A 57,671-nucleotide genomic window follows, 5' to 3' on the forward strand; every position below is an offset into this window, starting at 1 on the left:
GACCCAAAACAGGTTCAAAGGAAGGTCCTTTCCTTTGTGTGCCTATCATAACATACCCCCCCCCGGTGTCAAGACCCAATTTCAAAATTTCCCATTTTTTCTTTATTTTCTTTAGTTCGCATCCACTAACTTTGGGGGAGGGGATCTGGAGGCAAACGAAAAAGCACCTGCCGGAGCAGGTGCTTTCTGGTTTGGTTTTGCGGCAGGGCTTTATGCCTGCACTTCTTTGACGGTGGAGCGCTCGATCACCCAATCGGCGGCCCGGCGGATGGACTCGTTGCGGCGCAGCGCCCGCAGGTCCGTCTTTTCCTTGACCTCCTCCAGGGTCTTTTTGGCCATCTCGGCCCGCTTGGACAGCTGCTGGTCCAGCTCGGCGTCGGTGGGCACCAGCCCTTCGGTCCCGGCGATCTGGAGCAGGGCCATCCGGGCGCGGGTATTCCGCTCTGCCACCTTGCGGACGGTGGCCTTGAACTCATCCCGGGTCTGGTGGATCTGGCCCAGGTATTTGTCCATGCTCAGACGCTGCATTTGCAGCTGCTGCTGGACGCTCTGCATCTCAACATGGTAGGCATTCTCCACCAGGATCTCGGGCAGATCGCCCTTGGCGGCGTCGGCCAGCTGCATCAGGATCTGGTTGCGGGCATGGTTGATGGCGGTGGTGCGCTTGCGGGCGGCCAGCTGGTCATGCACCTGGGCCCGGTACTCCTCCATGGTGTCCACCTTCCCTGCCTTCTTGGCAAAGTCGCTGTTCAACGCGGGCAGCTGGCGGATGCACACGTCGATGATCTTCACCTTAAAGGTCGCATCCTTGCCCGCCAGGTCTTTGGCATGGTAGGCGGCGGGGAAGGTGACATTCAGATCGAACTCATCCCCTGCCTGGTGGCCGAGGATGCCCTCCTCAAAGCCGGGGATCATACGGCCGCGGCCCAGCTCGATGGCCTGCTTGGTGGCGCTGCCCCCGGGGAAAGGCTCCCCGTTCACATAGCCGGTGTAGTCCATGTGGACGATGTTGCCCTTGACGGCGGGGCCCTTGTGGGGCACCAGCTCGGCAAAGCCGGCCCGGCGGCGCTCGATCACCCGGTCCACTTCCTTGTCGGTGGTGGCGGGGATGGTGCAGGTCACCTCAAAGCCGGTGGTCTTTTCCAGCTGGAACGCAGGCTGCAGGGGCACCGTGGCGGTGGCGACAAAGCCATCCTCCTTTTTGACGCTGACCAGGTCGTAGCTGGGCTCGTCCACCGGCTGCAGATCGTTTTCGGCCAGGGCCTTTTCGTACAGGGCGGGGACGTCCCGGTCCATCAGGTCGTTGATGGCGTCATACCAAAAGACATGTTCGCCCCGGTCCGCCTCGATCTGGGCCCGGTCAGCCTGTCCTTTGGCGAAACCCTTGATCGTAAAGGTATCCCGAGTGCGCTGATAAACAGCCTCGGCGGCCTCCTCCAGCTCGGCGGCTGAGGCGCTGAAGGTCATTTTGCAGACGTTCTTTTCAGGCGTTTCTACATTTACCAATTTCATAGTCGATGTTACCCTCCGTGCGGCCCCCTGCGGGCGCGATATAGTCAATTTGAAATTATTATAGCACAGATAGGGCAAAAGCGGTATAATAAAATTGTAATTTTCTGCGCATACCCCCATGGTAGGCGCGCCAAAACCACCCAAAAGAAAGGCAAGGACAGCATCTATGCGCCTGTTTGACGTATTGGGGCCGGTGATGATCGGCCCTTCTTCCAGCCATACCGCGGGGGCGGCCCGCATCGGCCGCACCGCCCGCCAGCTTTTGGGCGAAGCGCCCCTGCAGGCCGACATCGGCCTGTACGGCAGCTTTGCCACCACCGGCCGGGGCCACGGCACCGACCGCGCCATTGTGGCCGGGCTGCTGGGCATGAAGCCCGACGACCCCCGTCTGCCCGACAGTTTTGCCCTGGCCCAGAAGGCAGGGCTGCACTTTTCCATCCATCCGGTGGAGCTGCGCTCGGCCCACCCCAACACGGCAGTCCTGACCTTGCAGGGCGCGCACCGGCGTCTGAACCTGACCGCAGCCTCGGTAGGGGGCGGCCGCATCCGGATCACCTCCATCGACGGGGTCAACGCCGACTTCGGCGGGGACGCCAATACCCTGATCATCCACAATGAGGACACCCCCGGCTGCATCGCCGAGGTGACCCAGGCTCTGGCCCGGCGGCGGATCAATATCGCCTCCATGCAGGTGTTCCGTTCCTCCCCCGGCGGGGAGGCCGTGATGGTGCTGGAATGCGACAGCCACATCCCTGCCGGCATCCAGCCCCAGCTGGCCGCTGTGCCCGGCATCCGAAAAGTCACCTGCCTGAATGTGGATGAGGACGTATAAAAAGAAAGAGAGGAAACCCCCATGTCCTTTTTATCCTGTGCCGAGATGCTGACCTACGCCCATGAGCACAGCTGCACCCTGGCCCAGGCGGTGCTGCGCAGCGACCTGGCCGAAAGCCGTCTGACCGAGGAGGCCAGCCGGGCCCAAATGCGCCGTCTTTGGCAGGTGATGCAGCAGACCAGCCGGGACTACGACCCCAGCCGCCGCAGCCGCAGCGGTCTTGTGGGGGGCGACGCAGCCAAGGTGGAGCAGGCTGCCGCCCAGGGCCGGCTGCTGGGCGGGGCGTATCTGTCCGCCGTTACCGCCGAGGCCCTCAAAACCGCCGAGTGCAACGCCTGCATGAAGCGGATCGTAGCCGCCCCCACGGCGGGCAGCTGCGGGGTCCTGCCTGCGGTGCTGCTGCCCATGGCCCAGGAGGGTCAGGCCAGCGACGAAGCGATCTGCGATGCGCTGTATGTGGCCGCAGGCTTCGGGCAGGTGATCGCGGCCCGTGCCACCCTGGCCGGCGCGGAGGGAGGCTGTCAGGCCGAAGTGGGCGCCGCCAGCGCCATGGCGGCCGCCGCCCTCTGCTATCTGAAAGGCGGCACCGCTGCCGCCTGCGCCGCAGCCGCAGCCATGGCTCTTGGCAATCTGCTGGGGCTTGTCTGTGACCCGGTGGCGGGCCTGGTGGAAGTCCCCTGTGTCAAGCGGAATGTCGTGGGCGCCGTGAACGCCGTAGCCTGCGCCAATATGGCTCTGGCCGGCATCGACAGCTCCATCCCCTGCGACGAAGTGATCGACGCCATGGGCCGTGTGGGCCGCCAGCTCTCCCCCGACCTGCGCGAGACCGGCGCCGGCGGCCTGGCCGCCACCCCCACCGGCCGCGCCATTGCCCGCCGCCTGGCGGCGGAAGCCGGGGGCGTATAAGGCCCCGCAGCGCGGCCATAAGATCCCGAAAAGTTTTTTCAAAAAGCCCTTGACAAAACCCCGCCTTGATGGTAGAATATGTCCTGTTCCGAGTGAACACATGCGTTGGTAGCTCAGCTGGATAGAGTGACTGACTACGAATCAGTAGGCCGGGGGTTCGAGTCCCTTCCATCGCACCAAAATCCCACGAAGAATCGTAAGATTCTCCGTGGGTTTTTTGTTTTTCAAGGTGCTTGCACATTTTTGCACATCAGCTGCACATCTGCGGGATGAGCAGTGTATTCTGTGCATCCTCTGCACGGCGTGGTCTGCGCCGCACAAAAAGAAAATTTTTAGGCGAACAATAACCGGACAAGCTCCCGGCGTTCGTCTGGATTCATCTGCCGGACGGCTTCAAGGATCACAGGACCTGTGATGTTTGTTGGCTCCGGCTTTTTGCTTTCCTCCGGTCCGCTGGGGGCGGAACTGGATATGTCCTGTTTGTAGAAGTTGGCCTCGATCTTCTCTGCCAGCTCAATCCGGGGCTTGTCCTGGGTGTGGGCGTAGGTGTCCATCAGGGTCGACGCCGTGGCGTGCCCGGTGTTCCCCTGGACCGACTTGAAGTCGCCGCCGGACTGGAGCAGCTGATAGGTTGCGCTGGAATGACGCAGCCCATGAAAGACAATCTTCTCAAATTCAGGATGTTCACCCCGCCACTGACGATACCACTTGGTCAGTACATCCGGGGCGATGGGCAGGCCGTCCGGTAACCGGAACAACTGCCCACAGTTAGTGTACTTTTCTGGGGCGGATTGCTCGTCCTGCTTCAGCTTCTCAAGCCAGGCCAGAAGTTCTTCCTTTAAAGGCTTCGTCATATACAGGACGCGATTGGATTTCTGGGTCTTGGCTCGTTTCAGGATCAGCGAGGACTTGCTCCCTTCCCTGCGGTCGGGAAAGATGTGGTAGATCTGGGCCGGGTCGATCTTGGCCAGAGCGTCCTTGTAGGCGCGCTGCATGGTTTTGCTGATGGTGATGGTCCCCCGGCCATCGGCGGCCTCAAAGTCCAGATCTTCCGGCTGTAAGCCGAGGATTTCTCCCTCCCGAAGGGAGAGGATCAGACTCAGATGGACTGCCAGATGAAGCGCCGGGTTTTGGATCGACTGCAAAGCTGCCAGCATGGTTTGCTCGTCCCAGATAGTCCGCTCCTCGGTGTTGATTTTCGGGGCTTCCCGGGGCAAGGGGGATTTGCGGATCAGATCCCATTCGACCGCATAGGAGAAGGCGGTTTTCAGGAGGGTGTGAACCTCGCGGATGGACGTGCTGGATAGCAGCCGTTTCTTTTGGGCGGGGGTCAGCTCCTGTTTTTCGCCGTGGATATACTGGCCGCAAGGGGTCTGGCTCAGGGTGGCGTAGAACTGCTCGATGTCAAAGGTGCGGAGGTCTTGAATCTTCCGCTGGCCGATATACGGCGCGATCAGGTTCTGCACCATCGCGGTGGTTTGGGTGTAGGTCTTGGGAGACCACTTGTGCTTGCTGGACTGAATCGGAATCCATTTTTCCAGCAGTTCCTGAACTGTCATGGAATCGGGGATCAGGAAGGTGCCATCCTGCAATTCCTTTTCAATCGTGATCTTTCGCTCGGCGGCCTCCTTCTTGGTCTTGAAGGACTCCCAGCCTTCATGTTTTTTGCCCCGGTGGTCAATATAGGTGTATCGGACGGAATAAGCGCTTCCGCGCTTCATAATGGATGCCATGGCTGAACCCTTTCTCAGAGGGCGGCAAACCAGGCATCGAAGCTCTGCCGGTTTACACGGATGCTGGTGCCGATGCGAACCACCCGGAAGTCCTTGGTGGTATTGCAAAGGTTGTAGGCAGCACGAGGAGAGATGGCCAGGAGTTGGGCAATCTCATCCACCCGGTAAACGAGAGGCTTGAGCGTGGCTGCGCGCGGTCTGTTTTCAGGTTCCACGGCAGGGTTTGGAGACACTTCCATTGTAGCGGATGCTGGATTGGATTGCAAGGTTTCACAGGCAAAATTTACGGTGTTCTGATTTGTTTTCAAGCGCACGCTCCTTTTCCCTATCTTGACCGGCAAACCATCCCAGGTGGATGATTTTCAATCCGGCCAGATTGATGTAACAGCCGAAGCTGACAGTTCAGCTCCGGCCCTGTTGCCTGTGAAATTTTTTGTGCGGGAACTCAAAAATACGCGCCCGATCCGCCCTTCCGCCCGGATACGCCCGGAACCGCCCGCCTGGGCGGATCACCGGGCGGCAAAGCGGGCGGATGTGATTTTAAAAAACAACGATATTACAATGAAAATAAAGCATTTCCAGGTGAGCGGGCGCGTAGGGCGGGAAATTTTCACTTCCTGCTCTTTTTTTATGAGCGGGCACAATCCGGGCGGACACATACGCCCTTATAGCCCCGGTACTCGCCCCCGATGTGCTTCGAGAAGGTAAGGTTGTACTTGCCGGCACTCTTGAAAAGAAACTGGCTGAACCGCTTCTGAGAGACGGGCGTCTCCAGATTTTCCATGCACCACTTGGAGTAGGCATAGAACAGGTGGGTAGACCTGGCAGCTGCATCTTCGGCAAAGCGAAGATACTTGTCCGAGGCCATGAACTGATCCAGATTGTTCCCGTCGGCCATCACGGCTTCCAGATTCTTTCGAGTCCGTTCGCTGAGGGTAAAGCGGTACTGGTTGGCCAGAAGCCGTTTGAGACCCTCCAGCATCCAGAGAAAAATCCCCGGCAGCTCGGCAGCCATCTTGTCAATCAAAAAAGGATCGTCCACCCGGTTGGGGTCACGATCCTTTACCGAAATCAAAATTTGCCGTCGCCAGAAGCCGTCGCTGCTGTCATTGACGGCGATCAGATTGCCGTTGCCGAAGCAGAGCAGCCGGACATAGAGCCGGCCCTGGGTGGCCTGTTTTCCTTTCCGTTCGATGCAGGTCTTGTCCTCGGCGGTGACGATGGACTTCACGTTCCGGGTGTCGGGCAGAGCCGTCATCTGGAGATCATCGTCCACCATCACCAGTTTGTGTTCCAGGTTGGCGCTGGCGAAGCGGTTGGTTTCCAGCCGATGGATTGATTCCATGTGAACGGAATCGCCCATCAGCTTTTTGACCACCAGTCCGATGCGGGATTTGCCTTCGCCGCCCCGTCCGGTGAGGATCATCATTTTCTGCGCCTTGGTGGAAGGAATGAGAAGATATCCCAGATACTCCTGTAGGGTTGGGATGTCCTCTGGTACCAGCAAGCCATTCAGAAAGCCCAGCCAGGTTTCCGGGGCCGGGGCGTCCGGCTGGTACTCCACCGGGAAGCGATTGAGGCAGAGTTCCTTTTCGGGAACAAAGCCCCTCTCATCCAGGTAGTAGGTCCCATTTTTCAAATGAATCCGGTCCAGCTGGGTTTCCCATTCTTCCCGGTAGCACTCCATCTTGATGGCATCCACAATTCGCTTGGTCTTTTTGGCGGTGTCATTGCGGGCAGCCGGCCGGATCTCCTGGTGGATTTCGTGGCGTAGCCGCTCCTCGTTGACCTCACCGTCCACATCAAATAATTTTTGGTCCAGGCACATCAGTGGACGCTTCTGCAGAAAATAGGCGCAGAATGCAGACTCCACGATTTTGCCCTTGCTGTCAATCCAAAGTTGGTCCTCTTCCTGCTCATCCATTTCGTCGCGGACATCATCGTCTGTCCAGGTCATGCAGTCCTCCTTGTTCTGCTTCCTGTTGTCGATCTTCCCGGTGGAGGGTCGACAACAGATTTTGCTGTGCGGTGCTTAGTTCCATCCATGCCTTTTTTGCTTCACGGTACGCCTCATAGAACTGAGCTTTTTCCGAGATCAGATGTTCACGTTCGGTTTCCAGTTGTTTCAGGCTGGGCAGTTTGGTGATCTTTTGGGCCTTAAAATAGGCGGCTGCCGCCTGGTAAGCTGTCAGTTCGGCGCGGTGCTGTTCCCGAAAGATTTCCGGGTTCTTTGCGGTCTTGACCTGCTGGGCAAACTTCTTGTTCTGAACGTAGGCCAGAGCATGGCGGCTCAATTCCCGGTTGGCTTTGATGCGGTTTTCCAGGTCCTTCACCACCTTGTGGGCTTCGTCATACTTTTCTGCCAGTTCCTTGACGCGGGCGTCCAGTTCTTCCTCGCTGTTCAAGTTGTACCGGGTGAAAAGCGCCATGGATTTTGCCAGCTGTTTGAGATTGAAAATCTTGGCCCAGTGCTCGTAGCCAGCGCCCTTACCTGCGGCCAGCTTGGCCTGAATGTCAATCAGGCGGCTGATGCGGTCGGGGTGAGGATCAGAGCTGTAGAGCCTGGCGGTTTTCTTTCGCTCGGCGTTTTCACCGAGAACAGCCAGAACTTTCTCTTTGGAAAAATCATCGCCCAGCTTGCGAGAGGAGATGGGTTTGGTCCGGCCGGCGGTGAGGTAACTGAACCGGCCGCGGCTTTCACGAACCGTGATGCCATGCTCCTGTAAAAGCTGAGCGGAAAATTCCTCGAGACTGACGGCCTTGGTCAGAACAGAACGAATTTGCCGGCGAAGGACCGCTTTCTCGGTTTCATATTTGGTTTGCCGGATGGACTGACCGGAAGCGGCTGCCTTCTGGTTGGCGTGGTCGAGTCGGCGCTGGCCGCGCCGCTGCGCCCAGTATTCCTTTTCGGTAATCCGTTCACCAGTGCCGTTTAGCAGGTCGATTTGGTAGAGTCCGGCCTCCTGGCAAAGCTCCATGGTCTCAACCCGAAGGTGCCGGAGCATCGCGGCAGTGCAGCGATGCTTCATGCCCTCCTGCCAGTCGCAGGGCTTTTCCATATAGGGCTGCCTCGGGATGGTCCGTATTCGGACACTGCCGATGACAATGTGAACGTGGATATTACCAGCTCCGTTGTGCCCATCGGGGTGAGAGCAGACAATGGCAGGATGACCTGGAAAGTTTTCCTTGCAGAATTGCAGGCCAAGGGCCTGGGCCTTTTCCAGGGTCAATCCGTTGTCCGCAGCGTCCCGCGGGTCGAAGCTGATGATATATTGGTGGGTTTTCACATCGTCAGGAGAGAAGTTCTTTCCGTACTTCCGGTTTGCCAGCAGGCAGGCCATGGCAAAGGATTGCCCACCGCATTCCAGGGTGTCCAGTAAGTACTCCTCCCGCAGCTTGGGATGGCCGTTCTCATCCAGAAGGGGGAGACCGGTGTACTCGTTGTGCTGAAAGGTCAGATAGTGTTCAGGTGCCGTAAGATCGGAGTTCTTCGAGCTTGTATGCTTGATGGTTGCCATACAGTTCTCCCATCTTTTTCTCGGCGTTCAGCCGAAAGAGTGTGAGCGCAGACAATTCGGTCAAAAGCTGTGCCCGAATTTCTTCTGAATCTTTGCCGCCGCTGTTGAAGTGGCGGGCAAGCTGGTTCAGATTGCTGCCGATCCTGCCACATTGTCCCAGCAGGTCAGAGAGAAGTTTCAGTGCATCTTCTCCGCCGCCGGCGACAACAATGGTTTGCTTGATGGGTTTGGTGCGTAAGCAGCGGCGAAGCAGGGTGGACATATTGACGTGAAGAATTTCACACATGATTTCCAGTTCCCGCTTTTCTTCTGGGGTGACTCTAAACTTGATGAGCTGCGTTTTCCTCGGCGATCCGCTGTGCTGGGGGGTGTGGCTAGTCGAACGAGTGTTGGTCTTGGTCATTGTACCTCCTTGCTGTTTGACTAGCTCCTCTTTGGAGCTATGTATGGCGCGGCGCAGCCGAAGAACGCGCAGAGCGCGAAATGAGCAGGGTTTGGGGAAGGCACTCCCCAACAAGTACGACCGGAGCGTGCGGCATCAATTTCAATTTGTGAAATTGTGGCCACGGGTCGATACTTGCTTTCCGCTTTTTCCGTAAGTTTTGAAAATCCAAATGAAAAAACAAAATCGGGTTTGAAAGCCGGGAGTGCAAATGTGAATCGAGATGTCTCCTGCTTGTGTGGTCGCCGTTCTCCCCGGATCAAGTTCCTGCCCCTGTTTTGCAGCGGCGTTGCAGGGTTGTACACAGGTGGGTAACGTTTCGTTACACACTTTTCAGCGCGGGTCCTGCGGTATCCAATCCGGACGGCTGATGAAGTTGTCAAGGTGCGTATAAAGAATTGCAAACCGGTTGCCCGGCTGCAAGACTCTCGAAAAGAAAAAGGCTCCACAGCACCAAAAGATTTTGTCGTGGGTGAATGGCGGCAAAACAGTTCGGTGAAGCTGCGGAGCGGATAAACAAAGCAATGTGATAGCTTTCATTGGGTAAAGCGGCTTTGTTGGGGAACAGGGTACCACGGGAAAATGCAAATGTCAACGATATGTCGAACGATTTAGAAAAGCTCACAAGAATCAATCCGGTGGGTTGGGCATAACAGAAAAATTTCTCAGGCGAAAAAATGTGTATTTTGTCGAAGAAAAAATCGAAGAACAGGGGAGTGGTATAGCCGAGCAGTATAAGGCGGATAAGAAGTTCTTGCTTTCTGACAAGTTGTGCAATACAATAAAAATGATATGTTGACTTGTTTTAAGGGCAGCTAGGAAGTCGAATAATTGTTAACCAGATGAGGTAATAGATATGTCCTGCATCTACTATGGCGACCGACCAGGATTGACATACAATAAACGTGAGCATGTAATTCCTGCCTCTTTGGGATGTACGACAATGCTTCCCAGAGGGTGGGTATCCGATCAGGCGAACGAGTTCTTTTCTCGGATGGAAGATGACCTGATGCACCGATCAGTGATATCGATAAATCGAAATTTCTTTGGACCTGGGCAACGCGGCTCGCTTTCGGAGAAAAAAGCAGCACAAAGTGATGTGAGTGTTGCTCAGGATGAAAAAGGCAATAAAGCGCTCTCCTATATGTCGCTGGGGAAACCATATAGTATAGATTGTTTTTGCAGGGCGTCTAAGAAATATCACATTCATTGTATCTCTCATGAATCAGCAGAAAAATTTATCGAAGAACTGAAAAACTTCGATGAAAATACAAAGTTTGTTGAGATCAGTTCAGCATTACTGTCTGATGAGGAAGTCCTTGTAGGTTTTCACAACCGTAAATATTATATTGCACATAGCCCTGGTTTAAAAAATAAATTTGATATTCGAGGTGAAATCCAAGGGTTTCTTAAGCATGTTGCAGGATTGGATTTTTCAAAAGCAAACATTATCCAAAGCCCGGTCAAGATGGAGTTTCAGATGAAGGAAATTCCTGCCAATGCCAGGGTGTGCACTAAAATATTGCTGAATGCAGCGGCATATCTTTACGGCTGGGACTTTGTGATGCAATCCGAGTTTGCTGATGTGAAAGAGTGGATTTTGGAGGGCAAACACGAGGATTTCTTTTCCAATGGACCGTCTTTTAATCCCGATGTCGTAATTAACAAAATTGTGCCGCCAGATTCGCATTGGTGTGAGTTTGCAATGGCTGGGCGTAGATTCGTAGGGGTGGTCTGTTTCTACAGATCATGGGGGAGGGTGGTTCCTCTTGCAGAATTTCATGAAAGGCCCATTCCAGATATAAATGCATTCATCTGTGATTGGAGAAATAAAAAGGATTATAAATTTATAGATTATTTGGAAAAACTGCATTAAAACGGTCGTGTGATAAAATGATAGTTACATCTGAATAGGAGAAGAAATAATGCCTGACAAGAAGATGACTGCGCAGCGGGTCGCTGCAAAGAAATTTGCGGAATACTGGCAAGGCAAAGGATATGAAAAAGGGCAGAGCCAGCCGTTTTGGCTCTCATTGCTGCGAGACGTGTATGGAGTGGAACACCCGGAGGAGTTTATCTCCTTTGAGGATCAGGTTCATCTTGACCATACTAGCTTCATCGACGGCAGCATCCCCGCCACTCATGTTCTGATTGAGCAGAAGAGTTTGGATAAGGACCTGGATGCGCCCATCCTGCAGTCCAGTGGAGTTAAGCTCACACCGTTTCAGCAGGCTAAACGATATTCCGCAGAGCTGTCCTATTCAGAACGGCCGCGCTGGATTGTCACCTGTAATTTTGCACAGTTCCGGGTGTACGACATGGAACACCCCAACAGTGAACCTGCGGTGATTTACCTGAAAGATCTGGAGGAGGACTATTACCGCCTGCAGTTCCTGGTGGATACAGAAAATACCGAGATCAAAAAGGAAGAGCGGGTTTCCTTCAAGGCTGGCGAACTGGTTGGAATTCTCTATGACAAAATACTGGAGCAGTATAAGGACCCGTCCAATCCAGAAAGTCTCCGTAGTCTGAATATGCTCTGTGTCCGGCTGGTCTTTTGCCTGTATGCCGAGGATGCCGGAATCTTCGGCGAACACGGAAAATTTCACGATTATCTCAAGCATATTGCTGAGCACAATATTTCGGATGTGCGCCGCGGGTTGATTGATCTGTTTCGCGTGCTGGATACAAAATCAGAGGATCGGGACCCCTATATGGAAGAGGAACTGGCGTCGTTCCCCTATGTGAACGGCGGATTGTTTGCCGATGAAAACATTGAGATCCCGCGTTTCACAGAGGAAATCGTTCAGATCCTGCTGAGCAAGGCCAGTGAGGACTTCAACTGGCGAGACATCAGTCCCACCATCTTCGGCGCAGTGTTCGAGAGCACCCTGAACCCGGAAACCCGCCGGTCGGGCGGTATGCACTATACTTCCATCGAGAATATCCATAAGGTCATCGACCCCTTGTTCCTGCGGCAGCTGCGGGTTGAACTGAATGAAATCGAAGAGATCGCTGTGACCAATCAGCGCCGTAACCGGCTGGAAACCTTCCAGAAAAAGCTGGCTTCTCTGGTCTTTTTTGATCCGGCCTGCGGCTCTGGCAACTTCCTGACTGAGACCTATCTTTGCTTGCGCCGGCTGGAAAATGAAGTGATCGAGCACCTGATCGCTTTGGAAAAAGGCAACACCCAGGGGCAGATCATGCTGGCCGGTGCCCGGCACATTGACATCATGGTCAGCATTGGCCAATTCTACGGCATTGAGATCAACGATTTCGCCGTGTCCGTGGCCAAGACGGCGCTCTGGATCGCGGAAAGTCAGATGCTGGAGGAAACCGAGAAGATTCTGACCCAGCACCTGGAGTTTCTGCCCCTGACCACCAATGCCTTTATCCATGAGGGCAACGCCCTGCGAATGGACTGGAAGGAGATCGTCCCGGTCCAGAGGCTCAGCTACATCATGGGCAACCCGCCGTTTGTGGGAGCACGTATGATGAACGCCGAGCAGAAAAAGGATTTGAACGACGTTTTTCCCGGCTGGAAAAATGCCGGAAACCTGGATTATGTATCGTGCTGGTATAAAAAATCAGCTGATCTAATGAAGGGGACAGAGATACGTACTGGATTGGTTTCTACCAACTCCGTAACACAGGGAGAATCGGTTGCCAATCTCTGGAAACCGCTTTTCTCTAATGGAGTACACATTGATTTTGCTCACCGTACTTTCCGCTGGGACAGCGAGGCAAGCTCCAAAGCTCATGTGCATTGTGTGATTGTTGGATTCAGCTGCGCTCCTAACAGCACACCAAAAGTAATCTACACAGACGGTCAGCCGCAAGTTGTAAAAAACATCAACGGGTATCTGTTAGATGCTGACAATGTATTTGTGGAAAGTAGGAGTAAACCACTTTGCAATGTACCACCTATGAGCTTGGGAAATCAACCTATTGATGGCGGCTTTTATTCATTTACTAAAGAAGAAAAAGATGCGTTTGTCGCAAGAGAACCGGAAGCAGAAAAATATTTTCGACTTTGGATGGGCTCTAAGGAATTTATCAACCGAATCCCACGGTATTTCCTCTATTTGCGTGAGTGCAGTCCGGCAGAACTTCGCAAACTTCCTGAATGTTGCAAGCGGATTGAGGCAGTAAGGCAATTTCGATTATCGAGTAAAAGAGCGGTAACGAGACAGTTAGCTGAAACGCCAAGAGAATTTGCTTTCACCAACATATCGGAAGGAACATACATCGTTGTTCCAGAGGTTTCTTCTGAACGCAGAAAATACATTCCTATGGGCTTTCTAACGCCACAAATATTATGTAGTAACCTCGTAAAAATTGTTCCTAACGCAACATTATATCATTTTGGGGTTTTGACATCAAACATTCATAATGCATGGATGCGGGCAGTTTGTGGGCGACTAAAAAGTGATTATCGCTATTCCAGCGGAATTGTCTATAACAACTTCCCCTGGCCCAACCCCACCGAGGAACAAAAAGCCAAAATTGAGCGGACGGCCCAGGCCATTCTGGATGCGCGAGCACTGTACCCGGACAGCAGCCTGGCGGACCTTTACGACGAACTGACTATGCCGCCCGAGCTGCGCAAGGCCCACCAGAACAATGACCGCGCTGTCATGCAGGCCTATGGGATGCCGGTGCGGGGGACAACCGAGTCGTCCTGTGTGGCTATGCTGATGGAGATATATCAGAAGTTGGTAGAACAGGAAAAAGCATAATATTGTGTAATAAAGTGGAGAATAAAATGGATCAACAGAGACCTCAACTGACAGATGAAAGCCGAAAGAAAGCTGGAATCTCACAGATGAAAGTATTCTATCAAAATCAATATCTCTTTTGGCGTGTTGCGGTAGTAAAATCCATTCGAAAAATTTTGAAGACAAGCGACTCGTTTTATGAGGATTTGGAAGATGAGCTTTGTTTCGATCAGTCCCAGCTTTCTCCAGAAGAGCGAACGGATATAGTACATAATCAGATTAAAAATGGCTGGCTGTTTGAAGCAGTTGCACAAGCGGAACAATCGATTGAAGATTTGTTTTCTCTCCTAAAAAATGCAAAAGATCCGGCATTCTTTGCAAAAGATGTTATAACATATAAAGTAGGGACAATATCCAGCTTTATACGAGAGTTTGAAACATATGATCTTCAAACTGTTCTGGATGCATTTGATTTACCGTATTTCCCACTAGACGAGCCATGGGAAAATGCAGAGGTTTTTGAGCGTTATCGCAAATCAGTTTTGATGATACAAGCTTATGTAAAAGATTTGGCCACATTTCATCAGAAGTACTATTTGGATTACTGCCAGTACAAGCATGGAATGGCAGTTTCCCTATGTCCGTTTGGAAATAATAAAAAGGGGGAATTTCAAGAAGAGAAAAAGGCTCACTGGGGCGATGGGGCATTGATGACTTTTGATAATTATGAAATCTCCAAACGTATGAATAAAACAAATAACCTGCCTCAACTTTGTCTCTACGTGACTGAAAGTACACAGCCTTATTTGAGTCAATTACATGATGAAAATAACTTGCTTCATTTTTCTATGCACGCTGTTGACATTGATGAGGTGGTTAAAATTACGGAAGAGGCCTTTACACTGCTGAATGTTCTTTGGGCCAACTTGCTAAATAAAAATGAATATACAGAAGCAGACGTATTTCGTGAAGTGGCTTTCCCGGTGGAAGATTATAGAAGATATTATACAATAGTTTTTCCAATGAAAAAAGATGATGACGCCATGGAAAACAATCATAATATAAAATAAGGTGGATAAAATTGGCGAATTTCCAGAAATTAATAAATGAGCTGCGAAAGTACCCCAATGAAACGCAGTGGATCGAATTTAAGCATAATAATTATACTCCTAATATGATTGGCCAGGACATCAGTGCATTGGCAAATAGCGCGGCGCTGTACGAGAAAACCTGCGCATACATGCTCTGGGGAGTTGACGATACAACACATGAGATCGTTGGCACTGAATATAATCTCCAAACACTGAAAAAAGGAAATCAGGAACTTGAAAACTGGCTGCGGTCGCTTTTGTCAAGAAATGCTGACTTTGAGTTCCATTCGGTTCCAATGGATGATAAGATAGTTGGATTGCTCATAATATATAGAGCAACTAATCAAACCGTGACGTTTGAGAAAGTTGACTATGTTAGAGTTGGGAGTTACACAAAAAGGTTGAATGACTACCCGGTTTTGCAAGCACAGGTATGGGACAGAATACGAAATTCCAAATTTGAAGAACGCTATGCCAGATCGGATTTGGAATTGAGTGAAGCACTCCGACTGCTTGATTATGGGATTTATTTTGATATTACAGGCATTCCTCAACCAGTAGAAGCAGATAAAATCGCCCACTATATGCTGGAGGAAATGATTTTAGTCCGGCAAGACGATGGATTGTATTCCATTACAAATCTTGGAGCTATTTTGTTTGCCAAGCGTTTTTCAGATTTTCCTCGGATTTCTCGCAAAGCAATCCGAGTGGTTCAATACAGTGGAAATAATCGCTTGAACATGCTCAAAGAGGATATTGGTGGAAAAGGCTATGTGGTGGGCTTTGAAGGATTGATGAAATATCTCCAGGCGTTGATTCCCACAGAAGAAGTTATTAGTGGGGCAATTCGTGAACAAAAAACGGCATATCCTATTTTAGCCATTCGTGAAGCTGTAGCAAACGCGCTTATACATCAGGATTTTTCAATTACTGGAACGGGACCAGTTGTTGAGGTTTTCCAAAACCGAATTGAAATCACAAATCCTGGTACGCCTTTGGTAGAGGTAGCACGCATTATTGATAATCCGCCACGTTCCCGAAATGAGAAGCTGGCGGCGCTGATGCGCCGCCTGAGGATGTGCGAAGAACTTGGAACTGGGTGGGATAAGATCACCATATCCTGTGAATTGCAGCAACTTCCGGCACCAAGAATTCAGCTGTTTGAAGACAGTACCAGGGTGACGCTGTATTCTGAAATGCCTTTTTCCAGCATATCACCAGAGGACAAAATTTGGGCTTGTTATCTTCATGCATGTATCCTTCAGGTGCAAGGGGAACAACTAACCAATGCATCTCTTCGTGAACGTTTTGGACTTAAAAGCTCCTCCGCTGGTAGCATTTCAAGATTGATCAAAGAGGCAGTTAATCAGAATTGGATCAAACCGCTTGATCCCACAACTGCTCCTCGCTATATGAAGTATGTGCCGTTCTGGGCGTAATCTAACTTGCCGGTAACTTGCTGGGGATAGCACAAAGATGCCATGGATCGACAAATAATGGTGTAAAAACGCCAATTTCTTGGGAATTTGGCGCGGCGGACAAGAGGTTTTAATTTGCTGGTAACTTGCTGGCCTAATTTGACATGGGCAGATGATAGAGTTGGAGATTATCTTTTGGGAAGTGAAAACATAAGCTCTTTTGGGTAAAAATAGAGTAAAACGGCCGCTCATCATGTAAATGTGCATGGTGAGCGACCGTTTTGCCTAAAAGATATAAGAGTTTATACAGAGCTTCAGCTTTTAGATTGCCGCATTGTCCAGTAAAACGGAAATCTCATTGGGAGTACAACAATTCATATGTGCGAGCTTGTTGCGACAACTGTGCAGAAAATGGATTCTTTGACGATCTGCGTCTTCGGGAATGTACAGCATACGAGTGCCTGTGGCCGTTTTATAGTTCATCATATAACACAGCGTGCCCAGCTCGACCTCAGCAGGGTCGTGCAGAACGGTGCCAAACTGCTTGACGCTGTACTGTTCGAGGGACTCATGGATGGCGTCCCAGCTTTTTTCGACAAAATTTCTTCGTTCCAGCTCGATGACGGGGAACAGTACTTGAATTTGAGCGGTCCAGACGCGGCGCAGCAGTTCGTCGGGGCGGCCGTTTCTCAGGTACCACAAGGGATGCCTGGAATTCTGCTCCATACCGCGCTTGTCTAGCTCGCCGCTGTCAACCACATGCTGCAGTCCCTCCAGGATGGTCTCGGTATGAAAATCAGTGTGAAGAAGCAGCTGCTCTGATACTTCTGCATCGGTCTCGCACAATGCAGCAGCTGTGACGGCGATATACCGCTTCCATATATTGGTGTACTGCTGTTCCTCGTCCAGAAAAAAACTGTTGAAGAGTTGGACATCGTATAAACTTACAAACTGGTGAAAGTCAATATAGGTAAAATGCTTGGCTTCGGGAGGAGTGAAATCTCCGTGGTATTCCAGTAGAAACAGACCCGTTTCTGTGGCCCGGGGAGTAAATTCCCGGCAGAACTGAAACCACTTTCTGGCAGTTTCCCCATCAAGACCTTTGATCCAGATGATCCGATTGCGCAGAACCTTCCAGTCAGAAAGATAGCTCTGGATGGTTTTTCGCGCCTTGGCTCTGTATCCTGCCCTCACAGAGGGAGAGGCATACCGCTGGAGAAGAAATTGCCCGGGGTCTGCAGTGTCCAGCCCATCGTCCACGGCGTCGATGGACTCGATGATAACATCGCGCACATCGGTGCGCTCGTTAAACGTCATTTGAATCTCGCTGCGCATCGAATGCCTCCAGGGAAGATCCGAGGGAACCTTCAATGCCACCATTTTGTTCTCCATTAAGGACATGGCCACCTGCTGCACAACCGTATGGGGCCCGGTGATGCTGTCCCACCAGAAGGCATCCCATGATGTATGCTCCATCTTTATACCTCCGTGTTATTGCTGACAATGTCGGCTTCCAAAACGTCCAGAGATTCTCCGATAATATCGATGAAGGAACTGCGGCGGAGCCGGTATTTGTCCGTGGTTTCGGTGGGTTTGCTGAGAATGCCCATTTCAACCATTTCATCCATTAGGACTGTATATTCCTGCGGGCTCATATGGGCCAGGCAGTGGATTTCATAGATATCGGCCACCTCCATCACTTCCTCAACAGAAAAGCCCTGCCAATTGCCCGCCGTGCAGTCATCCTCGTGCAAATGATAGAGAACTGTGATGCACCGTGCAATCATGAAGTACCTGGGGTCCAGCTCCAGAGACCAGCGGAATTTATCCTTGATGCTCTTGTTCAGGTCTGCGGAATTCATGACAGCTCCCAGCTGCTCATCCTGGAGGGTAAAGGGGGGATTTCCGTTTGTCGCATGGTAGTATTTGGAATATTGGCCGGTCAGCGTCTCTACGAGGATGTAGCCAAAAAACTGAAGGATACCGGGGTAGTAATTTGTGTTGGTCAGAATGGTTTCCAAGTGAGGATACTGGTCGATCTGAAAGCCCAAGTACCGCAGGGGTCTGGAGAGCAGCTGCATGGCATCGATGGGGGACAGGGGCGTGATGCACAAGGGGGTTCCCAGCTGGCCGAAGATGCCGTTGGCACGGGTGGCATTTTTGGCGCGGCAAACATTGTGAAGACCGGCGATGACAAATTTGAAGTTGTTTTTCGTTTCCCGCTTCAGGTCCACCAGAGGCTGGAGCTGCTGATACGAATCCTGGGCAATCGCGCCAAGAAAATCATCCACTTCGTCAATCAGAAGGTGCATGGATTTGATCTTGCCGGACTGGAACAGAGCGCTGAGCTGAATGCACATCTCCCGGATAGTCTGGCATGGGGTCAGCGCAATAAAGTCTTTCGTCTTCCGGTTGATGTCGTAAATTAAAGTATCGACTACGTCGGCTTCAGCGCTTTTCCAGCGGATGGTGGAATAGATGGCAAAAGCATGATCCTGCGGCTTGGAGCAGCAGCTTTCTGCCCGCTCCAGCAGAGCAGTTTTGCCCAGCTGGCGGCCTCCGTAGACAACGCATGCACCGTTGGGGTCAATGATAGTGTTCAGTTCCCGGGTTCGGCCGCAAAACATTTCATCTGCGGTAGAGCCTCCATCTCGCAGGAAGGGCTGGTAGGTGGTATAAGGCAGTGTACACTGCAGCAGGGCGGGCAGACGCTCAGTTTCCTGATATCTCGCCAGATAAAGAAAAAGAACTTGATCCACCAGCAAGAAGGAATTCCGCCCTGTTTTCTGGGTGTGGAAGATTTCTCCAATATACCGGCGCTGGGCGGTATCAATGGGTAGGTCAATAAAGACCAGGGAGAGGCTCCCCAGATTCAGAGAAGTAACGGTGTCCACCAGCTGACGCTCTGTATAATTTCCATACAGGAAAATGACATGAAGCGGTGACTTCATTTCGGTGCCAAAAGCGGCGATGGGGTGCAGATAATCTGCCAGCCCTTTGGCGGTGGGTTGGACGGTGACCTCCCAGATCTCCTCTTTTTTCCCTGTTTCTGCAGTGGCATTCATAGCCGTGATCCCGAGCCGGCACAGCAGCGCCTTTACCTGCTCGGGGGTGGCGGTATTTTTGCCAGTAGGCCAGCGAGAAATGAGGTCTTTGGTGTTTTCGCGGAGCCTGTTGGTCCATTCCTTGGGAAGTTGGGTCTCCAGATACCGCCAGCCAAATGTTTTCAGGGCCTTGCCTTTCCAGCGCTTGCATTCTTGAAACAGAGGGTTAAAGACATCAGGGCTGAGGAATTCTGCAAAGTAGTTGAAGTCAGGTGTGGCTGTGTAGTCCAGATCCCGCTGGCCGCTTTCATACCGGTTCAGGTACTCCTCAGTGACGGCAAAATTGTTCTCCTCTTCCAGCAGCTGTCTGGCCTTTTGAAGCAGAGGAGCGTCCGGATCGGCTTCCAGTTTGACCCGCAGGCGGTCGCTGAGCTCTTTTTTGCGGCCTTCTTCAAAACAGGAAAGCTGCTGCTTCAGGGCGCCCAGGAAGTTTCTCCAGCAGGCAAAATCTCCGATTTCATAGAAGTAGTCCTGGTATTGCTTCATCATGCCGGACAGGGTTTCCTTCTCGGTCTCGTTGATCCGGTAATAGGTGTACGCCAGCTCCAGCTCGTCGTTGAAATGTACGGTGTACAAATCGGCAGCTGCTGCCGCCTCCCTGATCTGTTCCTCGCAGACAGTGTACCGTTCGTCCTTGCTGTCCAGAAGCTGCCCCAGCATGACCAGCTGGCGCAGATTGTCCTTAAGGTCGGGCTGCTGGCCGGAAGTTTCGCCAAGGATTTCTGACATGAGTTTATCTGCCGGCTGCCTGGGGCAGACAATATGGCGGAGTGCATTGCGCCAGAGCTCGTAGTACTTGATGCAGCTGAGGGAAAGATTGAGTTCAGGTGTTCCGGCAGGACTCAGGGAAAAGACACCGGTATAAAGCAAATCAGAATACAGCTTTAGCTGGGTGAGGGTTCCGGACAGATATTCTCTCATGTACTGGATAGACCAAGCCAGAACGCTGGCTGCCCTGGCATTTTTCCAGGAGGAGTCAGCCCAGAGCTGGTCAATCAGATGGAGGATTTGATTGCGCTGCGTCCGGAGCTGCTCGATTTCTTTCTGGCCCTTCATTCGGCTGCGGATATGTTCGGCCCACTTGATCATAATATCCAGCCGCTGCTGATACTGCCGGAGAGCCAGATCCCGTGCATCGTATTCCAGTTTAAACCTGGTTTTGGAATTGGAAGAATTGATCTTGTCCCAAGCTTCATTCAAACGGTTTTCGATAGCCTCATTATGAAGGCTGTACCGATGGTCGTTCACGTCTACGCCGTAAAAGCTCAGCGCAAGATCGATCAGCTCCAGCGTGTCTTCGGGGGAATCATTGCTGGCAATGGATTCCATACACTGGTAGAGCTCGCTGCCAGGACCAAATTCTGTATTGTACAGAATAGGCAAAGCTTTCATCCTGGTTTTAGGCGGGTTGATGGTGAGGTTGGAGGCGGCGTCCCGGCGCAGGCCGTTTAAGAACCGCTCGCTTTCTGCTGCATCGCCAAGCAGAGAAATGACGGCAGGGGTAAAACCGCCGGCCCTGACGTGAAGTAATTGATTGAAAAGGGGCTTGAAAGCTTCCAGCCCCTCAAAAAGATCGCCTTTATTGAACCTGCTGAAATATTGCTCAGCCTGGCCTTTCAAGCCATAGTCATAAGCCATTGCCGGCGTCAACAGTGCATTCATGTAGGCTGCCAGTATGAAAGCAGGAATATCCTCCTGCTCGTTGGAGAATGCGGTGGAAAGGCACTCGGAGCTATAGGTGTCTTCCCCTAAAAGCAGCCGTGTGGCCAGAGATAGCTGGCGGGAAAGCCGACTGCTGACAGGGCAGTTATCAACCTGTGCAGCACCTTTGGCAAGCAGAGCTGCATTGACCATATCTGTAGAAAGAGTGGTGCGGTCGACAGGACCATCCAGGAGCTGGAAGATCACAGTGCAGAATTCCTGGTCGGTGGGGGTCCGCTGGAGAGCCAGAAGCCCCTCTGGAGTGAGCTGTTCCAGGCAAGGCTCCGGCGGGGTGCTGGGCAGACTGGGTTCAACATCCACCTGGGGCGCAGGTTCTTCCTGCGATAGAATAGGGGTATCGGTAGAAGCGGGCACGTAAGAGGTGGGAGTCGTGAGCGCTTCCCCGGAAGCGGCAGCAGCGGACTGTCCGGTTTCGGCCTCGGATAAAAAAGCGGCGCTGTTGTCAACAGAATCTAGGGGCTGGGGCTGCGGAGGCGCACTGCAGGAAGGATGGAGGGCGCAGACGGTGTCTGTGCCGATGACAAAAATCTGACGGCAGGTTTTGGAGAGGGAATCCATCTGATCTGCCAGAGCCTGGGGAACAAGTAGAACGTCAGCGCTGGATGCAACAGCATCCGAAAGGCTGGTGCAGAGGATGGCGATTTGCTGGATGCTGCCTTCAAAAACAAGCACTTGATACGAGGTGCCCTTCCATTTGATGGACTGGAGGAGAACATTATATGCGGCATTGGTCAAATGATCCTTCTGGATTACGAGGTAGTGTAGGAGGAGCTGGTTGTTTTTATAGAAGCAATCGGCTTGTTCCCGATTGACGCCTGCAGCCGCAGACAGGTTGATGTTGCCAATAGAAATGAAGAAGAGCTCTCTGGCCTGCCGAATGCGCTCCTTGTGCAGGCATTTGCAGGCATAATCTGACAGGCAGTAGAGCTCCTGGCCCTCTGCGTTCGCAAAACAAGCCAGATAGCCTTTGCTGGCCAACCCATCCACGGCGGCAAAAATGGCTTGCTTTTGATTGCTGTCAGGGTAGTCGAGACACACCGTGAACTGGGGGATCTGTTCTTTGGAGAGAACTCCCAGATTGGTAAACAGAGGGAGGATGATCCGGATCGCTCTGGCGCTTCTGGCCATCTTTTCAATTTCTTTTTTGAAGGAAGCGGCACTGGGGTTGCCGGTTTTGGCGTGATTTAAAACAGGGTAGCATATTCCATCCGCTTCGGCAGAGCCAGACAGTTCCTGTTCATTGCCGGAATCAGCGTTGTCTTGTGGCTCTGCGCCGGAGGAAAGGCTCAGGGCGGTAGGAACCTGGTCCGGCAAGATGCTATTCGCTGCCGGTTTAGCAGGATTCTGTGCTAGAACTTCTGTATCCGCGGCAATCGTTTGCGACTGAGAGGTAGAGGAGATGGTTTTCGGCACCTCCTGTGATGGAATATAATACTTCCCGCCGTTCAAACCCATTTGAATTTCCAGTTCGGGGAAGGCTTGCTGCACCTGTTTCATCAAGGCGATTCCATCAGGGGTATACAGGTCGTTGCAGGACATGGCCTTCAGGAAGGATTCCGGTGCCTTTGCCTGGGGCAAAAGTTCTTCCAGATTGTCCAGGGTCAGCTGGTCCAAAAGGGCAGATGCCGCCGTCTGGTAGGGAACCAGCGCTTTTGCAAACGCTTCAATCAGAGACTGGACGCGGATGAATTTCGCAAGAACAGTCTGGGTGCGTTCCAGCTGCGCTTTCATCAATCTGGATTGACTCTCAGCTACAGCGTTGGCCAGTTCAGGGACAGAAGTCCCGTTGGGAAGCAGTTTGTCGTCGGAAAGTGCGACCTTGGCAACCTGATAGATTTCCTGATACTGATTTTGAAGTTGTTCCACAGAGTGATTCAGTTGGCCGATAGTTTCAGTGGAGGGGACACGTCCTTCTTTTACAATCTCGAGAAGATTTACCAGATAGGTTTTAACTTGGTTGGATTGTGTATTAAATGCATCAATTAAACTTACAAGAGTGTTCCTTGACACGTTCTTTCTCCTTCCAGTTATGAAATATGCATAATGTCTTCTGAAGATAATGCAATAGGGATTTAAGATGAGTCTGTAGCCCAAAACAATGGATCTATTATTGCAAAATCGACCATATTTTACATTATTATACTTCCATTATAGGAATGATGCAAGAAGATTATCTGGATCGGGCAAAATGTTTTGATGACTTTAAATGGACGACAAGTGTAATGTGGTATCATTTGAAAATTGGATTTAATAAACTGGAAATTTGAAAAAATGGTGATGGAAAATATAGGCAATATTTTGTCTGGAAATTATCAAATAGCTGTCATTCATGGAAAGGTGCATCAAAGAAAAGAACAGTTATTATATTAGTCCCAAATCCTGCCGGGGAACCGATGTGGATGATGAAGTTTTGAATCATGAAAAAAATGAAACTGTACGCGGTGAAAGGTGCATAGAATTCGATGCTCGCAGAAACAGCTGAATTCCAATTTTTTCCAGCATCAAAAGGCGCTGCACATTTTTGCACATTTTTTGCACATCGGAGAACTGGAAAATAGATGCACACAGGTGCAGACAGTGCAGAGAATACAACGGAAAAGAAGTTCTAAAATAACGGCAAAACGTGAGAAATTGCGAATCGTCGTAAAATTCGGAATGGATAAAAATTGCTTCTGGGTTCCTACGAATCAGTAGGCCGGGGGTTCGAGTCCCTTCCATCGCACCAAAAATGCCGCAAGACCGAAAGGTTTTGCGGCTTTTTTGTTTGTCCGCAAGCGCTTGCACGGTTTCTGCACGGTCGGTGCACGGTCCAGGCTTTTGTGCCGGATCGCGCAGCGCGGTCGGGGTTCAGGGTGCGGGGGCAAAGCCGCCGGCATCGCCACCCAGGACGAGGTACAGGAGCTGGCCGGAGCGGCCGCGGCCTCCGGGATCCGCCTCACTGACCAAACGCCGGCGGGATGCACCGTCTACGCCGACCAGAGCCTGCTGCTGATCAACCTGATCGGCAACAGCATCAAATACGGCGTGCCCGGCGGACCGGCCTATAAGTATGCCGCGCATCCCGAGCAAAAAGGCCCAGTGAGCCATGAAAAAAGGAACACTAAAAAGCTACATCGCACCTGTAAATTTCGCCCATGGAACCTTGCAACCTGCCCCCCGGAACTGATACAATGGAATCGCTCACCCAAAACAATGCTGTCAAGTCTCCGAACTCTGACCCGACACAGCCTGAGCCGAAGGCTTGTGTCTACACGGTGGAGGAGGCGGCACAGATGCTGACCATCAGTCTGCGCTCTACCTACAACCTGTGCCATGCTGCCACCAGATCCCGCGACAGCAAGCAGGCACGCGATTCTTTACGATTTGTCCGTTTTCAAACAAAGCTCGCCGTAAGATAGCCGTAATGCAATAGAACAACTCCAACCGACGAAAAAGGGACATGGTTATGAAAAGGATCCAATCATTGCATCGATTCCAGAAGGCCGTTCTGGCTTTGACTGCCGCTATGATGCTGCTTTTTACTGCTGTCTACCTCATGGCTGCCTCCCGAAAGGGCTTTCTTTACCAAAACGCGCTTCTCATCCCGCAACAGGCAGACGGCCGTACGTTCTACATCGGGAAGATCCATGGAGAGCCGGCATGTTTTGCTGTTGAGGCAGATAAAACGGTGACATTTCAATACGGCGATCGGACCTACGGGCCCTACACTGTTCGGGAGAATCCGGCTGCCATCCCACAGAATAGCGAGATGCGCACACAGATGACCGGCGTAGAACTTTACTGCGGTGAAAAGCTTCTTTTTTATGGCGGCATAACAGATCTCAGCGGCCGTTTATTGCTTTATCATACAGATGGCAGTTTAGCAGATGCCGGCATTTCGGTAACCGTCAATGGCGGTGCGGAGAATATGATCACTATGGACGGCAGCGGGAATGGAATCGACCCTATGGAGCCTTCTGCTTACACCATCCTGGATTTGATGACCGGCCCCGAACTGACCCATAAAGGAGCCTGGCCTTTATGGGCCGGTGGGATATTGATCTGTGCGGCCACCATGGTTTCCGTTTTATTTGCAGACGAACTGTTCCGTTTCAATCTGGCCTTTCGTATCCGCGATGCAGACCGTGCGGAGCCATCCGAATGGGAAATAGCAGGCCGGTACATTTCCTGGGCGGTGCTGCCGGGGTAGTGTCAATAGTTTTTCGCAAATTGGTTTGCAATCTCTGGAAATAAATGAGGTCAGCTGGCAATAGAGGCGTCCTCCAGGGCAGCCTCCAAGTGCTTCATATTCATATACTTTTTGTTGCCCCATTGGGTTCCAACCACATGGCGCAGTCTGGCGCATACCAGCATGAGGGCAGAGTAGCCATCTGGGAAACTGCCCACCACTCGGGTACGGCGGCGAATCTCCCTATTCAGTCTCTCAATGACGTTGTTGGTGCGGATGCGAGTCCAATGCTCTGCTGGGAAATCGCAGTAGGTAAGCGTCTCTTCAATGCCATCCTCCACCTTCCTGGCAGCTTCTTTGAGCTTCATGGACCGCAGTTCTGCCACAACAGATTTGGCTTTTTCTCTGGCAGCTTTCTTGCTCTCCTGAGCATGGATTGCTTTAAGCATTTTAGCCACCAGCTTTACCTTGGACCGGGGCGTTACAGAAAACACATTGCGGTAAAAGTGAACCGTACACCGCTGGTACTTAGCTTCCGGGAACACTTCTCCCACAGCCTCCAGCATGCCCATGCATTTATCTCCGACAACCAGCCTGACCCCATCCAGACCACGGCTTCGAAGCCACTGGAAGAAACTGATCCAGCTAGCCTTGTCTTCTTTCATTCCCTCAGCAGCACCTAAAACCTCGCGGTATCCATCCTCGTTGACCGCAATCGCTACCAGAATCGCTACGTTTTCAAACTCTCCGCCCCAATTTCGGCGCAGGTAGATCCCATCCACATAGACATACGGATAATGTCCGCCCTGCAAAGGGCGATTGCGCCATTCCTCAATGTGGACGTACGCTTTCTTATTCAGCTCACTAATCGTGGCCGGAGATACTTTGCTTCCCCAAAGAGCTTCGGTGATGTCTTCGACTCGCCGAACAGAAACGCCTGCCAGATACATCTCGATGAGGGCTTCTTCCACGCTGCTCTCACGACGGCGATATCTCTCAATGATAGCTGTCTCAAAAGAGATTCCTTTGAGTTTAGGAACTCTGAGTGTGACATCTCCAGATGAAGTGGTAAGATTGCGGCTGTAGTGACCACTGCGGTAGCCTTGGCGCTGCTCATTTCGCTCGTACCGGGCTGCCTGGGTAAGCTTTTCAGCTTCGGCCTCCAGCAGTTCGTTGAGTGTTTCCTCTACGCTGCCTCGGACCAATTCTTTGATCTGCCCCTTGATTACTTCCTCATTTAGCTGTACAATTTTCTCGGACATGGTTTGCTGTCTCCTTTCAGAATGTGTGTCGCAACTTCATTCTACCAGAGACCTGCAAGCCATGTCTATTTTTATTCCTTTTTCTTTTTGCGAAACTTATTGTACCTTATCGCTGCCGGTTGTAGCTTTGGCTCTCTTTATCGGAGGGCTCCAGTGAATATACCTTCTCACAAAGCGTCCCTATCCACATAGAGCCGTGCAGGCACCGTAAAACAGAAAAACCCACGAGAAATCTTACGATTTCTCGTGAGTTTTTGGTGCGCTCGCGGGAACTCGAATCCCGGGCCCTCTGATTAAAAGCGCAACCCGTGCGTCAATCATCCACCTTGGATTTCTCGATTTATCGCAATTTAATGACGTATCAACGCACGATATTCAACTTTTTGTTTTGCATCAAAAGGCAGATTTTGCACCTGTTGCAACCAGTGTACAGCTCTGAAACCGTGCAGATTCCGTGCAAAAACCGTGCAAGGTGTTTTTAGAAACTCCGAAGCAATTCACACACAAATGACTTGACGGCATTGTTTTGGGTGATAATCCTTTTATTAAATTATGTACTTTCAATCGAGGTTATCACACTTTTAACTTGATATTCTAATTCAGGGAAAAGGAAACCTTCATTTATATTTAAGAGATCCAGTTCTTTTATAATATTTGTTTTATACTCTTTAGGAATTTTCAGTTTTTTTATTACCGGACATATCATTTTTTGCTGGTTTTCATTCAAGGGAAGCAAGCTCATAAATCTTTTTCCATAATTTCCTATGTTATCACTCACTTCCACCTTCTCCAAAGACATACCAAACAGCAAAAATCCGCCGCTCTGTTGGATAATTCTTTGATTTGTCATTCTAGGCAATATTGCGTGTGCAGGAACAAAAAGCGAATGCCATATTGAACTCTCAGCATCCTTATCACTTAAATCGCATAAAAATGGCATTCGCTTTTTTCCTCTCTTTACCAAGCTTTCAATACACGTTTCTGGCTCGAAAACAAAATCTACAACAATTTTTACGGCCCAGTTATCTTCCCAAAATGTTGGAGTTGAAAAATAATAAAACGCGCCATCTGCATCCCTTTCATTTTGGCACGCAAAGTATAATGCAACAAGTGGATTCGTTGTTATATCCAACAATCGTGTAGGCAACCCGTAATGTTGCATTTTTACCAGCTTGTCAAAATTGTTATCAAATGCAAAATCCGCTGGTCTCCTCCTTTCTAATTCTTTAATATAGACCGATTCATTTTGAAATTTACCATCTCTATATACAGCAGGTTCTAATTTCCAATTATAGTTACCCTGTCCTCGATACCATGTCATATCATTTGTATTGGCATGATATTTTTTCAATGAATTGCTTTTCACAAAATCAATAATATCATTTGCGCTGTGTATTTCTATTGACGTTATTTCTTCAAATGACATTGTCTCCCCCACCTATTTTTGCTTCAACCTCTCGCACACCGCCAGTAGCTCCTCCAGCTTCTCCACAATTCGCTTTTGTTCAGCAAGAGGCGGGAGAGGAACTATGAGATTCCTCAATGATTTCAAACCAACTGTCTTTTGTGCTGTTCCAGTCGCTACCGCATCACACTGGGATTTTATAGTAGGACTTTTCAGAATATAGAAAATATAATCCCAATCAAGCATCAATTTCAAAAGTGCAATGTGGCGTTGAAAGCAAAACTTTTCATCACTTTCAACTTTTATCGGGATACCATATGACCCTGTAACTGTAAAAAGAATGTCTCCCTTTTGTGCAATCCGGTCGTTCGACAAAGTATTAAAATAATCTTGCGGAACATAACGGGTACTTGAAAAGTCAATTCTACCGGCAGAAACATTTGAAATCACTAAAAAAGGGACACCTTCAGGCACTTGCGGCGGCGGTTGATGATCTCCATCTGAAATACTTTTACATATTTCCCCCAACCTCACCCACATCCACCCCTCGGGTATCTCAAAGGGCTTCTCCTCCTCTGTGATCTCCGGCAGGGGTTTTTCTTTTTTGAGTTTGCCTTCCTTAATAAGCCGCTGTTTCTCGATCTGTATCTGTTCATACAGCTCCTGGGCGGTGCCTTCTTCGGGGCGCTGTTCCACCAGTTTGCCCTGGATGGCCTGCTGGAGGATGGATTTTTTCATATCCTCGGGGAAGCGGCGGTTGAAGTCCTCCAGTTTGGTCCATGCCTGTTCATAGCGGTCCACCAGGGGCAGGAGTTCTTCAATTTTGGCGACAATGCGCTTCTGTTCAGCAAGGGGTGGGAGGGGGAAAAGAAGTGCTTTTACAACTCCTGCACTTAATTCTGTCTGGTTTGTAGAGCCAGAACCCAGTTTTTCCATATATGGCTGATAGTATTTCAAAGAGTAAAAGGCAAATTTAACAGAAATATGGGTATTGGTTCTTATTATGGTGACATGTGAATCGGGTACAATTGGATGGCCGTTTGGATTATCGTTGCTATGATATATTCCAACTCTACCAAGTGTACCGTTACCGGTAGAGTTTAAGACTATATCATTGTCCATCATGAATTCTTCCTTTGGATATTTGCTGAGTTTTGCTTCATCCAGAAACTGAGCCAGAGATAAGTCAATATATCCGGCTTTGGTATTGCATTTCTGTGCGAAAACAAGAATATTGCTTTTTACTGCATATGTTGGCGATTTTCCGCGCTTAATTGTCTTTATAACAATATCGTTGAGCCTGCACCACATCCACCCCTCAGGTATCTCAAAGGGCTTCTCCTCCTCGGTAATCTCCGGCAGGGGCTTTTCTTTTTTGAGTTTACCCTCTTTTATCAGCCGCTGCTTTTCGGCCTGGATCTGGGCATACAGTTCCTGGGCGGTGCCTTCTTCGGGGCGCTGCTCCACCAGTTTGCCCTGGATGGCAAGCTGTAAAATGCTGTTTTTGAGTTCCTGCGGGGTCATTCGGCGGCACCTCCCAGGGCAGCGGTAATTTCGGCCAGGACGCGGTCGATCTCGGCGTTCAGCGAGGCCCGCTGCTCCTCATAGCGGTGGATCAGGTCCAGCGGGGCTAGGATCTCTTCTTCCTCGTGGGGATAGCCGCACTGGTCCAGGTTGTAGCCCAGCTCTTCCTCCAGCTGCCGGACGGTGAACTGCCGGGCCTTGTCGAAGCCGTCCACCGTCAGCTCCTGACGGTCGTTCCACCACGCTTCCGCCGGGGCGAAGTGTTCGAGCTTCATAGGTTTGGTCTTGCTGAAGTGCTTGTACCCTTCCGGCATATCCAGCCGGTAGAACCAGGTGGAGCGGGTGGGGCCGGTGCGGTCAAAGAACAAAATATTGGTGGTGATGGAGGTATAGGGGGAAAAGACGCTGCCCGGCAGACGGATGATGGTGTGCAGATTGAATTCATGCAGCAGCTTCTTTTTGATGTTCAGCTTGGCGTTGTCGGTGCCGAACAAAAAGCCGTCAGGCAGGATGACCGCCGCGCGGCCGCCGGGTTTGAGCCGGTACATGATCACCGACATAAACAGGTCGGCGGTCTCGCTGCTGGCCAGGTCGGCGGGAAAGTGGTTTTTCACGTCGGCCTTTTCACTGCCGCCGTAGGGCGGGTTCATCAGAACCACGTCGAAGCAGTCCTCCGGGGTGTAGTCCAGCACGTCGTGCAGCAGGGTGTTGTCATGGTAGACCTGGGGGTTGTCCATGTTGTGCAGCAGCAGGTTGGTGATGCAGAGCATATAGGGGAACTGCTTTTTCTCGATGCCATAGACGGAATTACTGAAAGCCGCCTCGTCCTCGGTGGTCCTGACCTGCTTGTGCAGCTCCTTCAGCCAGCTGGTCAGAAAGCCGCCGGTGCCGCAGGCAAAGTCCGCCATCCGCTCCCCGATTTTGGGGCGGATCATCCGGGCCATAAAGTCGGTGACGGCACGGGGCGTATAGAATTCGCCAGCCGTCCCGGCGCTTTGCAGCTCCTTCAGGATGGTCTCGTAAATCTCGCCGAAAGCGTGGCTTTCTTCGTAGTCGTCCAGGTGCAGCTCGTCAATGGTATTGATGACCTGCCGCAGCAGGACGCCGTCCTTCATGTAGTTGTTGGCGTCGGCAAAGGTGGTCTGGACAATGGCCTTGCGGATGGGGGTATCGGCATCCACCGGCAGGTTTTTCAACGTCGGGAACAGGGTATTGTTGACAAAATCCAGCAGCTTGTCCCCGGTCATCTCTTTTCCGTTTTTCTGGCCGGCCCAGTTTTCCCAGCGGCAGGGCTCGGGAATGATGGACTGGTAGTTCTCGTCCTCCCATTCCCAGTCCGCCTCTTTGGTGGCGTATACCTTCAAAAACAGCAGCCAGGCGATCTGCTCGATCCGCTGGGCGTCGCCGTTGATGCCGGCATCGTTGCGCATAATATCCCGCAGCCGCTTGATAAATCCAGATAAGTTGCTCATAAAAATGATACCGCCTTAAACGTTTTGCTTTAAGTATGGAACAAAAGCATCGTAGAATTTCTTACTCCACTCTGCATGAAACTTGGCCATTCTTGTCCAATCCTCTTCGTTTTCGATACTTACTCCGTCGAGCGTGAGGACAATATAGGAACTCTTTTTATCATCCATTCTGAGCCAGGACACCGGTGTTCCAAGCCTCGTTTCAATCTCCTCTTTATGCTGAAACAGAAAATCAAAAGATTGTTTATTCCTTTCTTTTTTGAAGTGTTCCAAACACAGTTCTATCTTCGCCACATTGTAATTTGCCACGCAGGCAAACGAGAATCCTCCAATTCCAAAGAAACCGTTGATCCAGTTTTCTTTGGATGTCGTACAACCCGAGAAGCACCCATGTCCTGTACCATCGTCATTGGCCTTCTGAATATAGGGCAAAGCAAATGCCCAATATTTTCGCCGCAACTCTGCGCGGGTCCCTGCTTCCTCGGCGCTCTTGTCTGTATTTGAATCCTTTAGAATAAAGATTAGCGCTTCTTCATCTGCACCATAGGCTTTAAAGAATTTTCTTAGAAGAGAAATCTTGGTGACTGTACTGGTATTCCGCTCTACAAAAATATTCTCGTCGATTTTAAGAGCATTGCGCAGATCATCCGGATGGCTGCTTACATAGGCATCCAGTTCGTTATCAGGGTCCGATTTATAAGCCAGCCTCGACAGCACCGACCGGTCCTCTGTATGGAGGATTTTCAAAACCTGTTCCATCATATCGATCCAGCTGGTGACCGGCTGCTCCGTATTTTTATATCTGAAGCGCAAAATGTCCCGACCGCTCAGATCCACATCATCTCCCAGAGAATAGGAGTCCATTTGCTTTTCCGCCGGTCTATAATTTGTCTCGGGCATGGGCCAGATGGTCACCGCCCGCTGCATTAACAGCTGATTTCGTGCTTCTAGTTCGGCCAGCCCCCAATGCTGTTGCTGTCCGATCCAGCTGTTCAGGTAAAGATGACTATTGATAAACCCATTTTCCATATCTCGCTTTTCTGCGAATGGGCTGTTGCTGTATTTGGAATTGTATCCAGTCAGGGTTAGGTTTGCAATCCGGTGCAGCCACCGCTCATGGATCTTTTCATAATCTTCTCCCAACTCCTTGACCCATGCCGGAGTGAGATGCTGTGGCATGATATGTTCAATGGAGTAGACCCCCTTGTCAAATTGCTTGTAGACATTCTGGACTTCTACTGTGCCAAAATTCTCGAACCGTTCTAGGATATAGATCTTGTTTTTGCTATTCATCTGGTAAACTGGACGAATGGTAAAAGCCTCCACAAACTCAGCATCATCCGGGAAACGGCCGCGGTCCGTCTTGGATTTAAGAGCATATTTAAACTTTTCCAGATAATTCGCTTCCGTACCATCGTAGCGGATGATTTCCCGATGAAGCATCAAAAAGATTTTGTTCAGGGCGTTGGTGGGCAGGTCACAGATACTTCGACGAAACAGATAATTTTCCGTTAGAAGGAAAATCTCCCTCACCTGCGCAAGGTCCAGCTTTCCTTCTGCTTGTAAGCGAAGCACTTCGAGAAAGAAGGGGCGGGTGACAGTAGTCTCCAAGCGATTTAACCGGTAAATACAGGCGTTCAGTGCCGTATCCTTCGTCTTGCCTTTAAGTAAAGTCTCATACCACCGTGCATAATCCAACAGCTCCTGAAGGAGCTGCTCAATCTCCAGCGCACGATCTTCCACAAAAGCCTTAAACGTGAAATAAACGTTGTTCATTGCAGGAATTATCTGCTGCTTGATACTCAGATAGTCCCGAATGAAACCGCTGACGTTGTAGCTGGTGTAAATTTCAATTTTATTCCAGTATTTTTCGTAAAAGTCATTTTGCTGCTTTGGCGGCTGGCCCATTAGGATAAAGTTCCGGATTTTATCACCTTCACTCAAAGCTACGCCAGTGGAGTTCAAGCTCTCAAAGATTAGCTGTGGGTTATCTTCCTGATTCAGGATAATGTTGATGATTTCAAGTTTTGTAATGGCGTCATAGAGTTCATCCAGGGTTACTTCTTCTTTCCGAAGCCGGGAGTAAAAATAATTGTAATTGATGGTAAGGTTGGAATCTGGGATATATCCTGATTCTTCGTCGAACAGCCGTCTAAAAGCTTCCCGATCATTTTTTACCGGCTTTAGTTTAATCCGGGTCTCATCTTCCTGCCACTCGTCGATCAAATAAGTTTTATAGATCTTTTCAGCAAGATTTCCTTTGGAAGGGGTGAGAATCCCTTGCTTCATCAAATTGTACATTGCAAGCAGCAATAACGAGATTGTAGTAAGCCGCTGCTGTCCATCAATCACAAGCAGTTCGTTGAATTCACCATCATTGTGAACCGATACAATGCTGCCAAAGAAGTGACTTTTCCTACCTTTGCGGACTACTTTTACCAAATCATTATACAACTGCTTGCAGTTTTCTGTCTTCCAGTCATAGTTCCTTTGGTATACAGGGATGACAAACCGTTTATCCGATCCCTGCATATATGCAACCAGTTTTGTCTCAGAACCCTTCATTTTTATTACACTATCCCTTCCTGATAAATCGCCTGTTCCAATTCTCGTACCGCTTTGAGATACCCTTCCTTCCCGCCAAAATAGCTTGCGATCTTGGCGGGCTTGCCCATCTTGAGGAAGGGGTCCAGCTTGAGGACCTCCGTTTTCTCGATCTCATAGATACCGATGTTGCAGTATTTATCCAGCAGCGCCTCCAGGACCTGATAGGCCGCGCCGCTGTACTTGCTCAGGAAGTCACGCTTTTTAACGTTGTTGGCCCGCTCCCTGCGGGTCAGGGGTTTCTTGTCGAACGCCACATGACAGATGAAGTCGAAGTCATCCACATCGGTCATCCCCTGCTCTGCTTTCACCTGTTCCAAGTCAATGCCCCGCTGGCGCAACAGATCGCGGATGGCTTCCTTCTTGTCTTGCGTGCTCCATTGGTGGATGAAGTTGTCCAGAGAGGCATACCGGCCAAGGATGTTTTCTTTGGTATAGTCTATGATGCTTTCCTGACGCAGCAGTTTGCCGTCGGTGTCGTAGATGGAAACGGTTTTCTGAATGATACGGACCTTACAGCCGTTTTCGTCCACGATGGGGGTAGGCAGCTTTGCGCTGCCGTCGTGATCATCCTTGCCCGGCGCTTTTTCCTGCGGGGGCAGGTCCTTCCCTTGTCCTTTGGCTGTTCCGAATTCCTCGTCGATCTCCAGAGGGCCGTCCCAGTCGGGGTCAGCAAACAGCCGGGTGACGTTGCGGAAATCCATCACGGTGAAATGGGTCTTACCCTCTTTTTCCCGCAGACGGGTGCCCCGTCCAAGGATCTGCTTGAACTCAGTCATTGAGCCGATCATCTCATCCAGCACGATCAGCTTGGTCATTTTGATATCGGCCCCAGTGGACAGCAGCTTGGAGGTTGTAGCAATCACCGGATATTTTTCCGTTGTAGAGCGGAAATAGTCCAACTTACTCTTTCCCACATCATCACTGCCGGTGATCCGCACCACATAGTCCGGGTTCTGTTTCATCATGTCCTGATTCAGCTGTGCCAGCATATCCCGCATGCGCAGGGCTGCATCCTCGGTGGCACAGAACACAATGGTGCGGGCCATCCGGTCGGTGCTCTTGAGGTATCGGGTGATCTCCTGGGCCACTTCGCGGATGCGGTCCTCTATAATGATGTTGTAGTCGTAGTCGCTGTTGGTATAGATGCGGTCGGGAATCTCATTGCCATAAATGTCCAACTGCCCCCTTCGGGGCCGCCAGCCCTCCCCAATGTTGGTCATGACATTGATGACCTTGAACGGCGCAAGAAAGCCGTCCTCGATGCCTTCTTTCAGGCTGTAGGTATAGACCGGCTCGCCAAAATAGCTGAGGTTGGAGATGTACTTGGTTTCCTTGGGGGTGGCGGTCATGCCGATCTGCACAGCATCCGAAAAATATTCCAGCACCCGCCGCCAGCGGCTTTCCTCCTTGGCCGATCCTCGGTGACACTCGTCTACGATGATCAGGTCGAAGAAATCCGGTGCGAACAGCTCGCTGAAGTGTTCCTGGTCGTCATCGCCCACCAGCTGCTGGTACAGGGAAAAATACACCTCATAGGATGTGACGGTGTTTTTCTGGTCCTTTTTCACATTGACCTTGTGGATGGTCTTTTGCAGCGGGGCAAAGTCCTGCTCGATGGATTGATCCACCAGCATATTGCGGTCAGCTAGGTAAAGGACCTTGTGTACCGTTTCGCTCTTCAAAAGCCGGTAGACGATCTGGAACGCGGTGTAGGTTTTGCCGGTTCCGGTGGCCATCACCAGCAGCAGCCGTTTTTGTCCCCGGGCGATGGCGTCAACAGTCCGGTTGATGGCGATCCTCTGGTAGTAACGTGGCGGGTAGGTAGCCTGGCTGGAAAAATAGGGCTGTGCCATGGCCGCCTCCTGAGCGGGCGTCAGGCCGGATTCCCGCTTATAGCGGTCGGACAGTTCGGCCTCCGTGGGGAATTCATCCATTCCAAATTGCCGCTCGGCCCCGGTGAGGAAATCGTGCTCGGCAAAGCCGTCCCCATTGGAACTGAAAGCAAAGGGCAAATCCAGCATTTTGGCATAGTCCATCGCCTGCTGCAGCCCCGCCGATACCTGGTGATTGTTATCTTTTGCTTCCACCACTGCGATGGGATTGTTTGCGCTGAGGTAGAGCAGGTAATCCACCCGTTTGCCAGGCTGCCGCACCGCAAGGTTACCCTTCAGGCTGATCTTGCCATCGGTAATTTGGGTCTCCATGGTGATCTTTTGGCGTTCCCATTTGGAAGTCAACGCAGGGGTAATGTATTGCAGCTTAATATCCTCTTCTGTCATGTTCTGCTTCAGAATGATCGGCTCCATAAACGTCCCCCTTTTCCCTACATGACAGGAACAAACCATCGCGCTTCGACAAACTGTTTTATTCAGTATAGCATAATGGACAGGGCGGCTCAAGGTGACAGATGCCATTTTAGCAAAGATGCCGGGTCATAAATTGGACCGCTTTGTGTTTTCTTTTGCCCCACGGTCCTCTCCATCCTTGCGACGGCTACTCATTTATGGAGTAGCTGCCCGGCAATGCGCAAAGAACCGCTTGCCGCCCGTTGCAGCCGGAAGAATCCAAAGAAACCGCGCCGGGGTTTCGTGGCACACGACTTTGCTTGCAAAGTCTAGTGTGTTATACCTTTGCGAAGGAGAGGGCAGCAGAAGCATACTCTGCATTTCCTGTTCAGGCGATGAAACCCACCAAAATGAAAGGCTGGCAGATGGTGCAAATTGCACCCGTCTGCCAGCCTTTCGCCCTCTGCGGAGCAAAGGTATACAAGCCCCGCCGCAGTGGCCGTCCTATTTCTTTGAGCGTTTTCCTCTCTGGCTGGCCCCACCTTTGAGCAGATTGGATTTCTTGCAAATCTCTACCAGCCAATGTTTCTCGTTGTCGGTCAGTTTGCTGTAATTGATTTGGTTCTGCTTGCAAAACAGCATCATCAGCTTTTCAACCTTGCTGCCCTTGACCTGTGAGATTTCCTCTAAAGATTCCTTGAATTCGGCTAAAGGAGACTCCACCGACGCACTGGACGTATCTTTGGAATGCTGCTGTTTGAGGTCAGTCAAAATTCGCTCCACATCATTACTCACAACACGGGCAAAGTATTCATCTTCGTCGATCTGCGCTGCCTTCAATGCCCGCAGAGTGTTGTCCTCTTTCGGGTCGTACTTCTCCACGATTGAGGTACGTACCGATTCCAGCAAGGCGTTCAGGTTCCGAATCTGCATAGACACCATACCGTCCACATAAATCTCCATATCCGCCATCAGGCGCGGGAACTCCGGGTGGGTAATAAGCTCACAGAAAAGCCGGTTGTTTATCCTTCCACTTTTTAGCATTTCTATTGCTTCATCGCTCAGATGCAAGTCCGCAAGGACTGCGTCTGAGCGATTTTTGTTTTCCACCAGACCCAAAAGGTAATCTGTCATCACATCATAGAAACCCGCCAGCTTAGTGATGGCAAACAGGCTTATGTCCCCTGATTCATTTGTCTCATACTTGCCAAGGGCCGCTTTTGACAGGCCCGTTTGAGCTGCCAGTTCCTCCAGAGTGCAGCCCCGTTCAATGCGCAGGTCCTTGAGGCGTTCGCCTAACGTCAGCTTTGTATGCATTTCTTACCTCCATCCGATGGGTGGGTTGGCGATTTATCATTTTAGTATACCATATTAATGCTGTTTTGTCCAAGAGCGTGGAAATCGAGGGGTTTTGAGGCAAATTTCCAACCTCTTGGACATACGGGAAAGCTCTGGATTTTCTGTTATACTGTCTCCAATGTAAAATTGAATGACCGTCCTCACCGCCCAAACCGCCACGACCTCCACCCGGAGCGAGCGCCCGAAAGGGATGGCACAGCGCCCTCAGAGATGAGTGGTTGCCTGCCAGAAGCGATGAGGGAGGACCGGCAAACTTTATCCGACCGGGCACACGGCAAGGCACCGTGTGCCCTCACCCTGTTAAGATTGCGAGGTGTAAATGATTCTTTTTAAGACAGTAAAAGAATCTATCACTGTCAAGCAGGCCGCGGCCCTGTACGGCCTGCCCATCACGACCACCGGGATGACCCGGTGCCCCTTCCATGAGGACCACACCCCCAGCATGAAGCTGAACGACGCCTATTATTACTGTTTCGGCTGCGGAGCCACCGGCGACGTGATCGACCTCACCGCCCACATATTCGACCTTAGCAGCCTACAGGCTGCCCGGAAACTGGTTCAGGATTTTGACCTCAGCCCGGACAAGCCCCCATCCGGCGCGGTTACACTGCCCAAGCCGCTCACCGCCATTTTCGATACCCAGCAAGAGGATATTGCCTACTGTCTACGGGTCCTCCATGACTACCGCGACCTGCTGACCCAGTGGCAGACAGAGTTTGCTCCCCTCTCCCCGGAGGAACCGCTGAACGAGCGCTTCGTGGAAGCTTTGCACATGTTGGATGTCGTAGATGACCTTATGGATTGTCTGGCTTTTGGGCCGCCCTCCCAGAAGGCGGCCGCTGCCAAGCGCCTGCTGGATGGTCAACTTCTGCCCAGAATGGAAGCCCGCTTGGACACCCTCAAAGCAAAGGAGGTCGCATGAAAAGCAAAACCTACCGGCCCAGCTCCAACGATCCAGTTTGGCTGGAAGAAGGGCATCGAATCAACGAAGCGGTTTTCTGTGAGACCTTCATGTCCACACACAAAATCATTTTCTGCAACGGCTCTTTCTTTACCGAAGATGGCCGTGTCACCGACGAAATGCCTCTGCGCAGCATGATTTATGAGGAGCTGCGGGACTATGCCAGCAGCAACGTAGCCCGCAAGGTGGGCAATATCCTGGACTTGCTCAAGCTTTCTGCCCAGGTGGATAACTTCCGTCCAGTCACCAACTGCATCCACCTGGCCAATGGAACCCTGCACTTGGATGGAAGTTTTCAGGAGGGCAAGCCGGAAGTGGTCCGCAACCGGCTTCCCGTTCGGTATAACCCCGCAGTGGCCCAGCCTGTCCACTGGCTGCGGTTCCTGTCCGCCCTGCTCTACCCCGAAGATATTCCCACGGTTCAAGAATTTATCGGGTACTGCCTTATCCCCAGCAATAAGGGCCAGAGGATGATGGTCCTCAAGGGCCGCGGCGGTGAGGGCAAAAGCCAGATCGGCGTGGTGTTGTCCAGTCTGTTCGGCACCAATATGAAAGACGGCAGCATCGGCAAAATATCAGAAAACCGCTTTGCCCGGGCCGATCTCGAGCACATCCTGCTCTGCGTGGATGACGATATGCGGATGGAGGCTCTGCGGCAGACCAACTACGTCAAGTCCATTGTCACGGCCCAGGGCCAGATGGACCTGGAACGGAAGGGCAAACAGAGCTACCAGGGCTGGATGTATGCCCGGCTGCTGGCCTTCAGCAATGGCGATCTGCAAGCCCTGTATGACCGAAGTGACGGCTTCTACCGGCGGCAGCTGGTCCTCACCACCAAGGACAAGCCCGCCGACCGGATAGATGACCCTGACATCGCCGAGAAGATGGCCGCCGAGGCCGAAGGGATTTTCCTCTGGGCCTTTGAAGGGTTGCAGCGCCTGGTTCGGAACAGCTTCAAGTTCACCGAGAGCGACCGAGCTCGGCAGAACCGGGAGCTGGTCAAGCGGGACAACAATAACTTCTTTGACTTCATGGAGGCCGAGGATTATATCCGGCTCAAGGCGGATGCCTGTGTCAGCTCCAAAGACCTCTACACCATTTATAAGATGTGGTGTGAGGAGAACAACCTGGTGGCCCTGAAAGCTCGGAGCTTCAGTGACGCCGTGATCGCCAACCTAAAGAAGTATAACCTGGAGCACACCAACAACATCCTCAACTCGGCAGGCCGCCGTGTATGGGGCTACCTGGGAATTGAAGCCCTGGTCCGGCCGGAGATGCCTACCTCTTCCTGGGGATAAAACTGTATATGGGAGAACTTGGCCTTTTTGCTATGTACGTATGTACGAGGCCAGTACAGACGCATCCGGCATAAGGCTCCAGAGAGTGTAACCGTTTGTTACTCCCTTGAAGTGGCTGTGACCAAATTGGTCACTACCAGAATCTCTTGATTTGACGCTCGAGTTCTGATTCACGAAATTGAAGTGGCTGTTCCCATTTTGGGAACAGCCAAAATCATGTATATGGGAGCACTTCGCCTTTTTGCTATGTACGTATGTACGAAGTCTGTACACGCACGTACATAGCGAAAATCCTAAAACACGCCATATACGCAAATCCTTTATAAGGCTAAAGTGGTAGTGGGCATTTTGTCCACTACCACACTGAGTTGATCAAATTTTCACGGTGGCAACTCGGCTTTAGTGGCAGTGGATCTTTTCGGAAGTGCATCTGCTTTGGTCCAATCCTTGTAATCAAGTGGTCAATTTGACCACTTGATCTTGCACAATAGAAGTTCGAGTTGATGTAAAAGAATCAACGGACAGATTTTGTCCGTTGATTTTCTGGAATGCCGAGATGTTCACCTTTCACCGCTATGTATGCACTAACCCCCCCGTACGCACGTACATAGCGAAAAGCCCAAAACGTGCTATATACGCAATCCTTTATGACACTGAAGTGGCCTGGGTCAAAATGACCCAGGCCACTCCTCTCCGATCAAGTTCCCATTTTGAGAACTTGATTTGAGATGGAACACCTTCTATCCCCTTATATAAATCAGTTGGTCATTTTGACCAACTGATAAAAGAGGATGTATCAATAATCAAGTGGTCAAAATGAACACTTGATTTTAGTTTGGTTGGTGCTGGACATTTTGTCCAGCACCACTTTTGTAATCGAAGCTCATCCATCCAAAAGAAAGGAGTTTGTACTATGCCCGTCACCAATATGATTGAATTGCCAAAAAGGAGGGCCGTCCTTGAGCCAACCACAATATGCCATCATGCGCTTCGCCAAGTACAAGGGGCCGGAGATATCCAACATCGAAGCCCACAACGAGCGTACTAAAGAAAAGTACGCCAGCAACCCTGATATTGACCGCTCCCGCAGCAAGTACAACTTCCACCTGATTGAGCCAACCGGCAGGTATAGGGCAGAGGCCGAGAATCAAATCCAGGCTGCCGGATGCCGTACCCGAACAGACAGCGTCCGGGTGGTGGAGGTTCTGTTCACCGCTACGCCGGAGTTTTTCAAAGGCAAGAAGCTGCCCGAAGTCCGGCGCTACTTTGAAGAAGTGCTCTGCTTCTTCGAGCAATACCAATCCAGAGAAACGATCATCTCCGCCGTGGTGCATATGGACGAGAAAACGCCCCATATGCACCTTTCTTTTGTTCCGCTGACCGCAGACGGCCGCCTGAGTGCCAAGGAGATCGTGGGCAACAAAAAGAAGCTGACCTGGTGGCAGGACAAGTTCTGGGAACACGTGGTCCAAAAATACCCCGACCTGGAGCGCGGCGAGAGCGCAAGCCAGACGGGACGCGACCACATTCCACCCCGCATTTTCAAGGAGATGACCCGCCTCAACAAGCAGCGCCAGAAGTTGGAGGAACTGCTTACCGGCATCGGGCCTCTTAATAGCAAAAAGCGGGCCGCCGAAATCTCCAAACTGCTGGACGGTTATATCCCGGCTGTGGAGAAGATGCACACTCAGCTCAAGAAGTACAACGTAGCCTTCACCGAGACGGCCACAGAGAACAAGCAACTGAAAAAGAAGGCCGCCGAGTTGGAGCAATCTCTGGAAGCCGCCACCAAAACCAGCGTCCTCAAGGAGCTGCGGGACGCACAGCTCCGGCGCGATTATGAGGATGCTCTGGCATTGCTGGAACGGATACCGAAAGAGGTTTTGGACGAATTCAGGAGGCCCAAAGCCGCCCAGCGTACTGCCGAACTTTGAACCATGAAAAGGAGAATGCCAATGAAGAAAAATAACAACACACCCACAAATTTCACCTCAGAAACCTTGCAAAACACCCCCGAAACCGGTACAATGGAATCAGTCACCCAAAACAATGCCGTCAAGTCTCCGAACTCTGACCTGAAACAGCCCGAACGGAAAGCCTGTGTCTACACGGTGGAGGAGGTGGCGCAGATGCTGGCCATCAGCCTGCGCTCTGCCTATAACCTGTGCAACAGCACCACCGAGTTCCGTGTCTTACGGGTAGGCGGAAGCATCCGCGTCCCCAAGGACAGTTTTCACGCCTGGCTGTTCCGGGCAGCCTGACAAGGAGGCAGTTATGGCATATATCACCAAACGCGGCGGCTCTTATGGCGTCCGCTACACCTACCAGGACGAGCACGGCAAAAGCTGCGACAAATGGGAAAGTTTCTCCACCAAAGAGGAGGCGATGAACCGCAAAAAGCAGGTCGAGCACGAGCTGGCCAGCGGCACCTTCCTGATCCCTTCAACGGTAACGGTCGGTGAGTTCCTGATGGACTGGCTGCCCAAACAGTGCAGCAAGCATAAGTGGGCACCCAAGACTTATCAGTCCAATCTGTCCACCATCCAAAACCTTATTGTTCCCTATATCGGAAACATGGAGATGCAGAAGCTCAAGCCTTATCACTTGGAGAACCTGTACAGCACTCTGAGCAAGACGCCTTGCGGCCAGTATATCGAAGGCAAAAAGCAGAAGCTGACCCCCAAACAAAAGCAGCGGCTGCTTTCCGGTACCACCATCCATGAGGTCCACCGATTGCTGCACACCGCATTCCTCTATGCGGTGGAGTGGGGCATTCTACTGAAAAGCCCCGTCCCTCTGGAAGGCCCCAAAAAGACTACCCAGGAGCGGAGCATCTGGAGCGTTGAGGAAATGCGGGCGGCCCTCGCCAGCATGGAGGACCCTATCCTTCATCTGGCGGTCCACCTGACTCTGGTTGGCGCACTGCGGGAAGGCGAAGTGGCAGGGCTTACCCCGGAAGACATCGACTTTGACGCCGCCGGCGGGGTCGGCACCTTTTCAGTCAACAAGTCGATGCAGCGGGTACAGAAAGAATCTCTAAGCCAAGTAGGCGACAGTTGTGTGTTAAAAGCCTTTGAGGACAAGCGGGAGGGCAGCAAGACCCTTCTGATTCTAAAAAGCACCAAAACAGATGCATCTCGCCGGATCATCTTCCTGACCGCCGCTCTCCGGGAGGAACTGAAATGCTGGCTGGAACAGTTAAAAGCCGACGAGTCCCGTGCACCAGAACGCTACCACGACAGCGGAATGCTTCTCCGCCTGCCCAACGGTCAGGCCGTGGAGCCGGTCCTCATCCGCAAAAAGTTCCTCAAATGGCAGGACGCGCACCCGGAATTTCCCCGCATCGTCTTTCATGGGCTGCGGCATTCCAGTGCCACCTACCAGCTGATGATCTCGGGCGGCGATGTGAAAGCCGTACAAGGCACGACAGGCCATGCCAGCGCGGATATGCTGGTCAATACCTATGCCCATATCCAGCAGACTTCCCGCAAAGAGCTGGGACAAAAGTTCGAGGAGAGCTTTTACAAGGAAGCCGGTAAGCCCGCTCAACCGTCTGAGATAGCCGGTGAGGCCGCCATCTCCATGTCCGCCTTGCTCGATCTGTTGAATAACGCCGACCCTGCGGTGAAGGCACAGCTCCGCTTGGCCCTCATGACCTGATGCAAATTCAGGCAGAAACTGCAAAGGAATTCCACAGGATATAAAATCCTCCTGCGAAAAGCCTGACCGTGCAGAAACCGTGCACCGACCGTGCACTCCCCGCCTTTGGGCGGGTACATAAAAAGAAAAAGCGTCAAATCTTACGATCCAACGCTTCTCTTTGGTGCGCTCGTGGGAACTCGAATCCCAGGCCCTCTGATTAAAAGTCAGATGCTCTACCGACTGAGCTACGAGCGCATATAGGTACGGCTGCATATGCCGCCTGATTATTGTACCACACCCCGGCGCAAATTGCAAGTCCCGGCGCAAAAAAGTCCTGCCGCCGGGGCGCGCGGCAGCGCTGCGGCGCCTTTTTTGCCTCTGCGGGGCGGGCGGGGCCGGCAGGAACTTCCTCTTTACAAAGGGATACAAAATAGTTACAATGAAGAATATACAGTGCGCCGTTACCCGCGCCATCCTGTGCCCGGAACCGGGGCCCTGCGCCCTGTCTTGTATCCCATTGCAAAGGAGAGATGAACCTCTATGAAGATCACCCGCCGCCTGCTTCTGCGCTGCTCGGCAGCTCTCACCGGCAGTCTGGCCCTGATGGGTGTCAGCACCCAGGGCAGCCTGCTGGACTGGCTGCAGCGCTTGTTCGGCTCCTCCGGGGCCGCTTCCTCCGGCGCTTCTTCCGCCGCGTCCTCCGCGGCTTCTTCCCAGCCCGCTGCCAGCAGCGCCCCCGCCCTTCCCCCTTACGATGCCGATCCCCTCACCGGGCAGCCCAAGACCGGCAGCGGCCGGATGGTGGGCGTGATGATCAACAACATCTGCAACAGCGCCCGGCAGAACGCGCGGCCGCAGCGGGGCCTGTCTGCCGCCTCCATCCTGATCGAATCCAAGGTGGAGGGCAACATCAGCCGGCTGTGCGCTGTCTACACCAGCGCCGACGTCATCCCCGAGGTGGGTCCCCTCCGCTCGGGCCGGGACCAGTTTTTGCAGCTGCTGATGCCCTGGCAGGCCCTCTACTACCATGACGGCGAGAGCGTTTTCTGCACCCAGTACGTCAATCAATGGGACTACTCCGGGCTGAACATCGGAGGCAAGAGCTATTTCAACACCCCCACCCATCCCCATGTAGCCCACCGGGACAGCCGGGGCGGCGTAGTGGCCTATGAGCACACCGAGTTCACTTCGGGCCCCGAGATCCGCCAGGCCGCCGGCAACGCCGGCATCAGCCTGGACTATCACTACGATACCACCTTCTTCCCCTTTGCAGACTACCGCACCGGCGCTGTGGAGGAGCTGGCCGGCTGCCAGGACGCCAGCCATGTGACGGTGCGCCACTCGGCCAACTATCAGTCCTCCTTTGATTACAGCCCGGCCGACAAAGTCTATCGGATGCTGATGTACAGCGCCCGCACCGGCCGGTTCGAAGCGGCGGTGGACGAGCTGAACGGCCAGCAGCTGGCCTTTGAGAATCTGCTGATCTGCTTTGCCCCCATTGCCGCCTACCCCGGCGACTCAGGCGACGTGCAGCAGGTGCAGTACATTGCCGGCGGCGAGGCTTACCTCTTCACGCAGGGGCGGGTGCGGCCCTGCCAGTGGTCCAAGCTGGCCCCCGACCTTCCCCTGGAAGTGAGCGACGGCGGCCAGACCGTCCTGTTCAACCGCGGACGCACCTACCTGGCTGTGGTGGACGAGGACGAGCGGGACTTCTTTGCCTTCAACGCCTGATTGGGAAGGATCTTCACCATGAAAAAGTTCACTCTGGCCCTGGCGGCCGTCTGCCTGGCGGCTCTGGCCCTGGCGGGCTGTTCCCTGACAGAGCGGCAGCAGGACGCCGCCGCCCAGAAGGCCGCCGCCACAGATCCCCTCACCGGCCTGTCCGACCGCTGGCCCGGCCAGCGCTCTGCCGCAGTGTTCCTGTACAACGGGACCGACGCCGCACGCCAGTGGGGCATTGGCGAGGCGTCGGTGGTGCTGGAAGCCCTCACCGAGGGGGACAGTGCCACCAGCCTCTGCCTGGTCTACCCCGCCCTGGAGGCCGTACCCAAGGTCGGCCCGGTGTCCCAGGCCCGTGACCTCTATTTGCAGCTGCTGGCCTGCCAGCAGGCCATCCCCATCCAGCGGGGGGCCAGCATCTATGCGGCCAACCTTCTGGACCTGTACGAGATCGCCCCTCTGGACGCCTTGTCTCTGGGGGTGAATGGCTTTTCCTACGAAGGGGAATGGGGCCAGCCCGACCAGACCAGCTGGACCACCAGCGGCGCGGACCTGCTGCCTCTGGCTGAGGAGGCGGGCGTCTCACTGGAGATCCAGCCCATCCAGCCCGACACAGACCAGGAGGACGCCGAACCCACCACCCAGCTGCCGCCCCTGCTCCCCTTCGGTGAACCCGCCGGGGGCAAGGAGGGCGCCTCCTCGGTGGAGGTCATCTTCTCGGCGTCCGCTTCCACCCGTTTCACCTATGACAGCGGCACCGGCAAATACCTTATGGCCCGGGCCGACGGCTCCCCCCAGACCGATGCCAACACCGACACCCAGGCCGGGTTCGACAACCTGCTCATCCTTTACAGCGCCCCTTCCCGCCGAGACGACGGCTACACCTGGGGCTATGACCTGACCATGGGAGCGGGGGTCTATCTGAACGGCGGTTCGGTCTGGAGCATCCTCTGGATGCCGGGGGTAGACTCCACCCTCGCCATCTACAACTCGGACGGCACCGCCCTGGACATCCGCCCCGGCACCAGCTACATCGCCCTGATGGGCAGCGTGGCCGGCCAGGAACTGATCCTCCGGGACAGCGCCGGCTCCGAGATGACCGCGACCTGACCCAAACCAAAACCACCGCCCCGGGCACCACAGGCCCGCGGGCGGCGGTTTTATTTATCGGTATGCCTCGTTTTCCTCGTTCTCTGCCTGGCCCCGCAGGGTATCGGCGTATCCGTAGGGCACGATATCGATGGCCTCCACCATCCGGTCCCGCATCCACAGCTGTACGTCGGTCTGGACGGTGTAGCCGCAGCCAGGGTCGGCCATCCACTGCTCGGGGCGGCGGCTGGGCAGGGCGTGCTGGGCCAGCATGCTGACGATCACGCCGCCATGGGTGACGCAGGCCGCCTCGGTGACGTCCATCCGGATCATATACTCAAACAGCTTGAGCAGCGACTCGCCGCAGCGGCGGTGGAAATCGGCGGTGGGCTCGGCCCCCTCGGGGGTGAAGCCCGACCCCGGGGTGATCCACTTGGAAAAGTCGGGGTCCTTCACCAGCTCTTTCACCGGCCGGCCCTCAAAGACCCCAAAGTGGGCCTCCCGCAGGTCGTGGACGGTGAACTGGTGGGCCGCATGGGGGAACAGAATGCCCGCCGTCTCCACCGCACGCAGCAGCGGGGAGGAAAAGACGGTGTCCACCTCCGGATACTGGAACCGCGCCTGGAGCTCGGCCAGCTGGGCCCGCCCTTCCTCGCACAGGGGCAGGTCGGTGCCGCCGCCAATGTAGCGGCCGTCCAGGTTGCCGGCGGTCAGGCCGTGGCGGATCAGATGCAGCTTAAAGGTCTTCATGCACAATGCACCTCTCTTTTACAAAAAGCCCCCTGCGCGCAAAAATTTTGCGCCCGCTGCCAGGGCGCACACACAAGATAGGCCGGGGTTTTGCCCAGTGTATCATATATCTGGTGGCAGGGCAAGCCTTTTGACAAAAGCGACGAAAAAAGAGGCAAAATCTCGTCGATTTTTTCCTTTACAAGTCGTTTTCCCTTGTGTATAATCAACGTGTTGTTGATATTACAAGGGAAGGGCTCCCCGGCCGTGCAGCGCCAGACAGGGGCCCGGGAGGATCATGCATGGAATTCAACCGTATCATCAAGCTGCTGCGTACTGAGCGGGGCATCACCCAGAAACAGGCCGCCGAGGACCTGCACATCTCGCAGGCGCTGCTCTCCCACTACGAAAAAGGCATCCGGGAGTGCGGGCTGGACTTTGTGGTCCGGATCGCCGACTACTATGGGGTGTCCTGTGATTATCTGCTTGGACGCAGCGCCGACCGCACCGGCGCGGTGCTGACCGCCGACGATATCCCCAACCCGGACAAGATGAAGGACAATGTCTACCACGGCAGCGTCCTGCCTACCATGAACAAAAAGCTGATCTCCAACAGCCTCAACGTCCTGTACGCCAAGGTAGGCCAGTGCCACAACAAAGCCCTGGTCACCGAGATCAGCACCTACCTGATGATGTCGGTGTACAAGATGTTCCGGCTGCTGTACACCAGCGGGCCCCACAACGCGGCCAGTATGTTCAGCATCCGGGAAGGGCAGTGGCAGGGCTATGCCGACGCCGTGATGCGGATGGCGGAGACCAATGTCAACATCCTGCTGTCGGGGGACAGCGTGCGGGGCAGCGAGGGCCTGACCGACCCGGCCCCCCTGGCCATGACCACCGAGAGCCTGACGCGGGAGTTCCCCCTCTATACATCCAGCCTGCTGAACCTGGTCAAGACCAGCGAGACCCACATCCGCGGCCTGACGCCCTCGGAAGAAACCAAAAAGTGAGCGAAACGCCCGCGCAGCCTTTTGGCCGCACGGGCGTCTTTTATGCCTGGATCTGGTTTTGGATGAAGCCGCCGATGTCGGCAAACACTTCCTGCCGGTTCAGCTCCACCAGCAGCTCGTGCCGGGCCCCCGGGTAAAGCTTGACTTCCACCCGGCGCATCCCGGCGTCCCGCAGGCTCTGGGCCGCCTTCTGCACGCCGCGGCCCCGGTCCCCCACCGGATCGTCGTCCCCCGACAGGAACAGCACCGGCAGGTCTTTGGGCGCCCGGGCCAGCAGCTCCTTGTCGCACAGGCGCTCCAGGGCGGTGAACAGGCTGTCGTAGCCATTGAGGGTGAAACGGAAGCTGCACCGCTCCTCGGACAGGTAGCGGTCCACCTCTTTTTCGTCCCGGTTCAGCCAGTCTTTGGAGGTGCGGGCCGGACGGAAGCTGCGGTTATAGCCCCCAAAGGCCATGCTGTCCACCAGCTTGCTGCGGTAGCGCCACCCATGGAAGGCCGCCAGCAGATGGCACAGCGCCCGGCCGGCCCGGGCCGCCGCCCGGGGCTGCCAGCCGGTGCCCATCAAAATGGCGCCCTGCAATTCGCCGCCGTATTCGCACAGGTACTGCCGGGCATAGAAAGAGCCCATGCTGTGCCCCAGCAAAAACCACGGCAGGCCCTCCAGTTCGGGCAGGGCCTTGGCCCACCGCGTCACACGGTGGATGTCGTCCAGCAGCAGGCGGTTGCCGTCCGGCCTGCCAAAGTAACCGTATTCCTCCCGGGATACCACCGAGCCGCCATGCCCCAGGTGGTCGTGGCCCACGGCGGCGACCCCCCGGTCCGCCAGCCAGCAGGCCAGTTGTTCATACCGGCCGATATACTCCACCATCCCGTGGGTCATCTGCAGCACCGCCCGGGGCCGGCCTTCGGGCAGGCACAGCAGTACATTCAGGGTGGCCCCCGGCCGGCTGGAAGGGATCTTCACATAGCGAAGGCTGCTCATACCTGAGGCTTCTCCTCCTCTCCCTGGGGATGCAGCGCAGCGATCCGCGCCCAGCAGGACGGGCAGATGCACCGCCCCTCAAACGGAATGGCATCCTGCGCCACGGCCCCGCAGAAGGCACAGGCATTGCGGGGCAGATACTTCCTCATCACGATGGCACCGTCCTCCGCAAAGATCTCCACCTTGCTGTCAGCGGTCAGGTCCATGGCGGTGCGCAGCTCTTTTGGCAGGACGACCCGTCCCAGATTGTCGATCCCGCGGATGATCCCGGTGCTCTTAGACTTTTTCATTTTGCTCTCCTTTTCGCGCGCAAATTCGCGGCGTGTTCCGGCACAAGGTCCCTGCCCCAGGGCAGGGCGGACGGACCTCGTTACCTGTTTTTTCCAGTATACAGGAAGGAACAGCGTTCGTCAAGAACTCCGCGCCCGTTCGACACAAAATACTCCAAGAGGCTTTTGTTTGCGCCCTGCCGGGCCGAAAAAATGCGAAGCGCGGTGGTTTTGAGCGCGTCTCCTGTCCGGCCGTGGCGCATTGTAGCAAAAAGGCCCGCGCCCCGCCCAAAAAGGCGGCGGCACGGGCCGAACAAGCTCGTATCCTGCCAGTTTTACAGCTGCAGCAGGCCCACCTTGCGGTAGACCTTCTGGATGGTCCGGTCTGCCAGACGGCTGGCGGCGGCGGCGCCCTCTTTCAGCACGCCGTCCACATAGTCCTTGTCCGCCAGGATGCGGCTGTACTCGCCCTGGATGGGGGCCAGACCGTCGGCCACCACCGTGCCGACCGCCTCCTTGAAGGTGCCGTAGCCCTGGCCCTCGAACTCTTTCTGGATCTCCTCCATGCTCTTGCCGGTGAAGATGTGGTAAATGGCCATCAGGTTGGACACGCCGGGCTTGGTCTCGGGGTCATAGCGGACCACCCCTTCCGAGTCGGTGACCGCCCGCTTGAACTTGCGGGCAATGGCGTCCCGGTCGTCGGTCAGCAGGATGAAAGCGTTGGCGTTGGTGTCGCTCTTGCTCATCTTGCGGGTGGGGTCGGCCAGGGACATGATCTTGGCCCCCTCTTTGGTCACATAGCCCTCGGGGAGGGTGAAGGTGGGGCTGTAATTGCTGTTGAACCGCTGGGCCACATTCCGGGCCAGCTCCAGGTGCTGGGTCTGGTCCTGGCCCACCGGCACCAGATCGGCGTTGTAGATCAGGATATCCGCCGCCATCAGGGCCGGGTAGGTGAACAGGCCGCCGTTGACGTTGTCGGGGTGCTTGGCGCTCTTGTCCTTGAACTGGGTCATCCGGCTCAGCTCACCGAACTGGGCGTTGCAGCACAAAATCCAGTTCAGCTGGGTGTGGGCCGGCACATGGCTCTGTACAAAGAGGATGCTGCGGGCGGGGTCGATGCCGGCGGCCAGCAGCATGGCTGCGGCCTCCCGGGTGTGGCGGCGCAGGGCCGCAGGCTCCTGCCGGACGGTCAGGGCGTGAAGGTCGGCCACCATATACAGGCAGTCGAACTGGTCCTGCAGCTTGGCCCAGTTGCGCACCGCCCCGATGTAATTGCCCAGAGTAAAGGTGCCGGTGGGCTGGATGCCGGACAAGATCACCCGTTTGCGCTCATTCTGCTCGCTCATAACAAAAAGCCTCCTAAAATTCCTTCCTTTGCTGTGCGCACGCTGGCGCGCCCATAAAAAAACGCCCCGGACAAAGCCGGGCCCTGCCGGTCTTGTCAAGGACGAATCAACATCGAATGATCCGCGGTGCCACCTTGGTTTGGCGCCCGCACAGGAGCGCCACGCTCTGTCGGGGCGCCAGCACGCCCCCGGCGCTGACGTGCGCCCTGCCGTCGCGGGATACGCAGGCTCGCGCCCTTCCCCCGCGCCCTCGGCGGCCCATAGCGGCGCACGCCTGCCCGCCTGCTTCCCAGCTGCCGCAGGCTCTCTGAGGGGGACGTCCTTCGCCGCGTCTTCCGCTTCAACGGTTTGTCGAGTAGACTATAACACGTTTGGGCCGGGCTGTCAAGGCTGAGGGTGACAGCAAGTATATCACTATAAAATTTTCCCTAAATTTTGTTAATTTTGTGTATTGTGCACACCATCGTTTCCCGCTACAATAAAGGTATATTCCATCCACCAACCGGGGGGTATAGGGTGTGCCCCCTGCCGGCCACAGACAGGAGGGGTCGAACAATGATCAATATGGTAAAGCTGCCCACCAAAAACAAGCGGATGTTCCTCCGTGTCGCCCGAGGGCACTTCGCCACCAGCCACAGCCACATCAATTATTACATCGATGTGACCATGCAGAAATCCCGCCTGTCCGAGGCGGCCGAGGCTGCCAAAGAGCTGGTACATATGTATAAGAGCACCACCATTGTGGATACCATCCTCTGTCTGGACGGCACACAGGTGATCGGCACCTGCCTGGCCAACGAGCTGACCCGGGACGGTTTCCGCAACATGAACGCCCACCAGACCATCTATGTCATCACGCCCGAGTTCACCACCGGCAGTCAGATCATCTTGCGGGACAACATCACGCCGATGGTGCGGGGCAAGCACGTGCTGATCCTGGCAGCTTCCATCACTACGGGCTATACCGTCAAGGCCGCCGTTGAGGCGGTACAGTATTACGGTGGGCAGGTAGCGGGCCTGTCGGCCATCTTTGCCACCACCCACGAGTTCATGGGCTTCCGGGTCAACTCCATCTTCGACCCCAACAACCTGCCCGACTACACCAGCTACGAATCCCGGGACTGCCCCATGTGCAAGGCAGGCCAGCCCATCGACGCACTGGTCAACAGCTTCGGTTATTCCTCTTTGTAATATTTACAAGCATTTTTCCACAGGCTGCGGTTTGCTGTTTTCCCCTCTCTACAGGCCGCAGCCTTTTCATGTCAAAACGGCCCCGCCGGACACGCCCGGCAGGGCCGCTTGTTTGTTTTTCAGCCGCTTGTGCCCGGTATCTTTCTTTGCCTTCTATTTGCCATTGCAGTCTCCCTTTTCCCAACTGCGTCAGGCTTCAGCCGCCACGTACAGCACCAGCTTCATGCCGTCCCGGCTGGTGAACCGCACCACAGCCGCCTTATAAGCGCCGTCGCCGTTCCCTTCCATCCGGATGCAGGAGGCCAGCGTCTCCTCATAGCGGGTCAGCGCGCCCAGCGGAGTGGAGGGCCGGTAAGAATCCCCATAGACGGCACAGGCTGCCAGACGCCCCACACCGGCCTGCCCGGCGATCTCCTGCCGTATGGTGGACATGGATGCATCGATCTGCGCATAGTCCTGCCCGGACAGGGTCTGGGCCATATCCCGGGCCGCCCGGGTCAGGCTGTCGTCCGCTTCCACCGTGGCGTCGATCCCGGATTCCTGCAAAAACGCTTCCACTTTGTCATCGTTCAAAGAGACTGCGCCGGAGCCGCCGCAGCCGGCCAGCAATCCCACTGCCAGCAGAGCAGCCAGGGCAAGAGCAAGCCATCGTTTCATCTTCATGTCACAACACCTCGTTTTCTCATATAGACTCTGCTGCGGCACAGGGTCGCCCCCGCGCCTGTTCTGTGACCAGTATACCATACCTCCCGCGCCCCCGCAATCCAAAAGCAGCGGTATGCAGTGCAATCCCGCCCCTGTGTGCCGGACACAATAAAGCCCCCGGCGCACCGGGGGCTTCTTGTTCTGGTTCCAAAACGGGTATTTACAGCGCAGATGCTTTTACTTCGATTGCAATCACCCAATACGAAGTATCACTGGACGTTGTGGCTTTCTTAGCCGCCGCATTGTAGGAAAAGCGGACCGCATTTCCAGAGATATCCTGCACCGTACCCAGTGCGCCATCGATCATGAGGATCTGGGCAGCTGCAAAAGCTTCCGGCGTGTTGATCGCGCCCAGCTTTTGGATCTGCTCTCTGTTGGAAGCAAGGTAGCCCAGCAGGCCAACGCCTGTATTTGTTTTCAGGTCATTTTCTTCAACAACATAAGTAATGCCCACAGAGGTGCCGATGCTCATGATCGCGCCGCTGTTCTTAATGTCATTGACCAGCTCACCCAGGACGTTTGTGACCGTCCATCCCATATTTTCGGCCACGATCCTGCTTGCAGAGCCGGTAGCCCCGGACGAAGCAACATTCTTGGCCGCAGCTGTCACGGCAGTAGACAGTTTATTCTCGCGCACAATGACTGCATCACTGCCTGCATCCTCCAGCAAACCGGTCATTTTACTTACGTTCAGCGATCCGCTCACACCACCACCGCCGCCGCAGGCTGTGAGCATACTGACTGCCATCACGGCAGACAGCGCCAGGGCGATCCATTTCTTCCATTTCATAAGGTACTCACTCATCCTTTCTCTTTTCAGATGCAAACATTGCGCCGTCTCGCGGTATGGGGCCAAGATCATACCTCTTGCCCCTTGATGGAATAACCATACCATATCGCCCATTTATTGTCAACAACGATACTTTACCATAGACAAAATTTACAAATTGGCTATAAAATCCCCCGACGGGAAGCCCGCCGGGGGAGAAACGTCACGGATTTTTCGCTCCAACGATGACAAACCAGTAGCGGATCTGCGTGCTGGGTTCGACCAGCTCGATGCCGCTCACATAAAAGCGGTAGTTTGCGCCATATCCTGCCACCAGATCCCGCACCGCATTTGCCGCGGCGTGTTCCAGAGAGGTATCATACTGCTGGGAACTGCTGTATACCTGCCAGCAGGCAAACCCCGGCATCAGGGGGCCCAGCTCGGAGGCCAAAATCTCTGTATCCACCAGATAAACATCATTCTGCTTCATGGCTGCTTTAAAGATATTCATCACGGTGTTCAGCTCCATCGAGCTTTTCACCTCAATGTCCAGTCCCTGGCTTTGCAGGATCGCATTGACATCGCTGATGTCCACATCCTTGCCTTTGCCGCCGCCGCAAGCAGTCAGCATCGTCAAGGCCAGCACAGCCGCCAGCATCAGGGCCAGCAGTTTCTTCATCTTCACAGATGACACCTCGTCTTTCTGTTCCGCAAGTAAAGATTTATATAAAAGTCCCCAAAGTTAAAAGTTGTCTCAGTCCGCAAGCGCCACGATCAGCACGCAGGGCACACCGTCTGCGTTGGTCCATAGACTGCTTCAAAATCAAATCAATCCGGTATCTTAGTATTTATAGGCAATTACCATGCCTTCTGTACCATCCGATGTAGCAGCGTCTTCCATATCGATAAAGACTTTGGTCGTCCCTGTTTGCATATGTGCGGCAACTGTTATGTAAAGAGCGAAATAGTCTTTATTGCTTATGCCTTGCGCCTTGCTCGTATTGATCTGGTCCATATATGCATCCGTCAGGAAAACAGCATACACGCCATTCTCATTCTGATGGACGCGGTTAAACGCCTCGGACACAGTCATACCGCTGACCACGTCGGCAAAGTCTTTAGCCGCAGCCGCCGTCTCGCTGGAAGTAGTCGCCCGCACACTGTAACCAGCAGCACTCAGCATCGTATTTGTCTTGGCATAGCTTCCGCCACCGCCGCAAGCGGTCAGCATGGTCAACGCCAGCATCAAAGACAGGACCAGAGCCAACAGTTTTTTCAGTTTCATAAACCTATTACACCTCATTTCCAGTTTTTGTTTGGATGGTCAGGGCGGGGAACTCGCCCGCTGGTTGGAAGTATTGTAGCACACTTTTCACAATTCTTCCACAAAATTGTAACACTTCGCCGGTTCATTGTCATAAAATGCAGGCGTAGGCTGCGGCAGGGCAAAAAAAATTCCCCCGGCGGTGGTGAGCCGCCGGGGGCATATATGCAAGGGTCCGTGGATAAGCAGATTTGGTGCTGCACAGGACAAAAGCTTTTTTGCCCGCAGCCAAAAGATAGGAAAGCCGCCAGGCAGCTTTACCTGAATTGTGTGAAAAGCATATCACAATTTTCACAACTTGTCAACATTCTTATCACACTTTTTCTTTCAAAAATTTTCCTGCCCCCGGCACAGAAAAGCCCCGCCGCAGCGGCGGGGCGGAAGGTTCAGTGCGGGCGGGACTTGTCCCGGCTGGCCTTGATGTAGGGGTCGTTCCAGTAACTCCAGAGCAGCTGGGCGCACATAAAACACCAGATCACCGGCTCACAGAGGATGACGGCATTGTAGCCGAAGCGCGGGATGAAGAACAGCATGAACAGGATCTTGCCCACCAGCTCGATGCCGCTGGAGATCAGGGGCAGGACCTTCTGGCCCAGGCTCTGCAAAGCATAGCGGGTGGCCAGCAGCACCCCCAGTACCGAATAGAAGGGGGCGTTCCACACCAGATACCGGGCGCCGTTTTCCAGCACCACCGGTGCGCTGGAGCCGGATACCAGCCGCACCAGCACCCCGGAGAACAGGCTCATCAGCACGGTCATCACGATGGCGGTGCCAAAGGCAAACATCCAGATCTGCTTCATCCCCTTGCGGATGCGGTCGGGCTTGTCGGCGCCGCGGTTCTGGGACACAAAGGTGGAGCCCGCCGTGGCCATGGCGATCACCGGCATATCGGTGAAGGTAAACAGCTTCCGGGCGGCGGTATGCCCCGCAATGACCAGGGTGCCCAGACCGTTGATGCCGTATTGCAGGATCACCGACCCTGCCGACACGATGCTGCTCATCAGGCCCATGGACAGGCCCTGGGTGATCAGTTCGCGGTAGAGGCCCTTCTCCAGCCGGAAATGCCTGCGGCTGGGCACCAGGTGCTTTGCATACCGGAGGATATACACGATGCACAGCGCCACCGACAGCGCCTGGGACAGCACGGTAGCCACCGCGGCGCCCCGCACCCCCATCTCCAGGCCGGCCACAAACCAGTAGTCCAGCCCCACATTGAGGCAGGAGGAGAAGATCAAAAACACCAGCGGCATGACGCTGTTGCCCACCGCCCGCAGCAGCGCCGCGCACAGGTTGTAGGCAAACATCACCACCACAAACCGGGCGATCTCGATGATGTAGCTGTACGCCTCGTCCAGGATCTCGGGCGGGGTGTCCAGCGCCTGCAGCAGAGGCCGCAGAAACAGCAGCCCGAAGATGGTGATGAGCGCCGACGCCACCAGCCCAATGACCATCGACCCCGCCACCGTCTTTTTGACCTTGTCGGGGTCCTGGGCGCCGTAGGCCCGGGCGGTGACAATGGCCAGGCCGTTGCCAATGCCCAGGCCAAAGCCCACCAGCAGCTCATAGATGGACGCGCAGGCTCCCACTGCCGCCAGGGATGTATCCCCCAGCACATTGCCCACGATCATGGCGTCCGCCGCGTTGTACAGCTGCTGGAACAGGTTGGATATAAAAATAGGGATCGCGAACAGCAACAGGTTGCGGAAGATGGGCCCATGCAGCAGGTCCACCTGGCGGCCCCTGCCCCGGCCCATGGTCTGTGTCATCTCCATGTGACCTCCGTGTTTTCGTTTGTGGCGGCGGCTGTGCCGCGCAAAAGCACGGCCCCCGTTCTTTCGACGGAAGCCGTGCAAGTCGATGATCGGTTCAATTTCAGAGCTGCTGGGTCTCAAAGCCGGCTCCGGTCAGCACCTGGACGCTGGCAAAGCCGGCGGCCTTGATCTGGCGGGCCGCCTCCTCGTAGCCAAAGGTCAGGCAATCGACCGAGTGGGCGTCGGCGGTGATGATGACCTTGCCGTCCATCCGGCGCCACTCCTGCAGCAGCCAGTCGCTGGGGTAAAAGTCATCCCGGTAGCCGCGGAACACCGCGCCGGTGTTCACCTCCAGCAGGCAGCCGGCATCCCGGGCAGCCTCCAGGGCCCCCATGGCCGCCGCGTGGTAGCGGGGGGAGGACTCATCGAAGAAAGCGCCGTCCCGGTTCAGCTTTTTGATCAGGTCCAGATGGCCCAGAATATCGGGCCGGAGGGCCGCCACCTGGGCCACCGAGGCGTAGTAGGCCTCCACAGCCGCCAGGCCATCCCCTCCAAAGTCGGTGTCGATGCAGGTCTGCAGATCCTGCTTGCGGAAATCGATCTCGTAGTACTTGCCGCTGACAGACCCATGGAGATAGTGGACGCTGCCGATCCAATAGTCGTAGCCGACGCGCTTGTCCTCCGAGAACTGATCCCACTCGATGCCGCAGAGGATGTCCACCTTGCCCTTGTACTCGGCCTTCAGCTTTGCGATGGTGGCCTTGTACTGGGCGGTGCGCCGGGGGCTCATGCAATATTCCCGGTCGCAGGGGGTATAGCTGTGCCCCGTGAAGCCCAGCGTCGTCAGCCCCTGGGCGCAGGCGGCAGAAGCCATCTCCTGTAAGGTATTTTTGCCGTCGCACAGCGTCGAGTGGCAGTGGACGCTGGATCTCATGAAGTCTGCCATAGCCTTGCTCACTGCATCCTTTCTTGTTTGACCTTGTGGTCAATGATATGTCGTTTTTCCAGCTCACGGGTGATGTCCTCCACCGTGATGCCGGCCTGTACCATCAGCACCAGCAGATGATAGGCCAAGTCGCCGATCTCATAGACCGTCTCGGCTTTGTCCTCCTTTTCGCCGGCAATGATGACCTCGGTGCACTCCTCGCCCACCTTTTTGAGGATTTTTTCTTTCCCTTTTTCAAACAGGTAAGACGTGTAGCTGCCCGGCTGGGGCCGGTCCCGGCGGCCCCGGATCAGGTCGTAGAGGCCCTGCCAGCTGAACTGCTTGCACGCTTCGCTGACATACACCGGCTGGAAAAAGCAGCTCTCGGCGCCGGTATGGCAGGCAGGGCCGCTCTTGATCACTTCCACCACCAGGGCGTCCCCGTCGCAGTCGGCCGTGATGGACACCACCTGCTGGACGTTGCCGCTGGTCTCCCCCTTGCGCCAGATCGCCTGGCGGCTGCGGCTCCAGAACACCGTCCGCCCCTCGGCAATGGTCAGGGCCAGGGCCTCGGCGTTCATATAAGCCAGGGTGAGCACTTCTTTGGTGTAATGATCCTGCACGATGGCGGGGATCAGGCCTTTGTCATCAAATTTCAGTTCCATAGCTTCTCCTGTCCGCAAAGGGAACATACTAACAGTTTATCCTATTCCGGTCCGATATGCAAGAGGTCACAGGCGCATTTCCACCCCATTTTTTGCAAGATAGGCCTTCAGCTGGGGGATGGAGAGGAGTTTCTGGTGGAAGATGCCCGCCGCCAGCCCGGCGTCTATCCCCTTGTGGCGGAACAGCTCCAGGAAATCCTCCTGTTTGCCGGCGCCGC

45 protein-coding genes and 2 tRNA genes (1 of these 47 running past the window's edge) are annotated in these 57,671 nt (G+C 53.8%); 19 read left to right on the plus strand and 28 right to left on the minus strand.

Annotated elements, in window-relative coordinates:
- On the plus strand, window positions 1-230 hold a 230-nt coding region (locus tag B5E66_RS13235; protein WP_206393054.1), incomplete at its 5' end, for a hypothetical protein.
- Here B5E66_RS13235 and tig read toward each other — a convergent pair.
- Window positions 211-1,512 carry a trigger factor gene (gene tig, locus B5E66_RS08875; protein WP_087231700.1) on the minus strand — a complete coding sequence of 434 codons (1,302 nt, stop codon included), beginning with the start codon at window positions 1,510-1,512 and terminating at the stop codon, window positions 211-213. The genes B5E66_RS13235 and tig overlap by 20 nt on opposite strands.
- A 166-nt stretch (window positions 1,513-1,678) precedes the next feature.
- Between tig and sdaAB the strand changes: the two genes are divergently transcribed.
- The 3 genes from sdaAB (at window position 1,679) to B5E66_RS08890 (ending at window position 3,429) form a co-directional block, all read left to right on the plus strand.
- A complete protein-coding gene (sdaAB, locus tag B5E66_RS08880; protein ID WP_087231703.1) occupies window positions 1,679-2,344 on the plus strand; it encodes an L-serine ammonia-lyase, iron-sulfur-dependent subunit beta in 666 nt (221 codons plus the stop codon).
- A gap of 21 nt (window positions 2,345-2,365) precedes the next feature.
- A complete protein-coding gene (sdaAA, locus tag B5E66_RS08885) occupies window positions 2,366-3,250 on the plus strand; it encodes an L-serine ammonia-lyase, iron-sulfur-dependent, subunit alpha (RefSeq protein WP_206393059.1) in 885 nt (294 codons plus the stop codon).
- A 102-nt stretch (window positions 3,251-3,352) separates the two neighbouring features.
- Window positions 3,353-3,429, plus strand: a tRNA-Arg gene (locus B5E66_RS08890).
- A 153-nt stretch (window positions 3,430-3,582) separates the two neighbouring features.
- Here the strand turns inward: B5E66_RS08890 and B5E66_RS08895 are convergent.
- From B5E66_RS08895 to B5E66_RS08915, 5 genes are all read right to left on the minus strand, one after another.
- Complete coding sequence (locus B5E66_RS08895) at window positions 3,583-4,983, minus strand: site-specific integrase (RefSeq protein ID WP_087231706.1); 1,401 nt, start codon at window positions 4,981-4,983, stop codon at window positions 3,583-3,585.
- 14 nt (window positions 4,984-4,997) lie between these two features.
- Window positions 4,998-5,291 carry a helix-turn-helix domain-containing protein gene (locus tag B5E66_RS08900; protein ID WP_242958143.1) on the minus strand — a complete coding sequence of 98 codons (294 nt, stop codon included), beginning with the start codon at window positions 5,289-5,291 and terminating at the stop codon, window positions 4,998-5,000.
- A 320-nt stretch (window positions 5,292-5,611) separates the two neighbouring features.
- On the minus strand, window positions 5,612-6,940 hold the full coding sequence (locus tag B5E66_RS08905; protein ID WP_242958144.1) for a DNA primase family protein: 1,329 nt from the start codon (window positions 6,938-6,940) through the stop codon (window positions 5,612-5,614).
- Entirely contained in the window at window positions 6,921-8,501 is a 1,581-nt protein-coding gene (locus B5E66_RS08910; protein ID WP_087231709.1) for a relaxase/mobilization nuclease domain-containing protein, read from the minus strand. Before B5E66_RS08910 ends, B5E66_RS08905 begins: the two co-directional genes overlap by 20 nt.
- Complete coding sequence (locus B5E66_RS08915) at window positions 8,449-8,904, minus strand: plasmid mobilization protein (protein ID WP_087231711.1); 456 nt, start codon at window positions 8,902-8,904, stop codon at window positions 8,449-8,451. Before B5E66_RS08915 ends, B5E66_RS08910 begins: the two co-directional genes overlap by 53 nt.
- 895 nt (window positions 8,905-9,799) lie before the next feature.
- On the opposite strand from B5E66_RS08915, the gene B5E66_RS12885 reads away from it, so the two are divergent.
- From B5E66_RS12885 to B5E66_RS08935, 4 genes are all read left to right on the plus strand, one after another.
- Window positions 9,800-10,819, plus strand: coding sequence for a hypothetical protein (locus B5E66_RS12885; protein WP_158098351.1), 1,020 nt, complete (start codon window positions 9,800-9,802; stop codon window positions 10,817-10,819).
- Between the two features lie 64 nt (window positions 10,820-10,883).
- Complete coding sequence (locus B5E66_RS08925; RefSeq protein ID WP_446718510.1) at window positions 10,884-13,682, plus strand: DNA methyltransferase; 2,799 nt, start codon at window positions 10,884-10,886, stop codon at window positions 13,680-13,682.
- 26 nt (window positions 13,683-13,708) lie between these two features.
- Window positions 13,709-14,731, plus strand: coding sequence for a hypothetical protein (locus tag B5E66_RS08930; RefSeq protein ID WP_143406965.1), 1,023 nt, complete (start codon window positions 13,709-13,711; stop codon window positions 14,729-14,731).
- Between the two features lie 11 nt (window positions 14,732-14,742).
- Window positions 14,743-16,191, plus strand: a complete 1,449-nt coding sequence (locus tag B5E66_RS08935; protein WP_087231723.1) for an ATP-binding protein — start codon at window positions 14,743-14,745, stop codon at window positions 16,189-16,191.
- Between the two features lie 300 nt (window positions 16,192-16,491).
- On the opposite strand, the gene B5E66_RS08940 is transcribed toward B5E66_RS08935, so the two are convergent.
- Entirely contained in the window at window positions 16,492-17,646 is a 1,155-nt protein-coding gene (locus tag B5E66_RS08940) for a hypothetical protein (protein WP_087231726.1), read from the minus strand.
- Window positions 17,647-17,648: 2 nt separating this feature from the next.
- Window positions 17,649-23,006, minus strand: coding sequence for a hypothetical protein (locus B5E66_RS08945; protein ID WP_087231729.1), 5,358 nt, complete (start codon window positions 23,004-23,006; stop codon window positions 17,649-17,651).
- A 1,262-nt stretch (window positions 23,007-24,268) separates the two neighbouring features.
- Here B5E66_RS08945 and B5E66_RS13520 point away from each other — a divergent pair.
- Window positions 24,269-24,394, plus strand: coding sequence for a hypothetical protein (locus B5E66_RS13520; RefSeq protein ID WP_255396638.1), 126 nt, complete (start codon window positions 24,269-24,271; stop codon window positions 24,392-24,394).
- Window positions 24,395-24,441: 47 nt separating this feature from the next.
- Window positions 24,442-25,185: a hypothetical protein gene (locus B5E66_RS08955; protein WP_087231736.1), complete on the plus strand. Its 744-nt coding sequence runs from the start codon at window positions 24,442-24,444 to the stop codon at window positions 25,183-25,185.
- Window positions 25,186-25,235: 50 nt separating this feature from the next.
- On the opposite strand, the gene B5E66_RS08960 is transcribed toward B5E66_RS08955, so the two are convergent.
- The 7 genes from B5E66_RS08960 to B5E66_RS08990 all read right to left on the minus strand — a co-directional run bounded on the left by B5E66_RS08960 (window position 25,236) and on the right by B5E66_RS08990 (window position 37,036).
- The gene (locus tag B5E66_RS08960; protein ID WP_087231740.1) at window positions 25,236-26,426 is read right to left on the minus strand and encodes an IS256 family transposase; all 1,191 of its coding nucleotides are present in this window, start codon (window positions 26,424-26,426) and stop codon (window positions 25,236-25,238) included.
- 550 nt (window positions 26,427-26,976) lie between these two features.
- Entirely contained in the window at window positions 26,977-27,852 is an 876-nt protein-coding gene (locus B5E66_RS08965; RefSeq protein ID WP_143406966.1) for an FRG domain-containing protein, read from the minus strand.
- A gap of 12 nt (window positions 27,853-27,864) precedes the next feature.
- On the minus strand, window positions 27,865-29,355 hold the full coding sequence (locus B5E66_RS08970; RefSeq protein ID WP_087231746.1) for a restriction endonuclease subunit S: 1,491 nt from the start codon (window positions 29,353-29,355) through the stop codon (window positions 27,865-27,867).
- Window positions 29,352-30,827 carry a class I SAM-dependent DNA methyltransferase gene (locus tag B5E66_RS08975; protein ID WP_087231749.1) on the minus strand — a complete coding sequence of 492 codons (1,476 nt, stop codon included), beginning with the start codon at window positions 30,825-30,827 and terminating at the stop codon, window positions 29,352-29,354. Before B5E66_RS08975 ends, B5E66_RS08970 begins: the two co-directional genes overlap by 4 nt.
- Before the next feature lie 15 nt (window positions 30,828-30,842).
- Window positions 30,843-33,392: a DUF4268 domain-containing protein gene (locus tag B5E66_RS08980; protein WP_087231752.1), complete on the minus strand. Its 2,550-nt coding sequence runs from the start codon at window positions 33,390-33,392 to the stop codon at window positions 30,843-30,845.
- Between the two features lie 5 nt (window positions 33,393-33,397).
- The gene (gene hsdR / locus B5E66_RS08985) at window positions 33,398-35,740 is read right to left on the minus strand and encodes an EcoAI/FtnUII family type I restriction enzme subunit R (RefSeq protein ID WP_087231755.1); all 2,343 of its coding nucleotides are present in this window, start codon (window positions 35,738-35,740) and stop codon (window positions 33,398-33,400) included.
- A gap of 483 nt (window positions 35,741-36,223) precedes the next feature.
- Window positions 36,224-37,036: a helix-turn-helix domain-containing protein gene (locus B5E66_RS08990; RefSeq protein ID WP_087231760.1), complete on the minus strand. Its 813-nt coding sequence runs from the start codon at window positions 37,034-37,036 to the stop codon at window positions 36,224-36,226.
- 361 nt (window positions 37,037-37,397) lie between these two features.
- Between B5E66_RS08990 and B5E66_RS08995 the strand changes: the two genes are divergently transcribed.
- The 5 genes from B5E66_RS08995 (at window position 37,398) to B5E66_RS09015 (ending at window position 42,997) form a co-directional block, all read left to right on the plus strand.
- Window positions 37,398-38,000 (plus strand): CHC2 zinc finger domain-containing protein, encoded by a 603-nt coding sequence (locus tag B5E66_RS08995; protein ID WP_242956948.1) that lies wholly within the window; start codon window positions 37,398-37,400, stop codon window positions 37,998-38,000.
- Entirely contained in the window at window positions 37,997-39,337 is a 1,341-nt protein-coding gene (locus B5E66_RS09000; RefSeq protein ID WP_087231763.1) for a DNA primase family protein, read from the plus strand. Before B5E66_RS08995 ends, B5E66_RS09000 begins: the two co-directional genes overlap by 4 nt.
- A 983-nt stretch (window positions 39,338-40,320) precedes the next feature.
- Window positions 40,321-41,271, plus strand: a complete 951-nt coding sequence (gene mobV / locus B5E66_RS09005; RefSeq protein WP_164474873.1) for a MobV family relaxase — start codon at window positions 40,321-40,323, stop codon at window positions 41,269-41,271.
- Between the two features lie 15 nt (window positions 41,272-41,286).
- Window positions 41,287-41,598 carry a helix-turn-helix domain-containing protein gene (locus tag B5E66_RS09010; protein WP_087231769.1) on the plus strand — a complete coding sequence of 104 codons (312 nt, stop codon included), beginning with the start codon at window positions 41,287-41,289 and terminating at the stop codon, window positions 41,596-41,598.
- A gap of 13 nt (window positions 41,599-41,611) precedes the next feature.
- On the plus strand, window positions 41,612-42,997 hold the full coding sequence (locus B5E66_RS09015; RefSeq protein ID WP_087231772.1) for a site-specific integrase: 1,386 nt from the start codon (window positions 41,612-41,614) through the stop codon (window positions 42,995-42,997).
- A 161-nt stretch (window positions 42,998-43,158) separates the two neighbouring features.
- On the opposite strand, the gene B5E66_RS09020 is transcribed toward B5E66_RS09015, so the two are convergent.
- Window positions 43,159-43,234: transfer RNA gene (locus tag B5E66_RS09020), tRNA-Lys, on the minus strand.
- Between the two features lie 285 nt (window positions 43,235-43,519).
- Between B5E66_RS09020 and B5E66_RS09025 the strand changes: the two genes are divergently transcribed.
- Both B5E66_RS09025 and B5E66_RS09030 read left to right on the plus strand, forming a co-directional pair.
- Entirely contained in the window at window positions 43,520-44,710 is a 1,191-nt protein-coding gene (locus tag B5E66_RS09025; protein ID WP_087231775.1) for a DUF3048 domain-containing protein, read from the plus strand.
- Between the two features lie 18 nt (window positions 44,711-44,728).
- Window positions 44,729-45,808, plus strand: a complete 1,080-nt coding sequence (locus tag B5E66_RS09030; protein WP_087231778.1) for a DUF3048 domain-containing protein — start codon at window positions 44,729-44,731, stop codon at window positions 45,806-45,808.
- 54 nt (window positions 45,809-45,862) lie between these two features.
- Here B5E66_RS09030 and B5E66_RS09035 read toward each other — a convergent pair whose 3' ends face one another.
- Window positions 45,863-46,537 (minus strand): histidine phosphatase family protein, encoded by a 675-nt coding sequence (locus B5E66_RS09035; protein ID WP_087231781.1) that lies wholly within the window; start codon window positions 46,535-46,537, stop codon window positions 45,863-45,865.
- 281 nt (window positions 46,538-46,818) lie between these two features.
- Here B5E66_RS09035 and B5E66_RS09040 point away from each other — a divergent pair, with 281 nt between their 5' ends.
- Window positions 46,819-47,526, plus strand: coding sequence for a helix-turn-helix domain-containing protein (locus B5E66_RS09040; protein WP_087231784.1), 708 nt, complete (start codon window positions 46,819-46,821; stop codon window positions 47,524-47,526).
- Window positions 47,527-47,566: 40 nt separating this feature from the next.
- On the opposite strand, the gene B5E66_RS09045 is transcribed toward B5E66_RS09040, so the two are convergent.
- From B5E66_RS09045 to trpS, 3 genes are all read right to left on the minus strand, one after another.
- The gene (locus B5E66_RS09045) at window positions 47,567-48,508 is read right to left on the minus strand and encodes an alpha/beta fold hydrolase (RefSeq protein ID WP_087231787.1); all 942 of its coding nucleotides are present in this window, start codon (window positions 48,506-48,508) and stop codon (window positions 47,567-47,569) included.
- A complete protein-coding gene (locus tag B5E66_RS09050; protein ID WP_087231790.1) occupies window positions 48,505-48,798 on the minus strand; it encodes an AbrB/MazE/SpoVT family DNA-binding domain-containing protein in 294 nt (97 codons plus the stop codon). The genes B5E66_RS09045 and B5E66_RS09050 overlap by 4 nt, the downstream gene beginning before the upstream one ends.
- A gap of 314 nt (window positions 48,799-49,112) precedes the next feature.
- Window positions 49,113-50,123 (minus strand): tryptophan--tRNA ligase, encoded by a 1,011-nt coding sequence (trpS, locus tag B5E66_RS09055; protein WP_087231793.1) that lies wholly within the window; start codon window positions 50,121-50,123, stop codon window positions 49,113-49,115.
- A 555-nt stretch (window positions 50,124-50,678) separates the two neighbouring features.
- Here trpS and B5E66_RS09060 point away from each other — a divergent pair.
- The gene (locus B5E66_RS09060; RefSeq protein WP_087231796.1) at window positions 50,679-51,314 is read left to right on the plus strand and encodes a phosphoribosyltransferase; all 636 of its coding nucleotides are present in this window, start codon (window positions 50,679-50,681) and stop codon (window positions 51,312-51,314) included.
- Window positions 51,315-51,503: 189 nt separating this feature from the next.
- On the opposite strand, the gene B5E66_RS09065 is transcribed toward B5E66_RS09060, so the two are convergent.
- From B5E66_RS09065 to hisF, 8 genes are all read right to left on the minus strand, one after another.
- Window positions 51,504-51,977, minus strand: a complete 474-nt coding sequence (locus B5E66_RS09065; RefSeq protein WP_087231799.1) for a hypothetical protein — start codon at window positions 51,975-51,977, stop codon at window positions 51,504-51,506.
- A 202-nt stretch (window positions 51,978-52,179) separates the two neighbouring features.
- On the minus strand, window positions 52,180-52,809 hold the full coding sequence (locus tag B5E66_RS09070; protein ID WP_143406967.1) for a hypothetical protein: 630 nt from the start codon (window positions 52,807-52,809) through the stop codon (window positions 52,180-52,182).
- 202 nt (window positions 52,810-53,011) lie between these two features.
- Window positions 53,012-53,473, minus strand: coding sequence for a hypothetical protein (locus B5E66_RS09075; RefSeq protein ID WP_143406968.1), 462 nt, complete (start codon window positions 53,471-53,473; stop codon window positions 53,012-53,014).
- 156 nt (window positions 53,474-53,629) lie between these two features.
- Window positions 53,630-54,073, minus strand: a complete 444-nt coding sequence (locus B5E66_RS09080; RefSeq protein WP_087231809.1) for a hypothetical protein — start codon at window positions 54,071-54,073, stop codon at window positions 53,630-53,632.
- A 425-nt stretch (window positions 54,074-54,498) separates the two neighbouring features.
- Window positions 54,499-55,878: an MATE family efflux transporter gene (locus B5E66_RS09085; RefSeq protein WP_204245679.1), complete on the minus strand. Its 1,380-nt coding sequence runs from the start codon at window positions 55,876-55,878 to the stop codon at window positions 54,499-54,501.
- Window positions 55,879-55,984: 106 nt separating this feature from the next.
- Window positions 55,985-56,809: a histidinol-phosphatase HisJ family protein gene (locus B5E66_RS09090; RefSeq protein ID WP_087231815.1), complete on the minus strand. Its 825-nt coding sequence runs from the start codon at window positions 56,807-56,809 to the stop codon at window positions 55,985-55,987.
- A gap of 8 nt (window positions 56,810-56,817) precedes the next feature.
- On the minus strand, window positions 56,818-57,453 hold the full coding sequence (gene hisIE / locus B5E66_RS09095) for a bifunctional phosphoribosyl-AMP cyclohydrolase/phosphoribosyl-ATP diphosphatase HisIE (protein WP_087231818.1): 636 nt from the start codon (window positions 57,451-57,453) through the stop codon (window positions 56,818-56,820).
- 66 nt (window positions 57,454-57,519) lie between these two features.
- Window positions 57,520-57,671 carry the 3' end of an imidazole glycerol phosphate synthase subunit HisF gene (hisF, locus tag B5E66_RS09100; RefSeq protein WP_087231821.1) on the minus strand. 604 nt of this gene lie beyond the right edge of the window, so only the last 152 of its 756 coding nucleotides appear in the window; the start codon falls outside the window, past its right edge; its stop codon occupies window positions 57,520-57,522.

Source organism: Faecalibacterium sp. An121 (assembly GCF_002160915.1).
Lineage (GTDB): Bacteria > Bacillota > Clostridia > Oscillospirales > Ruminococcaceae > Faecalibacterium > Faecalibacterium avium.

What these genes read in the sequence shown, in the direction of transcription:
- B5E66_RS08895 (WP_087231706.1), bottom strand. Translation starts at nt 4,983, where the DNA reads ATGGCATCCATTATGAAGCGCGGAAGCGCTTATTCCGTCCGATACACC.
- trpS (WP_087231793.1), bottom strand. Translation starts at nt 50,123, where the DNA reads ATGAGCGAGCAGAATGAGCGCAAACGGGTGATCTTGTCCGGCATCCAG.
- B5E66_RS09080 (WP_087231809.1), bottom strand. Translation starts at nt 54,073, where the DNA reads ATGAAACTGAAAAAACTGTTGGCTCTGGTCCTGTCTTTGATGCTGGCG.
- B5E66_RS09060 (WP_087231796.1), top strand. Translation starts at nt 50,679, where the DNA reads ATGATCAATATGGTAAAGCTGCCCACCAAAAACAAGCGGATGTTCCTC.
- B5E66_RS09035 (WP_087231781.1), bottom strand. Translation starts at nt 46,537, where the DNA reads ATGAAGACCTTTAAGCTGCATCTGATCCGCCACGGCCTGACCGCCGGC.
- B5E66_RS08930 (WP_143406965.1), top strand. Translation starts at nt 13,709, where the DNA reads ATGGATCAACAGAGACCTCAACTGACAGATGAAAGCCGAAAGAAAGCT.
- sdaAA (WP_206393059.1), top strand. Translation starts at nt 2,366, where the DNA reads ATGTCCTTTTTATCCTGTGCCGAGATGCTGACCTACGCCCATGAGCAC.
- B5E66_RS08980 (WP_087231752.1), bottom strand. Translation starts at nt 33,392, where the DNA reads ATGAAGGGTTCTGAGACAAAACTGGTTGCATATATGCAGGGATCGGAT.
- B5E66_RS08995 (WP_242956948.1), top strand. Translation starts at nt 37,398, where the DNA reads ATGATTCTTTTTAAGACAGTAAAAGAATCTATCACTGTCAAGCAGGCC.
- B5E66_RS09030 (WP_087231778.1), top strand. Translation starts at nt 44,729, where the DNA reads ATGAAAAAGTTCACTCTGGCCCTGGCGGCCGTCTGCCTGGCGGCTCTG.
- tig (WP_087231700.1), bottom strand. Translation starts at nt 1,512, where the DNA reads ATGAAATTGGTAAATGTAGAAACGCCTGAAAAGAACGTCTGCAAAATG.
- B5E66_RS09070 (WP_143406967.1), bottom strand. Translation starts at nt 52,809, where the DNA reads ATGAAATGGAAGAAATGGATCGCCCTGGCGCTGTCTGCCGTGATGGCA.
- B5E66_RS08990 (WP_087231760.1), bottom strand. Translation starts at nt 37,036, where the DNA reads ATGCATACAAAGCTGACGTTAGGCGAACGCCTCAAGGACCTGCGCATT.
- B5E66_RS09015 (WP_087231772.1), top strand. Translation starts at nt 41,612, where the DNA reads ATGGCATATATCACCAAACGCGGCGGCTCTTATGGCGTCCGCTACACC.
- B5E66_RS08905 (WP_242958144.1), bottom strand. Translation starts at nt 6,940, where the DNA reads ATGACCTGGACAGACGATGATGTCCGCGACGAAATGGATGAGCAGGAA.
- B5E66_RS09065 (WP_087231799.1), bottom strand. Translation starts at nt 51,977, where the DNA reads ATGAAGATGAAACGATGGCTTGCTCTTGCCCTGGCTGCTCTGCTGGCA.
- B5E66_RS09050 (WP_087231790.1), bottom strand. Translation starts at nt 48,798, where the DNA reads ATGAAAAAGTCTAAGAGCACCGGGATCATCCGCGGGATCGACAATCTG.
- B5E66_RS09040 (WP_087231784.1), top strand. Translation starts at nt 46,819, where the DNA reads ATGGAATTCAACCGTATCATCAAGCTGCTGCGTACTGAGCGGGGCATC.
- B5E66_RS12885 (WP_158098351.1), top strand. Translation starts at nt 9,800, where the DNA reads ATGTCCTGCATCTACTATGGCGACCGACCAGGATTGACATACAATAAA.
- B5E66_RS08955 (WP_087231736.1), top strand. Translation starts at nt 24,442, where the DNA reads ATGAAAAGGATCCAATCATTGCATCGATTCCAGAAGGCCGTTCTGGCT.
- B5E66_RS09090 (WP_087231815.1), bottom strand. Translation starts at nt 56,809, where the DNA reads ATGGCAGACTTCATGAGATCCAGCGTCCACTGCCACTCGACGCTGTGC.
- B5E66_RS09045 (WP_087231787.1), bottom strand. Translation starts at nt 48,508, where the DNA reads ATGAGCAGCCTTCGCTATGTGAAGATCCCTTCCAGCCGGCCGGGGGCC.
- B5E66_RS09010 (WP_087231769.1), top strand. Translation starts at nt 41,287, where the DNA reads ATGCCAATGAAGAAAAATAACAACACACCCACAAATTTCACCTCAGAA.
- mobV (WP_164474873.1), top strand. Translation starts at nt 40,321, where the DNA reads ATGCGCTTCGCCAAGTACAAGGGGCCGGAGATATCCAACATCGAAGCC.
- B5E66_RS08915 (WP_087231711.1), bottom strand. Translation starts at nt 8,904, where the DNA reads ATGACCAAGACCAACACTCGTTCGACTAGCCACACCCCCCAGCACAGC.
- B5E66_RS09085 (WP_204245679.1), bottom strand. Translation starts at nt 55,878, where the DNA reads ATGACACAGACCATGGGCCGGGGCAGGGGCCGCCAGGTGGACCTGCTG.
- B5E66_RS13520 (WP_255396638.1), top strand. Translation starts at nt 24,269, where the DNA reads ATGCTGACCATCAGTCTGCGCTCTACCTACAACCTGTGCCATGCTGCC.
- hisIE (WP_087231818.1), bottom strand. Translation starts at nt 57,453, where the DNA reads ATGGAACTGAAATTTGATGACAAAGGCCTGATCCCCGCCATCGTGCAG.
- B5E66_RS08925 (WP_446718510.1), top strand. Translation starts at nt 10,884, where the DNA reads ATGACTGCGCAGCGGGTCGCTGCAAAGAAATTTGCGGAATACTGGCAA.
- B5E66_RS08910 (WP_087231709.1), bottom strand. Translation starts at nt 8,501, where the DNA reads ATGGCAACCATCAAGCATACAAGCTCGAAGAACTCCGATCTTACGGCA.
- B5E66_RS08965 (WP_143406966.1), bottom strand. Translation starts at nt 27,852, where the DNA reads ATGTCATTTGAAGAAATAACGTCAATAGAAATACACAGCGCAAATGAT.
- hsdR (WP_087231755.1), bottom strand. Translation starts at nt 35,740, where the DNA reads ATGGAGCCGATCATTCTGAAGCAGAACATGACAGAAGAGGATATTAAG.
- B5E66_RS09025 (WP_087231775.1), top strand. Translation starts at nt 43,520, where the DNA reads ATGAAGATCACCCGCCGCCTGCTTCTGCGCTGCTCGGCAGCTCTCACC.
- sdaAB (WP_087231703.1), top strand. Translation starts at nt 1,679, where the DNA reads ATGCGCCTGTTTGACGTATTGGGGCCGGTGATGATCGGCCCTTCTTCC.
- B5E66_RS09000 (WP_087231763.1), top strand. Translation starts at nt 37,997, where the DNA reads ATGAAAAGCAAAACCTACCGGCCCAGCTCCAACGATCCAGTTTGGCTG.
- B5E66_RS08940 (WP_087231726.1), bottom strand. Translation starts at nt 17,646, where the DNA reads ATGGAGCATACATCATGGGATGCCTTCTGGTGGGACAGCATCACCGGG.
- B5E66_RS08970 (WP_087231746.1), bottom strand. Translation starts at nt 29,355, where the DNA reads ATGACCCCGCAGGAACTCAAAAACAGCATTTTACAGCTTGCCATCCAG.
- B5E66_RS08960 (WP_087231740.1), bottom strand. Translation starts at nt 26,426, where the DNA reads ATGTCCGAGAAAATTGTACAGCTAAATGAGGAAGTAATCAAGGGGCAG.
- B5E66_RS08975 (WP_087231749.1), bottom strand. Translation starts at nt 30,827, where the DNA reads ATGAGCAACTTATCTGGATTTATCAAGCGGCTGCGGGATATTATGCGC.